This is a genomic window from Halogeometricum pallidum JCM 14848 (assembly GCF_000337095.1).
In the GTDB taxonomy this organism is placed as follows: Archaea; Halobacteriota; Halobacteria; order Halobacteriales; family Haloferacaceae; genus Halogeometricum; species Halogeometricum pallidum.
Map to the genome: position 1 here is coordinate 1 of NZ_AOIV01000003.1, position 53,156 is coordinate 53,156.

59 protein-coding genes, 1 tRNA gene and 1 pseudogene (1 of these 61 running past the window's edge) are annotated in these 53,156 nt (G+C 67.6%); 31 read left to right on the top strand and 30 right to left on the bottom strand.

From position 1 onward, the window contains the following. The 10 genes from hisD to C474_RS00580 all read left to right on the top strand — a co-directional run. Positions 1-640, top strand: a 640-nt coding sequence (gene hisD / locus C474_RS00535) for a histidinol dehydrogenase (protein WP_008382921.1), incomplete at its 5' end; no start/stop codon positions are given. A 6-nt stretch (positions 641-646) separates the two neighbouring features. Then, on the top strand, positions 647-1,429 hold the full coding sequence (locus C474_RS00540) for a methyltransferase domain-containing protein (RefSeq protein ID WP_049916617.1): 783 nt from the start codon (positions 647-649) through the stop codon (positions 1,427-1,429). A gap of 91 nt (positions 1,430-1,520) precedes the next feature. Then, positions 1,521-1,886, top strand: a complete 366-nt coding sequence (locus C474_RS00545) for a HesB/IscA family protein (protein WP_008382923.1) — start codon at positions 1,521-1,523, stop codon at positions 1,884-1,886. Positions 1,887-1,938: 52 nt separating this feature from the next. Beyond that, positions 1,939-2,190, top strand: a complete 252-nt coding sequence (locus C474_RS00550) for a DUF5816 domain-containing protein (RefSeq protein WP_008382924.1) — start codon at positions 1,939-1,941, stop codon at positions 2,188-2,190. A gap of 135 nt (positions 2,191-2,325) precedes the next feature. After that, the gene (locus C474_RS00555) at positions 2,326-2,655 is read left to right on the top strand and encodes a DUF7116 family protein (RefSeq protein ID WP_008382925.1); all 330 of its coding nucleotides are present in this window, start codon (positions 2,326-2,328) and stop codon (positions 2,653-2,655) included. 108 nt (positions 2,656-2,763) lie between these two features. Next, positions 2,764-3,465: a hypothetical protein gene (locus tag C474_RS00560; protein WP_008382926.1), complete on the top strand. Its 702-nt coding sequence runs from the start codon at positions 2,764-2,766 to the stop codon at positions 3,463-3,465. Then, a complete protein-coding gene (locus C474_RS00565) occupies positions 3,462-4,118 on the top strand; it encodes a hypothetical protein (protein WP_008382927.1) in 657 nt (218 codons plus the stop codon). Before C474_RS00560 ends, C474_RS00565 begins: the two co-directional genes overlap by 4 nt. A gap of 120 nt (positions 4,119-4,238) precedes the next feature. Beyond that, positions 4,239-4,445, top strand: a complete 207-nt coding sequence (locus tag C474_RS00570) for a dodecin (protein ID WP_008382928.1) — start codon at positions 4,239-4,241, stop codon at positions 4,443-4,445. A gap of 49 nt (positions 4,446-4,494) precedes the next feature. Next, positions 4,495-5,886, top strand: a complete 1,392-nt coding sequence (locus C474_RS00575) for a bifunctional metallophosphatase/5'-nucleotidase (protein WP_008382929.1) — start codon at positions 4,495-4,497, stop codon at positions 5,884-5,886. Between the two features lie 87 nt (positions 5,887-5,973). Continuing rightward, the gene (locus C474_RS00580) at positions 5,974-6,393 is read left to right on the top strand and encodes a universal stress protein (protein ID WP_008382930.1); all 420 of its coding nucleotides are present in this window, start codon (positions 5,974-5,976) and stop codon (positions 6,391-6,393) included. A gap of 41 nt (positions 6,394-6,434) precedes the next feature. Here the strand turns inward: C474_RS00580 and C474_RS00585 are convergent, their stop codons facing one another. After that, positions 6,435-7,418, bottom strand: a complete 984-nt coding sequence (locus C474_RS00585) for a mechanosensitive ion channel family protein (protein WP_008382932.1) — start codon at positions 7,416-7,418, stop codon at positions 6,435-6,437. 102 nt (positions 7,419-7,520) lie between these two features. Here C474_RS00585 and C474_RS00590 point away from each other — a divergent pair, with 102 nt between their 5' ends. Both C474_RS00590 and trmB read left to right on the top strand, forming a co-directional pair. Next, positions 7,521-8,261: a proteasome assembly chaperone family protein gene (locus C474_RS00590; protein WP_008382934.1), complete on the top strand. Its 741-nt coding sequence runs from the start codon at positions 7,521-7,523 to the stop codon at positions 8,259-8,261. Positions 8,262-8,611: 350 nt separating this feature from the next. Next, on the top strand, positions 8,612-9,673 hold the full coding sequence (gene trmB, locus C474_RS00595) for an HTH-type sugar sensing transcriptional regulator TrmB (RefSeq protein ID WP_008382936.1): 1,062 nt from the start codon (positions 8,612-8,614) through the stop codon (positions 9,671-9,673). 5 nt (positions 9,674-9,678) lie between these two features. Here the strand turns inward: trmB and C474_RS00600 are convergent, their stop codons facing one another. The 7 genes from C474_RS00600 to C474_RS00630 form a co-directional block, all read right to left on the bottom strand. After that, positions 9,679-10,530: a hypothetical protein gene (locus tag C474_RS00600; RefSeq protein ID WP_008382937.1), complete on the bottom strand. Its 852-nt coding sequence runs from the start codon at positions 10,528-10,530 to the stop codon at positions 9,679-9,681. Positions 10,531-10,599: 69 nt separating this feature from the next. Then, on the bottom strand, positions 10,600-11,700 hold the full coding sequence (locus C474_RS00605) for a Gfo/Idh/MocA family protein (protein WP_008382938.1): 1,101 nt from the start codon (positions 11,698-11,700) through the stop codon (positions 10,600-10,602). Positions 11,701-11,771: 71 nt separating this feature from the next. After that, entirely contained in the window at positions 11,772-11,975 is a 204-nt protein-coding gene (locus C474_RS00610; protein ID WP_008382940.1) for a hypothetical protein, read from the bottom strand. Between the two features lie 68 nt (positions 11,976-12,043). After that, positions 12,044-13,234, bottom strand: coding sequence for an ABC transporter ATP-binding protein (locus C474_RS00615; protein ID WP_008382942.1), 1,191 nt, complete (start codon positions 13,232-13,234; stop codon positions 12,044-12,046). 4 nt (positions 13,235-13,238) lie between these two features. After that, entirely contained in the window at positions 13,239-14,201 is a 963-nt protein-coding gene (locus tag C474_RS00620; RefSeq protein ID WP_008382943.1) for a carbohydrate ABC transporter permease, read from the bottom strand. 1 nt (position 14,202) lies between these two features. Further along, positions 14,203-15,153, bottom strand: a complete 951-nt coding sequence (locus tag C474_RS00625) for a carbohydrate ABC transporter permease (protein WP_008382945.1) — start codon at positions 15,151-15,153, stop codon at positions 14,203-14,205. Positions 15,154-15,277: 124 nt separating this feature from the next. Next, positions 15,278-16,819 carry a substrate-binding domain-containing protein gene (locus C474_RS00630; RefSeq protein WP_152421573.1) on the bottom strand — a complete coding sequence of 514 codons (1,542 nt, stop codon included), beginning with the start codon at positions 16,817-16,819 and terminating at the stop codon, positions 15,278-15,280. A 324-nt stretch (positions 16,820-17,143) separates the two neighbouring features. Here C474_RS00630 and priS point away from each other — a divergent pair, with 324 nt between their 5' ends. The 3 genes from priS (at position 17,144) to bcp (ending at position 19,874) form a co-directional block, all read left to right on the top strand. Next, on the top strand, positions 17,144-18,298 hold the full coding sequence (gene priS, locus C474_RS00635) for a DNA primase small subunit PriS (protein ID WP_008382950.1): 1,155 nt from the start codon (positions 17,144-17,146) through the stop codon (positions 18,296-18,298). Then, the gene (locus C474_RS00640; RefSeq protein ID WP_008382952.1) at positions 18,298-19,344 is read left to right on the top strand and encodes a DNA replication complex subunit Gins51; all 1,047 of its coding nucleotides are present in this window, start codon (positions 18,298-18,300) and stop codon (positions 19,342-19,344) included. Before priS ends, C474_RS00640 begins: the two co-directional genes overlap by 1 nt. Before the next feature lie 62 nt (positions 19,345-19,406). Beyond that, on the top strand, positions 19,407-19,874 hold the full coding sequence (bcp, locus tag C474_RS00645; protein WP_008382954.1) for a thioredoxin-dependent thiol peroxidase: 468 nt from the start codon (positions 19,407-19,409) through the stop codon (positions 19,872-19,874). A gap of 252 nt (positions 19,875-20,126) precedes the next feature. Here bcp and C474_RS00650 read toward each other — a convergent pair whose 3' ends face one another. Further along, positions 20,127-22,391: a CDC48 family AAA ATPase gene (locus C474_RS00650; protein WP_008382956.1), complete on the bottom strand. Its 2,265-nt coding sequence runs from the start codon at positions 22,389-22,391 to the stop codon at positions 20,127-20,129. Further along, a complete protein-coding gene (locus C474_RS00655; protein ID WP_008382958.1) occupies positions 22,388-22,636 on the bottom strand; it encodes an Hsp20/alpha crystallin family protein in 249 nt (82 codons plus the stop codon). Before C474_RS00655 ends, C474_RS00650 begins: the two co-directional genes overlap by 4 nt. 165 nt (positions 22,637-22,801) lie before the next feature. Here C474_RS00655 and C474_RS00660 point away from each other — a divergent pair, with 165 nt between their 5' ends. After that, positions 22,802-23,581, top strand: a complete 780-nt coding sequence (locus tag C474_RS00660) for an alpha/beta fold hydrolase (RefSeq protein WP_008382959.1) — start codon at positions 22,802-22,804, stop codon at positions 23,579-23,581. Positions 23,582-23,920: 339 nt separating this feature from the next. On the opposite strand, the gene panB is transcribed toward C474_RS00660, so the two are convergent. Further along, entirely contained in the window at positions 23,921-24,730 is an 810-nt protein-coding gene (panB, locus tag C474_RS00665; protein WP_008382961.1) for a 3-methyl-2-oxobutanoate hydroxymethyltransferase, read from the bottom strand. Positions 24,731-24,820: 90 nt separating this feature from the next. On the opposite strand from panB, the gene C474_RS21145 reads away from it, so the two are divergent. From C474_RS21145 to C474_RS00680, 4 genes are all read left to right on the top strand, one after another. After that, a complete protein-coding gene (locus C474_RS21145; protein WP_239640356.1) occupies positions 24,821-25,204 on the top strand; it encodes a hypothetical protein in 384 nt (127 codons plus the stop codon). Between the two features lie 92 nt (positions 25,205-25,296). After that, a complete protein-coding gene (locus C474_RS00670; protein WP_008382965.1) occupies positions 25,297-25,572 on the top strand; it encodes a DUF5822 domain-containing protein in 276 nt (91 codons plus the stop codon). A gap of 82 nt (positions 25,573-25,654) precedes the next feature. After that, complete coding sequence (locus C474_RS00675; protein WP_008382967.1) at positions 25,655-26,509, top strand: translation initiation factor eIF-2B; 855 nt, start codon at positions 25,655-25,657, stop codon at positions 26,507-26,509. 63 nt (positions 26,510-26,572) lie between these two features. Next, positions 26,573-26,959 (top strand): hypothetical protein, encoded by a 387-nt coding sequence (locus tag C474_RS00680; protein ID WP_008382969.1) that lies wholly within the window; start codon positions 26,573-26,575, stop codon positions 26,957-26,959. A gap of 28 nt (positions 26,960-26,987) precedes the next feature. On the opposite strand, the gene C474_RS00685 is transcribed toward C474_RS00680, so the two are convergent. Together C474_RS00685 and C474_RS00690 are read right to left on the bottom strand one after the other, a co-directional pair. Continuing rightward, complete coding sequence (locus C474_RS00685; protein ID WP_008382972.1) at positions 26,988-28,097, bottom strand: Gfo/Idh/MocA family protein; 1,110 nt, start codon at positions 28,095-28,097, stop codon at positions 26,988-26,990. A 74-nt stretch (positions 28,098-28,171) separates the two neighbouring features. Then, entirely contained in the window at positions 28,172-29,140 is a 969-nt protein-coding gene (locus tag C474_RS00690) for a sugar phosphate isomerase/epimerase family protein (protein ID WP_008382974.1), read from the bottom strand. A gap of 102 nt (positions 29,141-29,242) precedes the next feature. Between C474_RS00690 and C474_RS00695 the strand changes: the two genes are divergently transcribed. Then, positions 29,243-29,530 carry a GYD domain-containing protein gene (locus C474_RS00695; RefSeq protein WP_008382976.1) on the top strand — a complete coding sequence of 96 codons (288 nt, stop codon included), beginning with the start codon at positions 29,243-29,245 and terminating at the stop codon, positions 29,528-29,530. Between the two features lies 1 nt (position 29,531). On the opposite strand, the gene C474_RS00700 is transcribed toward C474_RS00695, so the two are convergent. Next, a complete protein-coding gene (locus tag C474_RS00700) occupies positions 29,532-30,008 on the bottom strand; it encodes a GNAT family N-acetyltransferase (RefSeq protein ID WP_008382978.1) in 477 nt (158 codons plus the stop codon). 143 nt (positions 30,009-30,151) lie between these two features. Between C474_RS00700 and C474_RS00705 the strand changes: the two genes are divergently transcribed. The 3 genes from C474_RS00705 (at position 30,152) to C474_RS00715 (ending at position 33,338) form a co-directional block, all read left to right on the top strand. Next, the gene (locus tag C474_RS00705; RefSeq protein ID WP_008382980.1) at positions 30,152-30,565 is read left to right on the top strand and encodes an archease; all 414 of its coding nucleotides are present in this window, start codon (positions 30,152-30,154) and stop codon (positions 30,563-30,565) included. A 112-nt stretch (positions 30,566-30,677) separates the two neighbouring features. Then, complete coding sequence (locus C474_RS00710) at positions 30,678-31,784, top strand: DoxX family membrane protein (protein WP_008382983.1); 1,107 nt, start codon at positions 30,678-30,680, stop codon at positions 31,782-31,784. Between the two features lie 84 nt (positions 31,785-31,868). Then, on the top strand, positions 31,869-33,338 hold the full coding sequence (locus C474_RS00715; protein WP_008382985.1) for an RtcB family protein: 1,470 nt from the start codon (positions 31,869-31,871) through the stop codon (positions 33,336-33,338). A gap of 21 nt (positions 33,339-33,359) precedes the next feature. Here C474_RS00715 and C474_RS00720 read toward each other — a convergent pair whose 3' ends face one another. From C474_RS00720 to C474_RS00735, 4 genes are all read right to left on the bottom strand, one after another. Beyond that, the gene (locus tag C474_RS00720) at positions 33,360-33,719 is read right to left on the bottom strand and encodes a hypothetical protein (protein WP_193363637.1); all 360 of its coding nucleotides are present in this window, start codon (positions 33,717-33,719) and stop codon (positions 33,360-33,362) included. A 139-nt stretch (positions 33,720-33,858) separates the two neighbouring features. Continuing rightward, positions 33,859-34,086 carry a DUF7835 family putative zinc beta-ribbon protein gene (locus C474_RS00725; protein WP_008382989.1) on the bottom strand — a complete coding sequence of 76 codons (228 nt, stop codon included), beginning with the start codon at positions 34,084-34,086 and terminating at the stop codon, positions 33,859-33,861. A gap of 154 nt (positions 34,087-34,240) precedes the next feature. After that, a complete protein-coding gene (locus C474_RS00730) occupies positions 34,241-34,633 on the bottom strand; it encodes a hypothetical protein (protein WP_049916631.1) in 393 nt (130 codons plus the stop codon). 98 nt (positions 34,634-34,731) lie between these two features. Then, entirely contained in the window at positions 34,732-35,298 is a 567-nt protein-coding gene (locus tag C474_RS00735) for an HAD family hydrolase (protein ID WP_008382993.1), read from the bottom strand. A gap of 325 nt (positions 35,299-35,623) precedes the next feature. Here C474_RS00735 and cysE point away from each other — a divergent pair. Then, positions 35,624-36,151, top strand: a pseudogene (gene cysE / locus C474_RS23465) (serine O-acetyltransferase); the annotation flags it as partial. Between the two features lie 299 nt (positions 36,152-36,450). On the opposite strand, the gene C474_RS00750 reads toward cysE, so the two are convergent. The 4 genes from C474_RS00750 to C474_RS00765 form a co-directional block, all read right to left on the bottom strand. After that, on the bottom strand, positions 36,451-37,596 hold the full coding sequence (locus C474_RS00750; RefSeq protein ID WP_008382998.1) for an acyl-CoA dehydrogenase family protein: 1,146 nt from the start codon (positions 37,594-37,596) through the stop codon (positions 36,451-36,453). A 222-nt stretch (positions 37,597-37,818) separates the two neighbouring features. Next, positions 37,819-39,021, bottom strand: coding sequence for an alanyl-tRNA editing protein (locus C474_RS00755; RefSeq protein ID WP_008383000.1), 1,203 nt, complete (start codon positions 39,019-39,021; stop codon positions 37,819-37,821). 56 nt (positions 39,022-39,077) lie between these two features. Next, positions 39,078-39,602 carry a helix-turn-helix domain-containing protein gene (locus C474_RS00760; RefSeq protein ID WP_008383001.1) on the bottom strand — a complete coding sequence of 175 codons (525 nt, stop codon included), beginning with the start codon at positions 39,600-39,602 and terminating at the stop codon, positions 39,078-39,080. A 174-nt stretch (positions 39,603-39,776) separates the two neighbouring features. Further along, positions 39,777-39,861 (bottom strand) — tRNA-Leu (locus tag C474_RS00765). A gap of 133 nt (positions 39,862-39,994) precedes the next feature. Between C474_RS00765 and C474_RS00770 the strand changes: the two genes are divergently transcribed. Further along, positions 39,995-40,555, top strand: a complete 561-nt coding sequence (locus tag C474_RS00770) for a DUF420 domain-containing protein (RefSeq protein WP_008383003.1) — start codon at positions 39,995-39,997, stop codon at positions 40,553-40,555. Between the two features lie 89 nt (positions 40,556-40,644). Here the strand turns inward: C474_RS00770 and C474_RS00775 are convergent, their stop codons facing one another. The 5 genes from C474_RS00775 to C474_RS00795 form a co-directional block, all read right to left on the bottom strand. Continuing rightward, complete coding sequence (locus C474_RS00775; RefSeq protein WP_008383004.1) at positions 40,645-41,148, bottom strand: YciE/YciF ferroxidase family protein; 504 nt, start codon at positions 41,146-41,148, stop codon at positions 40,645-40,647. A gap of 160 nt (positions 41,149-41,308) precedes the next feature. Beyond that, positions 41,309-42,865, bottom strand: coding sequence for an amidophosphoribosyltransferase (gene purF / locus C474_RS00780; RefSeq protein WP_008383005.1), 1,557 nt, complete (start codon positions 42,863-42,865; stop codon positions 41,309-41,311). 258 nt (positions 42,866-43,123) lie between these two features. Continuing rightward, positions 43,124-43,306 (bottom strand): 50S ribosomal protein L37e, encoded by a 183-nt coding sequence (locus tag C474_RS00785; RefSeq protein WP_008383007.1) that lies wholly within the window; start codon positions 43,304-43,306, stop codon positions 43,124-43,126. Continuing rightward, a complete protein-coding gene (locus C474_RS00790) occupies positions 43,303-43,536 on the bottom strand; it encodes an LSM domain-containing protein (protein WP_008383009.1) in 234 nt (77 codons plus the stop codon). The genes C474_RS00785 and C474_RS00790 overlap by 4 nt, the downstream gene beginning before the upstream one ends. A gap of 54 nt (positions 43,537-43,590) precedes the next feature. Then, on the bottom strand, positions 43,591-44,643 hold the full coding sequence (locus tag C474_RS00795) for a sensor histidine kinase (RefSeq protein ID WP_008383012.1): 1,053 nt from the start codon (positions 44,641-44,643) through the stop codon (positions 43,591-43,593). Between the two features lie 346 nt (positions 44,644-44,989). On the opposite strand from C474_RS00795, the gene C474_RS00800 reads away from it, so the two are divergent. The 4 genes from C474_RS00800 (at position 44,990) to C474_RS00815 (ending at position 50,032) form a co-directional block, all read left to right on the top strand. Continuing rightward, positions 44,990-46,342, top strand: coding sequence for a ribonuclease J (locus C474_RS00800; RefSeq protein ID WP_008383014.1), 1,353 nt, complete (start codon positions 44,990-44,992; stop codon positions 46,340-46,342). Position 46,343: 1 nt separating this feature from the next. After that, positions 46,344-47,390: a geranylfarnesyl diphosphate synthase gene (idsA3, locus tag C474_RS00805; protein ID WP_008383015.1), complete on the top strand. Its 1,047-nt coding sequence runs from the start codon at positions 46,344-46,346 to the stop codon at positions 47,388-47,390. Positions 47,391-47,644: 254 nt separating this feature from the next. Continuing rightward, positions 47,645-49,360, top strand: coding sequence for a glutamate--tRNA ligase (locus C474_RS00810; RefSeq protein WP_008383017.1), 1,716 nt, complete (start codon positions 47,645-47,647; stop codon positions 49,358-49,360). Positions 49,361-49,372: 12 nt separating this feature from the next. Next, positions 49,373-50,032 (top strand): cyclase family protein, encoded by a 660-nt coding sequence (locus C474_RS00815; RefSeq protein ID WP_008383018.1) that lies wholly within the window; start codon positions 49,373-49,375, stop codon positions 50,030-50,032. A gap of 1 nt (position 50,033) precedes the next feature. On the opposite strand, the gene C474_RS22270 is transcribed toward C474_RS00815, so the two are convergent. Both C474_RS22270 and C474_RS00820 read right to left on the bottom strand, forming a co-directional pair. After that, a complete protein-coding gene (locus C474_RS22270) occupies positions 50,034-50,195 on the bottom strand; it encodes a hypothetical protein (protein ID WP_160166814.1) in 162 nt (53 codons plus the stop codon). 51 nt (positions 50,196-50,246) lie between these two features. Continuing rightward, positions 50,247-50,726 (bottom strand): DUF456 domain-containing protein, encoded by a 480-nt coding sequence (locus tag C474_RS00820; protein ID WP_008383019.1) that lies wholly within the window; start codon positions 50,724-50,726, stop codon positions 50,247-50,249. A 100-nt stretch (positions 50,727-50,826) separates the two neighbouring features. On the opposite strand from C474_RS00820, the gene C474_RS00825 reads away from it, so the two are divergent. Next, the gene (locus C474_RS00825) at positions 50,827-51,156 is read left to right on the top strand and encodes a 4Fe-4S dicluster domain-containing protein (RefSeq protein ID WP_008383021.1); all 330 of its coding nucleotides are present in this window, start codon (positions 50,827-50,829) and stop codon (positions 51,154-51,156) included. A 31-nt stretch (positions 51,157-51,187) separates the two neighbouring features. Here C474_RS00825 and tmcA read toward each other — a convergent pair whose 3' ends face one another. Beyond that, positions 51,188-53,156, bottom strand: partial view of a tRNA(Met) cytidine acetyltransferase TmcA gene (gene tmcA, locus C474_RS00830; protein ID WP_008383023.1) — the 3' portion only. Its footprint extends 356 nt past the window's final position; only the last 1,969 of its 2,325 coding nucleotides appear in the window; its start codon lies beyond the right edge, outside the window; the stop codon is at positions 51,188-51,190.

Consider the following 53,156-nt stretch of genomic DNA (forward strand, 5'->3'; position numbering starts at 1 on the left):
GCGCGGCGACGTCGACATCGACTTCCTCGCCGGCCCCTCCGAGGTGTTGGTCCTCGCCGACGACACCTGCGACCCCGAGTACGTCGCCGCGGACCTCCTCGCGCAGGCCGAACACGACGAGAACGCCTCCGTCGTCGCCGTCACGGACGACGCCGACGTCGCCGAGGCCGTCGCGGCGGCGGTCGAACGGCGGGTCGAGGGACGGGAGCGAGCCGAGACGATCCGCGGGGCGTTCGAGAACGACGCCTCGGGCGTCCTCCTCGCGCGGTCGATGCCCGAGGCGGTGCTGTTCGCCGAGGAGTACGCCGCCGAACATCTCTCGATACAGGCCGAGGACGACGAGGCGCTCCTCGACAGGATATCCAACGCCGGGAGCGTCTTCCTCGGACCGTACACGCCCGTCGCGGCCGGCGACTACGCCTCCGGGACGAACCACGTCCTCCCCACCTCGGGCGGGGCGAAGCGCTACGGCGGCCTCTCCGTCGAGACGTTCCTCCGCTCTTCGACCGTCCAGCGACTCGACGAGGGGGCGCTGTCGGACCTCTCGTCGACCGTCGAGACGCTGGCCGACGCCGAGGGGTTGGAGGCCCACGCCGAGAGCGTCCGCGCGCGGTTCGAGGGCGGGGACGGACGCGAGTGACCTGAGATGACACCCCGCCCGCGCCCCCCGTCGTTCGCGGACGCCTGCGCCCGCGTGGTCGAGGACCCCGGCGCCGACCACTCGCTGGCGACGACGCTCGCCCCCGTCCGCGCGCGGATGGACGTCTCCGAGGCGGCGTCCGCCCGGACGGACGCCCGCCGGGAACTCCTCGCGGCGCGCCTCCCCGCGGACGTCGACCGGGTCGCCGAACTCGGGTGCGGCACGGGGACGCTGTTGGACCGCCTGCGCGAGGAGCACGACGCCGTCGGCGTCGACCCGGCCCCCGGACTCCTCGCGTTCGCCGCCGCGCGCGGTGCATCCGTCATCTGCGGCGACCCGGCGAACCCGCCCCTGCGCGCCGCGTTCGACGCCGTCTGCGCCTTCGACGCGGCCGGAACGCCCCCGTCCGCCCCGCTCTCGGCGCTCTTCGAGGGCGCGTACGCGACGCTCAGACCGGGAGGTATCCTCGTCGCGGGCGCACTCTCGGACGCGCGGGCGGTCGCGGACTCGGGCGTGGAGACGTACCGCGGCGCGCGCTACGTGCTCGAACGCGCCGTCGACGTGGCGCCCGGGGAGTCGGCGGTCCACGCGGACTACCGCGTCACCGACCGCCGAACGGGCGCGGTGGGCGTCACCTCCGAGCGGACGCCGTTCCGCGTCGTCGACGCCGCGGACGTTCGCGAAGCCCTCGACGACTCCGGGTTCGAGGACGCGAGCGTCGTCGCGGACGCCGGCGTCGAGGGCGAACTCGTAGTCACGGCGGTGCGGCCCGTCGAGACGGGCGGGTGAGCCGGCGTCGGTCCCGACGGGCTACGTCGGACCCTCGGGGAAGCCCGGGACCAGCGTCAACGTTAACAGGGTGTACCCGGTAGGTTCCCTCATGAGTACCGAGACGGTCGACGGCGGGACCGACGCGGCCGTGACGGTGACGGAATCGGCGGCCTCGGAGGCCCTCCGCCTGATGGAGTCCGAGGGGATGGATACCGACGTGTCGGGTCTTCGACTGTTCGTCCAGCAGGGCGGTTGCGCGGGCCTCTCCTACGGGATGCGCTTCGACCACGAACCCGAGGAGGACGACGCGGTCATCGAGCAGAACGGCCTGCGGGTGTTCGTCGACCCGGCGAGTCAGAACTACATCGGCGGGTCGACCCTCCAGTTCGAGGGCGGTCTGCAGGGCGCGGGTTTCCACGTCCAGAACCCGAACATCGTCAGCGAGTGCGGGTGCGGCGAATCGTTCCGGACGTAGGGACGGAGGCCGGAACGACAGGATAAACCGCCCGGAGGCCGAACGACGGCCCATGGCTGCCGAACTCGAAGGTCGAGAGACCGGGGACGGACGGACGGTGTACGTCGACCGCGGGGAGACCGAACGCGGCGCGCAGGGTCCGTTCTTCGTCGTCTTCGTCACCGAGGACCGCGAGACGCGATGGGGCTACTTCTGCGGCAACTGCGACTCGCTCGACACCGCGATGGACACGATGGGCCGCATCCAGTGCAACGTCTGCGGCAACATCCGAAAGCCCGACGAATGGGACGCCGCCCACGAGTAGCCCCACCGGTTCCGTTTTCCCCGCCCGAAACGACCCCGTAGACACGTCGCTCGACAGACATTCTCGCGTGTGACAAACTGTGCCAAACTTTATCTGGTGAGCCGTGGTATCGTTCGGTACATGCCCCCTGTCAGCATGCCTCCGTCGGAGGAAGCTCGGTCGATCTTCAGTCGACTCGGATACACCGTCTCGGGCGACGGCCCCGAGTTCGTCGCAGAGCGCAAGTGGCGGACCGTTCAGGTGACCGTACTCGACGCCGACTCGAACTTGCGGGGACGACGCGCCGTCGCGGACGGCGGCGAGACACGGGAGTATCCGCTCCGGTGCTTCGTCACCTGGAAGGAGGCCGCAGGGGACCTTCGCGGGCAGTTGACCGACGCCGACCCCGCCTACGAGTGGGCCGTCATCGGCGTCGACGGCCGGGACTCCGAGGAGTACGACGTGGTGCTCCCGGAGGCGCGCTGAGCGGCCCCGTTCCCGACCCGATTCGGAGGCCGACTCTCGAACCGGTCTCTCGAACTGACGCCGCGACTGTCGCGAACCGTTTTTGTTCCGGCCAACCTACGTATCCGTATGTCGCAGACAGACCTGCGTAGCGTCGTCGAGAGCCGACGGGTTAACACGGTCCTCTCGTGGCTTCTCGTCGGGTTCCTGCTCGTCGCCGCCGCGGGTCAGTTTGCCGACGGCGAACTCCAGTGGGCCGGGTTCACGCTCGCCGTCGCCGCCGTCGCCCTCGTCCCGGCCGCGGCGCTTCGGAACCCCACGTCGATGCTGCCGTGGGAGGTGCTGTTTCTCGCCGCCTTCCCCATCATCACTCGCGCCCTCGTCACCGGCGAGACGGTGGGCGGGATGACGTTCACCGGGCGCGTCACTACTTACCTCGCCGTCGCCGCCGTGGCGCTCATCGTCGCCGTCGAACTGGACGTGTTCACCTCGATTCAGATGAACCACTCCTTCGCCGTGGCGTTCGTCGTCGTCACGACGATGGCCGCCGCGGGCGTCTGGGCCGTCTCCCGTTGGGCCTCCGACGTGCTGGTCGGCACCGCGTTCCTCTACGACGGCCGGACCGAGGCGGTCATCGAGGAGGCGTTGATGTGGGACTTCGTCGCCGCCACCGTCGCCGGCGTCTTCGCTGGCGTCCTCTTCGAGTACTACTTCCGCCGCCTCGCCCGCCTGCACAGTCGCCTGCCCGAGGGCGACGCGGGGGCGCGGCCGACTCCCCGCGACGACGGACGCGCGGCCGAGAGCGGGGACGGGGAGGTGTCCCGGCGGTGAAAATCAGAGACGCCCTCCACATCTCGACGGAACGGCAGCGACAGGCGAGCAAAGCCATGCGAGCGCTGTTGGGTCTCATGGTCGTCTTCGGCCTCCTGACCGGGAGCGCGGGCGTCGTCGTCAACGCCCTCGTCGCCTTCGCCGTCACCTTCCTCCCGGGCGTCTTAGAGCACGACTACGACATCCCGATGGACGCCGGGTTGACCCTGTGGCTGACGCTGGCCGTCTTCCTGCACGGCCTCGGCACCGTCGCCCTCCCGTTCGTCGGCACTCCCTACTCGGACATCTGGTGGTACGACCACCTCACGCACGTCCTCTCGGCGAGCATCGTCGCCGCCGTCGGCTACGCCACGGCCCGCGCGTTCGACCTGCACAGCGAGGCGGTGTCGCTCCCCCCACGGTTCATGTTCGTGTTCATCCTCACGTTCACGCTCGCGTTCGGGGTGTTCTGGGAGGTCATCGAGTTCGTCATCTCGCTGACGGCGGCGTCGCTCGGCATCGGGAGCGTCCTCACCCAGTACGGCCTCGAAGACACGATGTTGGACCTGCTGTTCGACACCGCGGGCGCCGTCGCCGTCGCGGTGTGGGGCAGCGGGCAGTTGACCGGCGTGGTGACGGCGCTGACGGCGCGGTTCGACCGTCCGGGGGCGTGAGAATTGCAGTCGGTGCGCGCGCCCGCGACCTCACCGCCGCCAACTACATGATAATTCGGGCCCACGTCCACATACGGGCAATCGGCGGACGGTGCCTGCCCGCAACAGCGGACTAACACAATGGTATACAAGAAGATCACACTCATCGGGCACAGCGACGAGAGCTTCGACGCGGCCGTCGACAACGCCGCCGACCGCGCCGAGGCGACACTCGACAACGTCCACTGGATCGAAGTCGAGAGCATGGGCATGGAGATAGCCAGCGTCGAGGGGCGCCAGTACCAAGCGGAGGTCGAAGTGGCCTTCCAACTCGAAGGCGACGAGTAAGCGTTCCCCGACCGACGGGTTCATCTTCTCCGCGGCGTCACGACGGTGTATGCCGCGTCTCCTCCACTACTCCGACATCGAAAACGTCTACGACGACCCCGTTCGCGCGGGGCGTCTCGCGGGTCTCGTTCGCGCCCTCGACGGCGACGACGCTCTCGTCTGCGGGACGGGCGACACCACCGCGCCGGGCGTCCTCTCTCTCATCGAACGGGGCCGGCAGTCGCTGGACTTCTTCGCGGCCGTCGGGGCCGACGTCGACACCTTCGGAAATCACGACTTCGATTACGGTCCCGCGGCGACGCGCGGAATCGTCGCCGACTCGCCGCAGACGTGGGTGTCCGCCAACGTCCGCGACGAGGACGGGCGGCAGTTCCCGGGCACGGTGCCGCACGTGGTCCGCGAGGTGGACGGCACGCGCGTCGGCCTCGTCGGCGTCACGGACCCCGCGACGCCGTCGCTGAACCCGATGGCGGCCGACCTGACGTTCACCGACCCCTACGAAGCCGTAGAGACGGAGCTAGAGGCACTCCGCGCGGCGGGCGTCGACCACGTCGTCGTGCTCTCGCATCTCGGCGGCGGCGACGACGAACTCGCCCGGCGCGTCGACGTCGACGCGATTCTCGGCGGGCACGTCCACGCCGAACGACGCGAGTACGTCGACGGAACGCTGCTCCTCCGCCCCGGCGCGAACGGGCACGTCGTCTTCGAGGTGGAACTCGGCGCCGACGACGGGGCGGACTCGCGGGCGCGAGCGACGGCGACGCGCCACGAAACGGCCGACGCGCCCGTCCACGAGGCGCTGAGCGAGCGACTCCGCGGGCGCGTCGACGACGCCGGGTTGGACGAGGTGGTCGCCGTCGTCGAAGAGCCGATGGACCGCTCGGAGGAGACGGTGTTCGGCGGCGAGTGCGCCGTCGGAAACTTCGTCGCCGACGCCTATCGCTGGTCGATGGACGCCGACGTGGGCTTGCAGAACAGCGGCGGCATCCGGAACGGTCCGCCCCTCGACGGCGAGGTGACCATCGCCGATCTCGTGAGTGTCATCCCGTTCGAAGAGCGCGTCGTCCTCGCGGAACTGACCGGCGAGGAACTCCGCGCGGTCCTGCGCGAGTGCGCCGCCGCGACGGTCGACTTCGGCGAACCGGACTGGTGGCAGGGACACCTCAGCGGCGTCGAACTCGTCTGGGACGACGACCGCGAGGCGGTCGTCTCCGCGCGGGTCGGCGGCAGTCCCATCGACCCCGGAGCGACGTACTCGGTGGCGACGGCCGACTACTTGCTCCACAGCGACCACGAGTTCCCGACTATCGACGCGCGCCACCGGGCCGCCGAGGGGCGGATTCAACACGAGGTGCTCGCCGACTACGCCCGCGAGTTCGGTCTCGACGGCGGCGTCGACGGGCGAATCAGACGGGTCTCGGGGTGCGCCGCGGACGATTGAGAAGGAACCAGGGGGAGTCGCCTCCTGCGCCGGCGGACCGTGCCGAAGGGGAAACGTTCAGGCGGGCGGGTGCCGTCTCATCCGACGATGACGCGAGTGGTGGTCCCCGTCAGGTACCCGCTGACAAAGCACTCGGAAGCAACGCTCTCGGAAGCCGTCCGCATCTCCGAGGAACGCGAGGCGGAACTCACGATTCTCCACGTCGACCTCTACCAGGAGAACCGCGGGGTGACGAGAGCCGAGTTGAAACGCGCGATAGAGGAGAAGTTCGGCCGACTCGACCGGACGCGGTACGTCATCCGACGCGGCTTCCTCGTCGAGGAAACCATCCTCGAAGAGGCGGCCGCCGAAGAGGCGGACATCGTCGTCATCGGGTCGAAGCAGGCGAGTCGCTGGCGGCGGATGCTGCGGCGCTTCCTCGACGACCCCGACATCGAGACGTACCTCAGACAGAAACTCGACTGCACGGTCATCACGGTCCGTCCGAACCAGAAGAGCGAGGCCTGACCGGTCGGAGAACCGTCGTGACGGCCGAGACCGGACGGTTCTCAGTTTCGCTCGCCGTCGCGGCCGCGTCGGTCTATCCGCCCGCCGGCGTCGGACCACGACTCGTCGGGTCGCTCTCCGACCTCCGCACGGAGCGACCCGCTGGTGTCGTCGAAGACGTGGTGCGTGTGGGGGTACGCCGCCTGCACGTCGGCTTCGTCTTCGAGTAATCGGTACAGTTTCGACTGCACGCGCGAGCGGACGGTGAGGAGTTTGTACGGTTTCTTCGCCCAGTAGCGCAGGGTTACGAGGATACCGTTGTCGGCGTACTCGTCGATGTACGCCGTCGGCTTCGCGGGATAGCGAGCGCTCCCCACGCGGATGTCCGGCCCGCCTTCCACCACCATGTCGATGTCGCTCGCGGCCCGTTCGAGCAGGTTCCGCGTCTTCGAGATGTCCGACTCGTACGTCGCCAGAAACGCGAGTCGGAGGCGGACGCGTTCGTCCTCCGCCGAGTAGTTCGTCACCAGACTGTCGCGGATGGTGGCGTTGGGGATGACGAGAAACGTGTTGTCCAGCGTGAACATCTTCGTGTAGCGGATGGTTATCTCGTCGACGAACCCCTTCCGGCCGTCCTGGAGTTCGATCATGTCGCCCACCTCGTACGGCTGATCCGCGAGGATGAACAGGCCGTTGATGGCGCTCCCGACGATGGGGGCGAGGACGATACCGACCACGGCGGAGAACACCCCGACGGAGATGGCAATGTTGCCGAAGTGGAGGCCGGCGACGACGCCCGCCGCCACCAACGAGGCGAAGATGACCGTCGAGCGGATGAGTCGAAGAACGACCTGTGCGACGCTCTGACGGCGAAACCGCCGCGCGACGGTCCGTCCGAGAAAGCGGACGACGTAGCCCGAGAGCGCGTAGCCCCCCACGAGGATGAGCAACGCGGCGACGTAATTCGCGCCGGGGAAGAACAGGAAGTCGGGGAGCAGTTGTCGAACGAACTCCTCGCCCTCCGTCGGCGTCGGCGTCCCCTGCATACGCCGGACCACGACGGGGGGCGAGAAAAAGGGCCGCCACTCCGGGTCAGGTGCGGTCGACGCGGGTGAAGCGATAAGTCCCCGCCGCCCGTTCGGGTTGGCATGTTAGGCCGATTTAGACAGACGCCGGATTTCACTATCTCCTCGGACCACTCGCCGGGAGAAACGCTGCTCGCCGGATTCTCGACGTTCGGCCTCGCCGGACTCACGGCCGCGGACTTCGTCGTCGACCAACTCGAACTCGAAGAGATCGGTCACCTCTCCGTCGAGGGTCTCCCCACGGTGACTCCGTTCGAGGACGGCCGGCCGCGACACCACACCCGGTTGTTCTCGCGACCGGACCTCGACGTGACCGTCCTCGTCGGCGAACTGTTCGTACCGGCCGTCGCGGGCGGGGCGTTCGCGGACGCCGTCCTCGAGTGGACCGAGCGCAACGACGTCGACGAGATAGCCGTCCTCTCGGGCGTTCCCATCCCGCACAGCCACGCCGAACACGAGACGTACTTCGTGGCCACCGACGACTACCGGGAGCGACGGCTGACGGACGTCGAAATCCCGCCGATGGGACGCGGATTCTTCGACGGCACGAACGCCGCCCTCGTCGAACGCGGCGTCGACTCCTCGCTCGGTGTCTGCGTCTACATCACGCCCGTCCACGCGCAGGTGCCCGACGTGGACGCCGCCGTCCGCCTCGTCGAGGCCGCGGAGGCGGTGTACGGACTGGGACTCGACGCCGACCCCCTTGAGGCGTTCGCCGGCGAGGTGCGACAGCACTACGCCGAACTCGCCGAACGACTCGAAGCGCGCGAGGAGGAGATGCCCGAGGACCGGATGTACATGTAATCCCACCTTTTTCCCGACTCGGGTCGCGCTTCGCGCGACCGCTCGTCGGAAAAAGCTGGACCAAAAAGTGCCGCGACTCGCTCACTCGTTCGCTCGCCGCGATGCGACCGCTTGTAATAACCCTCTGATCTCGAACCGACGACGGAAAACTGCCCCGCTGAGCCGAACGAATCGGACTCGTGTCTAGTCGATTCTCGACGTGATAGCTCGAACTACCGGGCGTTCTCGCCGCCTCGATAACTCGACTCAGCGATTCGGAACGTTCGACTGTGAGATACCATCGACTTCCGAAGGAGCGTGCTACTCAATTAATAGTAAACATCAAGGGAGTCCGCCGAGAGGGGTGAGATATGGCAGACGAACTGCGGACGACGATGGAGAGCGTCGGGGAGCGGTTCAACCTCGGCGAGTACGAGATAGAGGCGTATCTCGCTGTCCTCGAACACGGCGAACTCACCGCCTCGGAGATAGCCGACCGGACGGACATCCCGCAACCCCGCGTGTACGACACGGTTCGGAGCCTCTCGGACCGCGGCCTCGTCGAACTCCGCGAGTCGCGCCCGATGAAGATAGTCGCCGTCGACCCCGACGACGCGTTCGCGAACGTGAAGACCTCCCTCGACGACCTCATCTCCGAACTGGAGGCGCGCTACACGGCGCCCGCCCGCGACACCGAGGCCGTCTCGCTCGTGAAATCGCGTTCGACCATCCTCCGGTACATCGAAGAGATCATCGAGAACGCCGAGTACGAACTCATCCTGTCGCTGACGCCGGACCTCCTGCGTCGCTTCCACGACGAACTCGCGTCGGCCATCGACGACGGCGTGAGCGTCGACCTCCTCATCACGCCGCTCTCTCGCGCCCCCGACCCGGCCGAGTTCGACTACCTCGAAGTCGCCACCATCGCGCGCGGCCGCCGGGGCATCACGACGCCCGTCCTCGCCGTCGCCGACGGCGAGTACTCGGTGTACGCGACGCAGGACGCCCTCCGCGACGACAAGGACCGCTACGGCGTCATCTTCAACCGCTCGGCGCTGGGCTTTCTCGTCAGCGGCTTTTTCGGCACCGTCCTCTGGACGACGGCCGAGACGCTGGCGACCGACGGCAAGCGCCGCCCGTTCCCCCGCCGCTACGCCTCCATCCGCCGCGCCGTGAAGGACGTGCGCGAACTCGGCGGCGAGTTCTACGCCTCCGTCTCCGGTCGACACGTCGAATCCGGCGACTCCATCGTCGTCGAGGGGCGCGTCCACAAGACCACCTTCGAGGAGTCCGAGGAGGTCGCCTCCTTCGAGATGGAGACCGACGACGGCATTCTCGAAATCGGCGGTCTCGTCTCCGCGCTCGAAGACGTGGAGGCCCAAGAGATAATCCTGGGCCGCGACGAGGTCCCGGACCGAAAACAGTTCGTCTGAATTCCCTATGCGGCGTCGGCGTCCGTGTCCGCATCGGCGCCCGCGCCCGCGTCGCTCTCCTCCTCCTCGAAGACGTACAGCGTCTCCCCGCAGTCCGCACAGACCAACACCTCGTCTTCGGGGTTGTCGTACACGCCCATCGTCCCGCCGCAACAGTCCAGCACCGTCGTCTCCTCCTCGGTCGGACCGCCGCAGAGCGGGCAGGATTCGAGGAACATCCGGAGCGGTGCCGTCGCCGCCGCGCGGGTCGACTCGGGCACGTCGAACGCCGCCATCGCCCGCACCGCGGCGGCGTCGGCGACGGCGTGCGCGCGGGAGAGCCAGATCGAGTTGCGCTCGCCGTCGACGGTGATGCCGTCGTACTCGACGCCGCCCTCGGCGTCGAACGGGGCGGCCTCGGCGACGGCCGCCGCCACCGTCTCGTCGTCGCGGTCGCGCAGCGACGCCATCTCCGCCTCCCACGCCGACCAGAAGTCCTCCGAGAGGTACAGCGCCCCGTCCTCGTCCTCGCGGAGGACGCCCGCCTCGAACAGCGCGAACAGCACCTGCTCGCCGTCGTCGTCGCCCAACTCGCCCGACTGGCGTACCTCCTCCTCGCCGGGGGCGTACTCGAAGAGGTGCGACAGGCCGAGTCGAGCGACGAGTCGGGGGGCGAACTCGGGCGTGCCGGGGACGACGTACCCCCGGAGGTAGACGAGCGTACCGCCGCCGACGACAGTGAGGAGGGCGACGGTCGTCGAGAGCGGCCAGAAGACGATGGCGGCGGCGAGAAGCAGCGCCGCGTTGACGACCGTGCAGGGCCAACAGCGCCGCTCGCCGGTGTAGTCGGGGCGGCGAATCGCGTCGAGAAGTGACATAGGATACCTTGGTGGCGAGGCGGACTTATGGCTTTCCCGACGGACCTCGAATCCGGGGGTCGGGACCGCTCAGTTCTCCGAGGAGTTCTCGACGGGCGAGTCGACGTCCGCCAACTGGACGGCCCGTCCCGTCTCCGAGGAACGGTAGATGGCGTCGATGACGCGTTGGACCTGCAACCCCTCGGCGACGGTGTTCAGTCCGGGGTGCTCTTCGGTGCGCACGGCCTCCAAGAACAGCTTCTGTTCGGATTTGTGGGTGTCGTTGGCCTCCGTCTCCACGTCCGTGTCGGTGAGGTGGTTGCTGCCGCCGACGCCGGACTCGTAGAACGTCAGGTCGTGGCTCGCGCGGTCGTAGCGGGCGCCCGCCTCGGTGCCGAGGATGTAGAACTCGTCGTTCGTCGGGCGGTTCGACGCCCACGCGACTTCCAGCGAGACGGTTCGGCCGTCGGCACAGCGAATGAACGCCGTCGCGGAGTCGTCGACGTCGAAGCCCTCCGGGCCGATGTCCTCGCCCCACATCTCGACGAAGGCGTAGTCGTCGCGGTTGCCGAAGTCGGCGCGGGTGACGGCCGATACCTCCTCGACCTCCGGGTAGTCGAGGAAGTACAAAGAGAGGTCGATGGCGTGGACCCCGATGTCGATGACGGATCCGCCGCCGGCGACGTCCTTCGAGGTGAACCACGACCCGCGACCGGGGATGCCGCGGCGGCGGACGTAGTTCGCCTCGATGTGCTGAATCTCGCCGAACCGACCCTCGGCTTGGTAGCTCTTCAGAATGCGGACGGGGTTACCGAAGCGGTTGTTGAAGCCGACCATGCAGACGCCCTCGGCGTTCTCGGCCGCGGCGGCGATTCGCTCGGCCGACTCCAAGGAGTGCGCCAACGGCTTCTCCAGGAGGACGTGGAGGCCCGCATCGAGGGCGGCGACGGCGTACTCCTCGTGGAAGCGGTTCGGGGTCGTGATGATGACGGCGTCGACCTCCTCGAACATCTCCTCCTTCTCGTCGTAGGTGGGGACGCCGTACTTCTCGGTGAATCGGTTTCGGGCGTCCGGTTGGATGTCGAGACCGCCGCCGAGGTTCGCACCGATTTCGAGCAGGCGGTCCGCGTGGTAGTGTCCGATGTTGCCGAGGCCGACGATGCCGACGCGCGTTTGGGTCCCGGAGGTCATATCCTTGAATTACTATCGGGGTTGTTAAGTTTCTCGTTGCGGCATCGTTCCCGGGGGCGAAACTGTCACACCTAATACAGCTGACGTTCGCGCTCCTCGCGTTCGCTCTCCTCTTCCTCCTGTTGTTTCATCCGGCGACGCCCCCGGATGTACTGTCTGGTCTTCGGGACGATGATGTTCTTCAGGTCGAGGAGGAACGAGACGATACCGTACGCCCAGAAGAAAAAGAGGAACGTCACGCCGGCGATGTAGAACCACCCGAGTTCTGTGACCATATCGACTCAACGACGTGGCGGCACTTATGTCCGGTGCTGCGATAGAAAAACCGACCGCGTGCGGTCGGTTAGTCGTCGCTCTCGGCGGCCGTGCTGCCGTCCGCGCCGGAAGGCGCTGTCGCCGTGAGTCCGTGCGAGATAGCTTTCCCCGTCTCCGTGTCGAAGAGGTGTACCTTGGTCCGGTCCAAGACCACGTTGACATCCTGCTCCTCCGAGATATCCGAGTCGGGGTCGACGCTCATCAGCAGTTGGTCGGTCATCCCTCCGCGGGACTCCTCGTCGAGGTCCACCGTCGCGTCCTCGCTGAGCAACAGATAGACGAAGATTTCGTCGCCCATCGGTTCGAGCACGTCCGTGACGGCCTCTATCTCCTTCGTCGGGTTAGCCAGCGACCCCGCGTCGTTGAGCGTGTAGACGTCCTCGGGGCGGATACCGAGCGTCACGTCGTCGCCCGCGGTGGCCCCCACGTCGGCGGGGTCGAAGTCAACTTCGACTTTCTCGTTTCTGAACCCGTTCTCCGTCAGTTCCCCGTCGACGAAGTTCATCGCCGGCGACCCGATGAAGCCCGCGACGAACAGGTTCGCCGGTTCGTTGTAACAGACCAGCGGCGGGTCTATCTGTTGGAGTTGGCCGGAGTCGATGACGGCGATTCTGTCGCTCATCGTCATCGCCTCCGCCTGGTCGTGCGTCACGTAGATGATGGTCGTGTCCAGTTCCTTGTGCAGGCGCTGGAGTTCCGTGCGCATGTGGACGCGGAGTTTCGCGTCGAGATTCGCCAGCGGTTCGTCCATCAGGAACACTTCCGGGTTCCGGACGATGGCGCGGGCGATGGCGACGCGCTGACGCTGTCCGCCGGACATCTCGTCGGGCATCCGGTCGAGCATGCCCTCCAACTGGACGATGTCGGAGGCGCGTTCGACGCGTCGGTCGATCTCCTCTTTATCGTACTTCCGGAGGCGGAGGCCGAACGAGATGTTGTCGTAGACGTCCATGTGGGGGAACAGCGCGATGTTTTGGAACACCATCGCCACGCCCCGGTCCTTCGGCGGGAGGTTCGTTACCTCGTGGCCGCCGATGTAGATGGTCCCCTCCGTGGGGATGGTCAGACCGGCGATCATCTCCATCGTCGTCGACTTCCCGCAACCGGAGGGACCGACGAGGCAGACGAACTCGCCGTCCCTGATTTCGAGGTTCATCTTGTCGACGGCCGTTACGTCTTCGTACCGTTTCGTCACGTCTTCGAGGTTTACTTCTCCCATTGAATTACTCCTTGAGTGCGCCCGCAGTCAGTCCGCTCACGATGCGTTCCTGTGCGACGATGACGAGAATCGCGACGGGGAGAACCCCGACGATGCTCGCCGCCGCCATCAGGTTGTAGGGGGTGTCGAACTGCCCCTGATACTTGAGGATGCCCGCGACGATGGGCGCCCACGAGGACGCCTCGCCGTTGTTCATCAGGAACGAGAAGAAGAACTCGTTGTAGACGCTGATGAACGTCAGGACGCCCGCCGTGGCGACGCCGGGTGCCGACAGCGGGATGATGACGCGGAACAGCGCCCCGAGTCGGGTCGTCCCTTCGACGCGCGCGGCGTCCTCCAGTCCGTCCGGAATCTGCCCGTAGAACGTCGTGAGGATGAAGATGGACAGCGGCATGAATAGCGCGCTGAACGGCAGCACCATCGGCGCCGGCGTGTTGAACAGGTCCGGCGACGAGACGGTGATGGGCCCGAGCACGAGGTTCGTCCCTCCCGTGAACAGTTGGAACAGCGGCAGGAAGAACGCCGCCGGCGGGAAGTACGAGATGGCCAGAATGGCCAACATCAGGAAGGTCCGGCCGGGGAACCGCAGACGGCCGAAGACGTAGCCCGCCAGACTCGCCAACAGGAGCACGATGACGGTCGTCGTGAGACCGAGGACGAAGCTGTTGAACATGTACAGGTGGAACGGCACCCGTTCGAACATGGTGACGAACACGCCGGGGTTGAACCCCTTCGGCAGCAGCCCCATGTTCGAGATGAGGTTGTTCGGCGTCAGCGCGAGCACTAACAGCCAGTAGAACGGGAACAGCGTGGTGACGAGGAAGAACACCGTCGCCACGTAGAACATCGATCTGTACGCGCGCTTGGGGTTCTTGATGACCTTGCCGACCCACGTCTCGAGCGGTCCCCGCTTGATCTCTGCGTCTCGGTTCGTCTCGAACGCGCCTTGTTGGTTGTCGGTCGCCATCTTAGAATCCCTCCTCCGCATCGGCGAACTTCACGAGGTACACCGAGACGACGATGCCGATGAGCGCCGCCGTCACGAACGCCACCGTCGCTGACGTGGCGTACATCGAGTTGTTGAACGTCGTCACGACCAGACACGACAGCGACGGAACGGTCGTACACCCGCCCATCGTCTCGATGATGCCGTACACGCGCATCGCGCCGATGGTGCGGAACAGCATCGCGACCAGCACCGTCGGGAGGATGAGCGGGAAGGTGATCATCTTGAACTGCTGCCAGTTGGTCGCGCCGGAGACGCGCGCCACGTCGTACAGCGACCGGTCGATACTCTGCAGGCCGGCGAGGATGAGAAGCGCCATGAACGCCGTCGTCTTCCAGACGTCGGCCACGATGATGAGGAACAGCGAGTCCGCCGTGTTACGGAGCGGCGTGAAGCTGAGCCCCAGCGTGTTCAGGAAGGTGGGATTCTGCTGCGTCCCGATGAGAAAGCCGATGTTCGGCTGGAACATCAGGTACCAGATCATCCCCTGGATGACGATGGGCACGGCCCACGGGATGATGATGGCCACGCGGACCCAGCGCCGACCGCGGAAGTCCTGGTCGAGAACGAGCGCCTGCACGAAGCCGAGAATCGTCTCGAACAGGACGCTCACGACGGTGAAGATGAGCGTCACCATCAGCGCGCTGGAGTAGATGCCCGTCACGAACGGGAACGACGAGGAGAACCCCGGCAGGAACGCCGATGGGAGCGCGAAGTCGCGTGCACCCGTGAACAACGCCACGTAGTTCTGAAGGCCCACGAACTCGCCCAACCGCGACGACCCCGTCAACTGGTCGGCGAACAGCGAGTAGCCGAACGTCTGTATGAGGGGGTACAGCGCGATGAGCAGCAGTATCAGCAGCGCTGGTGAGAGTAGGAAGTAGGCGAACTGTGTCTCCGATAACGACTCCATCCACCGGACGGCGGAGACGTACGGACCACTCCTGGAGCTATCCCGAAGCGTGTCCCCTGAGTCTTGTTCTGTTGCCATGATAAATGATAACGTTTCGCGGGTGACTTATTCTTATCCGATAGCCTTACTGGCTGTTCTCGATCTGCTGAAGCGTCGATTTCAGATCGGACATCGCCTTCTGGGGCGTCTTCTCCTGTGCGTACGCCGCGTTGACCTCGGTCGCTATCTGGCTGGACTGCTGCGGCCAGACGACCGTGACCGGCCGCGGGATGGCGTTCTCGCCGGCCACCTTCAGCTGCTGCGTGTAGCGACCGATGACGTCGACGTTGGACGCCTCCTTCGAGTCGAGCAGCGACGGACGCGGCGGAATCCAACCCTGCAGACCGAAGTTCGCGAGCGCCGCATCCGGCTGCATCAGCGCGCGGAGCACCTGAACGCCGGCCTGCTTTTTCTTCGAGGGGGCGTTCGGGTTCATCGCCATGTGCCAGCCGCCGAGGGCGGCGACGGGGCCGCCCGTCATCGGGTACTGAGCCTCGTCCGCGGAGACGCCGTACGGGATGGGCATGACGCCGAGGTCCTCGCCGAAGACGTCCTCCGCTCCGTTGATGGTGATGGAGTACGGCCAGTTGCGGTGCATGATGGCGTCGCCGCCCGTGAACGGCTTGCGCGACGGCTCTTCGGTCCACTGGAGCACCGCCTCGGGGGCGATGCCGCCGGTGATACCGTCGAGAGCCTGCTTGTCGTCTTCGCCGTTGATGAACGTGCGGACCATCTTGATGGAGTCGATGACCGGTTGCTCGTCGACGGTGATGGGACGGTCGCCGATGGGTCCGAACAGGTTCTCCTCGGGGTTGCCGAAGTACGCGCCGCCGTAGGAGGTCATGAACTCGTTGAAGTCACAGCAGGAGAGTCCCTCGTACACCGACGCCTGGAAGGTGTACCCGTACTGGGTGTCGGAGTTGGCGTTCATCGCCTCCTTCGTGACCTTGGAGAACTGCTTCCACGACATCGACTCTGTCGCCCACTTCTCGAAGTCGGAGTCGCCGTAGCCCGCGTTCCGGAGGAGGTCCTTCCGGTACTGCATCGTCGGGAAGTCCGGGAACATCGGGATGCCGTACAGGTCCCCGTTCTCGCCCTGCGCCGTGTTGACGCTGGCCTGGAAGTACTCGTTCTCGACCGTGGAGACCATGTCGTCCGGCAGCGCCTCAGAGAGGTTCTGTATCTGGTTTCGGGCGATGAACGGAATCGTCCACCCCGAGTCCATGAGCAGGAGCGTCGGCTCCTCGCGGCCCGAACCCAGCCACTGCTGGTACTGGTTCTGCCGGTTGTTCGTCACCTGCGACCCGGCGATAACCTCGACCGTGATGTTGTCAGCCAGACCGCCCTGATTGTGTAGGATCTCACGGATGCCCTGGATGTTGTCGGACATGCGCGAGTCGCCCGCAATCTGGACGGTGATGTCTTCGGTCACCTCGCCGGTGTCGATAGCAGTCTCGGTTCCGGAGTCGGTGGAACCGCCGCCGTTGCCCTCGCCGCCTCCGTTCGTGCTGCTGATACAGCCAGCCAGACCGACAGCAACACCGGAGGCACCAGCCGCCTTCACGAAGCGACGTCGCGAGACGCCGCTGAGCTTCCGCCTACCCTCGCGTAAATCAGTATCAACCATTACAGATGGTACTGTTAGAATCAGGATTATTTATAGTTTTGGTAGCAGTAACTACGGCAGTTGTAGTTATTCGGATGACACTAGAGCCGGGCGACAACACGCGGCGAAGACGGTCCGGAGCGGTCGATATCGGACTCGTCCGTCGATACAGAATAGCATAAGGAGTTCTCGGCCATAACCCTTGCTAATTATTGGTTATCTAGTTCTTCGTTCGTTCGAGGCGGCCGATTCGCTCGGGGCGTTGCCGGCATCTGACGGTGGCGGCGCCCCCGCCCGGCCGAGACACAACGGCTTTACTCCCGCCTCCGTTATCACCGCAGAGCTATGGAGGCACGAACCCGGGAGTACCTGGAGGGGCGGTTCGGCGACTACTACCGCCGCGCGGACGTCTCCCTCCCGCCCGCCGCGGAGCGGCGCGAGTGGGGGTACATCCCGTGGAGCGCCGGCGGGACGACGATGGTCCGCCACCAGTCCGTCCTCGACCTCGGGGACGTGAGCGACTTCCTCGCGCGGACGGCCCCGCGGCACGTCTACTTCTCCTCGGCGCGGTTCGACGACCCCGGCGCGGGGACGATGGAGGAGAAGGACTGGCGGTCGGCCGACCTCGTGTTCGACCTGGACGCGGACCACCTCCCCGGGGTCGACCCCGAGACGACGTCGTACGCGGACATGCTCGCCGCCTGCAAGGAGGACCTGCTGAAACTCCTCGAGTTTCTGGACGAGGACTTCGACTTCCGCGAGACGCAGGTCGTCTTCTCCGGCGGCCGCGGGTACCACGTTCACGTGCGCGACGAGTCGGTGCGCGGCCTCGACAGCGAGGCGCGCCGCGAGATAGTCGACTACGTCCGCGCCATCGACCTCGACGTGGAGGGACTGGTGGGCACGGAGTCGAACCGGGGGACGACCCGACGCGTCCTCCGCCGCCGGGGCGGGTGGGGTGCGCGGGTGCACGAGAGGCTTCTGACGCTGGCATCCGACCTCCGCGAGATGGACGAGGCGTCGGCGCTGGAGCGACTCCAGGAACTGCAGGGCATCGGCGAGGGGCGCGCGAAGACCATCCTCGGGCAGGTGCACAGTAACTTCGACGCCATCCGCGAGGGCAACGTCGAGGCCGGCGGCCCGGGGACGCGCATCCTCGTGGACGCCCTGGCGCGCGAGGCCGTCGAGGCGGAGACGGCGCCCATCGACGAACCGGTGACGACGGACACGAAGCGGCTCATCCGCCTGCCGGGGAGCCTCCACGGCGGGTCGTCGCTGCGGGTGAAGCCGCTCGACCGCGACGACATCGCGGACTTCGACCCGCTCGAAGACGCCGTCGCCGACCGGTTCCGGGGGAACGAGACCGAGATTCGCGTGACGGACCCGGGCCCGGTCGAGTTCGACGGCGATAGTTTTACACTCAGCGAAGGTGACCAATCCGTAGAAGAGTGCCTCGGGGTCTTTCTCATGGCCCGGGGTCGCGCCGAGAAGGTGAAATAATGGATTTAGACGAGTTACGGAGCGTCCGACGGACGGAGCGACAGAAGGACAGCCTCCAGCACCTCCGAGACTCGTTCTACGGGGACGTGGCCGACTACATCGCCCAGCAGAAGGCCGAACGAAAGCGCGCGGCCGACCGGGCCGACGACCCGTTCTCCGACCCCGACGTGGGCCGCCTCACGGACGAGATAGAGACCGCCGAGGACGTGGTCGAGGCCGTCTACGAACGCCGCGTCGGCAAAGTGGTCAAACTCGCCTCCTTCGCCGCGGCGGATATGAGCGCCGACACGAACGGTCTCACCGCCGAGGAACGAGACCTGTTCGAGGACCTAGTCGACCGCATCAAGGAGAACCGCGGAACCGTGCTCGACGTCCTCGCGGGCAAGCGCTCCGGGGCGGCGCAGTCCTCGGATTCCGCCCCCTCCGAACCCGTCGGACCCGCCGACGAGGGACCGAGTCCGGACGCCGGCGTGGCGGACCCGGCCGACGATTCGTCCGCGACCCGCGGGACGGACGAGGAGGCGGCCGCGGACCCGACCGGCGACGCGCCGCCGGCCCCGCCGGACCTGGATCCGGACGCGCCCGCGGGCGGGTCGGGCGACGTGCTCGCGGACGCGATGGGTGGCGGTGAGGACGGCGAGAGCGAGGCCGGGACGGGAACCGCCGCGGACGCCGCCCCGACGGCCGGGGACGCCGCGGACGAGACACCGCGTGACGCCTCGAAAGCCCGAGACGAGTCCCAATCGACGGCGGCCGACCGTCCCGCGACGGAGGCGTCGGCCGTCGTGGAGGACGGCGCGGAAACCGAACCCACGACCGAAACCGCCGGGGCAGAACCCGGGACCGGGGGCGAAGCGGGGTCGGAGACCGAAACCGACGACGCGGACGACACCGACCGCGTCACCCTCCGTATCACCCGCGACGTGGGACAGATCCTCGGCGTCGACGAACGCGAGTACGACCTCGCCACCGAGGACGTGGTCACCCTGCCGGCGACGAACGCCGGCCCCCTCGTCGAACGCGGGGCGGCCGAACGCCTCGACTGACCGACCCCGACCCGTCTCGCCGCGACCGGCGCCGTTTTGACGCTCCCGCCCGACGGAAAAATATGCTCAGCGTCGGCGACGAAGCGCCGGATTTCGAGTTGGAGAATCAGGACGGCGAGACGGTGTCGCTCTCGCGGTTCGAGGGCGAGTACGTCGTCGTCTACTTCTACCCCCGCGCGAACACGCCGGGGTGCACCACCGAGGCGTGCGAGTTCCGCGACGCCTACGACGAGTTCGAAGACCGGGGGGTGACCGTCCTCGGCGTCAGCGACGACCCCGTTTCGGACCTCAAGGAGTTCGAGGACGACCACGACCTGCCCTTCCCCCTCCTCTCCGACGAGGACGGGTCCGTCGCTTCGGCGTACGACTCCTACGGCGAGAAGAACATGTTCGGCGACACCTTCGACGGCGTGTTCCGCAACACCTACGTCGTCGCGCCGGACGGGACGATAGCGTTCGCCTACGAGGGCGTCTCCCCCGAGGGGCACGCCGAACAGATTCTCACCGACCTCGACGAGTCGGGCGCGTAGGCACGAACGCGGATTTCCGCCCGCGCGCGAATCCGACGAGTCGGTCGGTGACGCGGATCGGTTTCCCCTCTTTCTCGGCGAGCACACCTCGTTTCCGGTAAAATAAACTCTCAACTAGTGGATTTCGTCTCTTCCGAGCAGAACGTATCTCTACGTAGCGGTGGGGTGCGCTAAAAGGCCGTCGGTCGGCGGGTCGAATCGCCGCAAAAAGACGTCCCGTTCGGAGTCGAGTCGAGGCGGCGCGAGCGTCCCTTACTGGAACGTCCGGCCGACCTCGGCCTCGGGTTCGCGTTCCACGTCGCTCTTCTGGAACCGCTCTTCGATCTCCTCGTAGCGGCGGCGCGTCTCCTCGGTGACGCTCGGACCGACCTCGTCGAGGGCCGCCTCGAAGTGGTCCATCGTGACGCGGACGTTGCCGATGGAGTCTTCGACCTCCTCGCGACTCACGCTGCGGATGAACTCGCGGCTTGCGGCCATCGACGCCTCGCGGCAGACCGCTTCGATGTCGGCGCCGACGTAGCCGTCCGTCTTCCGCGCGAGTTTGTCGAGGTCCACGTCGTCCGCGAGCGGTTTGTGCTCGCTGTGCACGCCGAAGATGGCGCGGCGCGCCTCCTCGTCGGGCACCGGCACGTGGACGTGCCTGTCGAGTCGGCCGGGGCGGAGCAGGGCCGAGTCGATGAGGTCCGGGCGGTTCGTGGTCGCGACGACGACCACGTCCTCGAGCGATTCGAGGCCGTCCAGCTCGGTCAGGAGCTGCGAGACGACGCGCTCGGAGACGCCCGAGTCGCCGGAGTTACGACCGCGCTCGGTGGCGATGGAGTCGATCTCGTCGAAGAACACCACCGTCGGGGCGTTCTCGCGCGCCTTCTTGAACACCTCGCGGACGCCCTTCTCGGACTCGCCGACGTACTTGTTGAGCAGTTCCGGCCCCTTCACCGAGATGAAGTTGGACTCGGACTCGTTTGCGACGGCCTTCGCCAGCAGGGTCTTCCCCGTGCCCGGCGGGCCGTACAGCATCACGCCCTTGGCGGACTGCATGTCCATCTGCTCGAACACCTCGGGGTACTCGAGCGGCCACTGGATGGTCTCGCGGAGGCGCTCTTTGGTGGCCTCGAGGCCGCCCACGTCCTCCCAGGTCACGTCCGGGACTTCGACGAACACCTCGCGGAGCGCGGAGGGTTCGATGCCCTTCATCGCGTCCTTGAAGTCGTCGTCGCGGACCTCCAGCGATTCGAGCACCTCGGTGTCTATCTCCTCCGATTCGAGGTCCAACTGCGGGCGGATGCGCCGCACGGCGTTCATCGCGGCCTCCTTGGCGAGGCTCTCGACGTCGGCGCCGACGAAGCCGTGCGTGATGTCGGCGTACTCGTCGAGGTCGACGTCTTCGGCGGTCGGCATGCTGCGGGTGTGGACCTGCAGGATCTCCTTGCGGCCCTCGCGGTCCGGCACGCCGATTTCGATTTCGCGGTCGAACCGGCCGCCGCGGCGCAGGGCGGGGTCGATGGCGTCGACGCGGTTGGTCGCGCCGATGACGACCACCTCGCCGCGTTCGTCCAGCCCGTCCATCAGGCTGAGCAACTGCGCGACGACGCGTCGCTCCACGTCGCCGCCCGCTTCGCCGCGCTTGGGGGCGATGGAGTCTATCTCGTCGATGAAGACGATGGCCGGGGCGCTCTCTTCGGCCTCCTCGAATATCTCGCGGAGTTGCTCCTCGCTCTCGCCGTAGTACTTCGACATGATCTCCGGCCCGGAGATGGTGTGGAAGCTGGCGTCTATCTCGTTGGCGACGGCCTTGGCGATGAGCGTCTTCCCGGTGCCCGGCGGGCCGTGCAGGAGCACGCCCTTCGGCGGTTCGATGCCGAGGCGCTTGAACAGTTCCGGATGGCGCATCGGGAGTTCGATCATCTCCCGGACCTGCTCTAGCTCGCGGTCGAGACCGCCGATGTCCTCGTAGGCGACCGAGGGACCCTCGCCGGTTCCGTCCTCGCCGGAGCCGTGAATCTCCTCGGCGGGCTTCTGGCTGATCTGGACCTCCGTGGAGTCGGTGATGACGACCGTCCCCTGCGGTTGCGTGGAGGCGACCCTCACCGGGACCGACTGGTTCGAGGAGGTCATGAAGCCGAACCCGAGCGGAAGCTGGATGCTCTGGCCCTTCGTGACGGGCTGACCCGAGAGCTTATCGCGGATGTACGTCCCGACGTTCCCGCCGATACGGAGGTTCTGCGGGAGCGCGATGGAGACGGTCTTGGCGGGCTTCACGTCCGCTTGTTCGACCTGCACGCGGTCGTCGATGCCCACGTTCGCCTGCTGGCGAAGTCGGCCGTCGATGCGGATGACGCCCGTGCCGCGGTCCTCGGGGTAGCCCGGCCACACGCGCGCGATAGTGGTGCCGCCGTCGCCGTCGATACGGATGTAGTCGCCGCCCTCGAGGCCGAGTTCTTCGGCGGCCTGGCGGTCGATGGCCGCGAGTCCGCGACCGGCATCCTTCTGCTTCAGTGGTTTGACGATGAGTTTCATTTTTGAACGGTGATGGTGAGTACGCCGTTGTTCGTAGCGACCGCTACGTCCTCACCGGGGAGTTCGAATTCCGTCTCGGTAACTTTATCGCCCGATTCGGCGACGACGATGGCGGTCGTTCCGACCACGTCGACGCTGATATCGTCGCCGAACGTGCCCGTGTCGGCGGCGATGACCCACTCGTTTTCGTACTCGTAGCGGCGGAGGAATTGCTCGTCTCCACCGGTGAACTGTTGCGTACTCATGTTGGGACCTAACCATAGGTAATCCGTCCTAGAATATAAACCTTTCCCCGACTGACCAGGGGACGGGAGGCGTGTACCGGTCGAGCGGTTGTATTGCGGTTCACAGGCGTCCGGTGCCGTCGGCCCTCGTGTGGGCTTTATCAACGGCGGGCGTCAACGGTGGCTATGGACACCGTCACGCACCACGGCCGGGAGACGGCGTACCGGTTCTCCGACCGCGGCGGGGCCGGACCGACGCACCTGTTCGTCCACGGCAGCGGCGGCACGCACGCCGTCTGGAAGTCCCAGTTCCGCCTCGCCGACGAGACGCCCGTCGCCGCTCTCGACCTGAGCGGGCACGGCGAGAGCGAGGACGTGAACGCCGACCCAGGGTACGAGGCGCTCTCGGTCTACGTCGACGACGTGGCGGCCGTCGTCGAGGAGACGGGCGCGTCGGTGCTGGTCGGCAACTCGCTCGGCGGCGCCGTGGCGCTCACGGCCGCCCTCGAACGCGACGTCCCCCTCGACGGCCTCGTCCTCGCGGGCACGGGCGCGAGACTCCGAGTCCTCGACGACCTGCTGCGGTGGCTCTCCGAGGACTTCGAGCGCGCCGTGGAGTTCCTCCACCAGCCCGAACTGCTGTTCGCCGACCCGGACAGCGAGTACACGGATTTCTCCCGGGACGCGATGCGGTCGGTCGGTCGCGCCGTCACCGAACGCGACTTCCGCACCTGTCACGCGTTCGACGTGCGCGAGGACCTCGAGCGGATTTCGACGCCGGCGCTGGCGCTGGTCGGCGAACACGACCGACTCACGCCGCGGCGGTACCACGAGTATCTCGCCGAGGAGATGCCGGACTGCGAACTCGGGGTCGTCGAGGACGCCGCCCATCTGTCGATGCTGGAACGACCCGAGGCGTTCAACGTCGCCGTTCGGGACTTCGTGGAGCGACGCCTCGGCGAGTAGGGTGCGAACGTTTTCGATGATAGATGTTCTCCACTCGTATCTCTCGCGTACCGGAGATTTTCGTCCCCAGTCTGTCACTCAAATCCTCACTGCTGATTAAGTGGGTGAACGTACGATTTCATGCGCGTCCGAGATGATACTCAAACAGGAGGCGGAACCCACCCGTGCCTCGGTGGAACGTTAGTCAGACTCTCGTCTCCTACCGTTTGATAGACGACCTGACCGTCCCGTTTCTTCCGAACCTTCTCTCATGCGTACCTCCCCGAGTGAACGGTCCGTCGGGACCCCGCTCGGACCGCTGTCGCTTCCGGTGCGAGTCGCGACGCCGGCGCGAACCGGTCAGTACAACTCGTCCAGTTCGTCGGCGGTGTGGCCGTGCTCCTCGGCCGGGAACTCGCCCGACTCGACCGCCTCGCGGTACCCGGAGACGGCGTCGAGCATCTCGCCTCTGAGGTCCCCGAACTGCTTCGAGAACGGCGGCGACCGCTCGGAGAGTCCGAGCACGTCGTCGACGACGAGCACCTGCCCGTCGCAGTCGCCGCCCGCGCCGATACCGATGGTGGGAATCGAGAGCGCGTCGGTCACCTGCGCGGCCAGGTTGGCGGGGACGTGTTCGAGGACGAGGGCGAAGGCGCCGGCGTCCTCGTGTCTGCGGGCCAAATCGAGAATTTCGTGGGCGTCGTCTCGCGTCGTCCCCTGCCGGCCGTAGCCGGTCTCCTTCATCCGTTGGGGAGTCAGACCGAGGTGGGCCATCACGGGGACGCCGAGTTCCACGAGTCGCTCCGTGAGTTCGACCGTGTGGGGACCGGACTCCAACTTCACCGCGTCCGCGCCCGCCTCCTTCACCATCCGCCCGCAGTTCCGGACGCTCTCGGCGTCGTCGACGCCGAACGAGAGGAATGGCATGTCGGCGACGACGAGGGCGTCCGCCGCGCCGCGCGCGACGGCCCCCGTCCGCGACGCTATCTCGTCGACGGTGACCGGGAGCGTCGAGTCGTAGCCGAGGTCGGTGTTGCCGACGCTGTCGCCGACGAGGAGCACGTCGATACCCGCGTCGTTCGCCACTCGGGCGGTCGTCGCGTCGTAGGCGGTCAGCATCGTGATCGGCGTCGAACCCGCCATCTCGCGCACGTCGCGTACCGTCGTCATGCTCTATGGGACTCCGCTTCGCGTGTTAAGCGTCCCGCTGTCGGTTCCTTCTGCAGGACGGTTATGTATCCTTAGAGTGACAGAAACGTCATGTCCCCGCTCGCGCGGACGACGGACCGCGGCGTCTCCCCCGTCCTCGGCGGGACGCTGATGGTCGTCGTCTCCCACGAGGCGGGGAGCGTCGCCGACGGTTCCGAGGTGTTCGTCCGCGACGACGCCGGCAACGAAATCGTCTGGGAGGCAGTCCGGACGGGCGAGTCGAGTATCTCGCCCGGCGGCTATAGTAAGCGTCTGCAACTGTCTACTCAGCCGACCGCGCGCTGTCGTGCGGTCGAACGAGTGATGACGTGCAGACGCTACTGTACGTTCACGTCGACGGCGGGGGCAGCGACGCGGCCCTGCGACCAATCTGCGAGGCGGGTCAGCGCTACTTCGTCGTCGTCACGCGCGCCGACGGGTCGACGCTCCGGATGATAGAGATTCTGCGCGAACCGACCTCGAAGTCCGACGACTGCTGAGGCGCGGAAACCGGCACGCATTACTCGCTCGCCCCGCACGGATACACCGTGTCACGCGTCGAACGGACGAACCCCGAAGGAGTCGACTACGGGTGGGTGATGCAGACGACGTTCGTCGTCACTATCCTCACGGGGTCGCCCACCGTCGCCGCCCTCTCCGTCGCCTACGACCTCCCGACGTGGGCCGCGCGCGTCTCCTTCGCCGTCCGGGTCGGCGCGGTCATCTGGATTATCACCGCCGTCGCCGTCTTCCTCTACGCGAAGCGGACGGACGCCGGGGACGGCGGCACCCCACCCGAGGCGGCGGTCGATACGGACGACTGAGTCGACCCGCGCGACGCCACTAATCGCCGGCGGGCGACGACGCGCCCGGAAGGTCTTTGGTCCGACTCCGTGACCTGCGGGTATGATAGACGACACGATAGAGGAAATCAGGGAGATGCAGACGCACAGTTCCTCGGTCGTCGCCATCAAGGCCGCGCGCGCGCTGATGGACCTCCTCGACCGCGACCACGCGACGGTCGAGGAGTACGAACGCGACCTCGAACGCAACGTCGGCGCGCTAAAGCGTGCGAATCCCTCACACGCGTCGCTGTACAACGCGATGCAGGAGATACTCGACCAGGTGAAGGGGGAGGGGTCGTCGGTCGAGGAGGCGAAGACGCTGACCGAGGAGAGCATCGAACGCGTCGTCGACGACGTGGAACAGGGGAAATCGCGCGCCGCCGCCCACGCCGCCGACACGTTCGCTGACGGCGAGACGTTCCTCACGCACGACTACTCCTCGACGGTGCTTGACGCCGTCAAGGGCGCCGCGTCGGCCGGGACGCACCTCACCGCCTACGTGACGGAGGCCCGCCCGCGCTACCTCGGTCGGAAGTCGGCGCGGACGCTCGCGGACATCGACCGGGTGGAACCGCACCTGTTGGTCGACGGCGCGGCGGGCATCTTCCTCGAAGAGTGCGACCGGGTCGTCGTCGGGATGGACTGCATCGTCGGCGACACCCTGTACAACCGCGTCGGCACGTTTCCCATCGCCGCCACCGCCAACGAACTCGACGTTCCCGTCACCGTCGTCGGGTCGGGCGCGAAGGTGGTCGAGAGCGGCTTCGTCTTCGAGAACGAGATTCGCTCCCCGGCGGAGGTGTCGCTGGAACCCGTCGAGAACGTGTACGTCGAGAATCCCGCCTACGACGCCACGCCGATGACGCTCGTCGACCAGGTCATCACCGACGACGGCGTCCTTCACTTCGAGGTCTGATCGCGTTCTCGGGAGTGATAGGCGGGACCGAGGGTTATTTCTCCGGGGCGGCGTCGAGAGCGTATGTCTATCGCAGCGTTGGTCGAGCGCCTCCGAGCGGAACTCCGCGGGGACCTGCGGTGCTGCGTGGAGTACGCGGACGCGGAGGTGCACCCGCATTATCTCCGGTCGGACGTGGACCCCGCGACGGCGCGCGAGCACGCGCACCTCCTCCGGCGGTTCTACATCGGACAGGAGTCCATCCGGCGGCACGAGACGCTTCCCAGCGCACCGGGCGGGCACCGGGGGTCGGTGCACTACTTCGAGGAACTCGTCGCGTTCATGATTCCGGTGTCGGCCGGGGTCACCGTCGGCGTCTTCCTGGACGGCGACTCGACGGCGCTGCCGGAACCGCAACTCTCGCGGTGGGCGAAGGAGTGGTCCGCGGCGGCGGCCGACGAGGCCCGCTGAGCGGTCGCCGACGCTCGCTACCCCCGGTTCAGGGTTCGACCCACTGACCGCTCTCGTCGGAGCGTTCGACGGCGTTGAGGATTCGCTGGACCTCGTAGCCGTCCTCGAAGGAGGGGCGGAACTCCTCGCCGTCGCGCACGGCCGAGAGGAACTCGTAGTTCTCGTGGACGAACGTGTGCTCCCAGCCGAGGACGTGCCCCGGCGGCCACCAGTGTTCGACGTAGGGGTCCGACCCGTCCGTCACCAGAATCGTCTCGTAGCCCCGCCCGTCAGCGCGCTTGTACTCCAACTCGTTCAGCCGTTCCAAGGAGAACTTCAGGCTGCCGTCCGTGCCGTGGATCTGAATCGTGTGGTCGTTCTTGTGCCCGTCGGCGACGCGGGACGCCTCGAAGGTGCCCGTCGCGCCGTTCTCGTACTCCGCCTGCGCCGTGTAGGCGTCGTCGACGGTGACCTCCCGCGTCTCCTCTTCGCCCTCGACGGGTCGTTCGTCGACGAACGTCTTCAGGTGCCCGGAGACGCGCGCTATCTCGCCCGCGGCGTCGCCGGCGAGGAACCGCGCGAGGTCGACCGTGTGCGCGCCCAAATCGCCCAGCGCGCCGCTTCCGGCCAGTTCCTTCGAGTTGCGCCACGACCACGGCGCCTCGGGGTCGACGAGCCAATCCTGCAGGTAGCTCCCGCGAACCTGTCGAATATCGCCGAGTTCGCCGTCGTCGATGAGCCCCTTCGCGTACTGGATGGCGGGGACGAAGCGGTAGTTGAACGCGTTGCCCGCGGGAACGTCCGCGTCCGCGGCGGCGTCGCGCATCTCCTCGGCGGTGTCGAGGGTGGGCGCGAGCGGTTTCTCGCAGAAGACGGGCGTGCCGGCTTCGAGGGCGGCGATGGAGGGTTCGGCGTGGACGTGGTTGGGACCGAGGTTGTAGAAGGCGTCCACCTCGTCTATCACGTCCGCCCACTCGGTCGAGGTGTGCTCGAAGCCGAGTTCGTCGGCCGCCTCGGCGAGGGCCTCCTCGTCGCGGCCGACGAGGGTGTGCCGATTTATCTCCGGGGCGTCCGGGAAGAACATCGGCAGTCGCGCCAATGCGTTCGAGTGGGCTTTGCCCATGAAACGGTAGCCGAGGATTCCGATGTCGAGCGCCATGCCCCCGCTTCACGCGGTGGCGGCTTAGCGTTTCATATCTGTCGAGTTCCCCGGGAGCGTCTCCCGCGGGAACCTCACTCCGCCCAGTACGCCTCGCCCGGTTGCGTGTCGAACACGGCACGGTCGAGGATGTCGACGGCCTTCTCCAGTCCCTCGTTCGAGGAGGTCAGCGAGTCCTCGTGTTCGATGGACAACGCGCCCTCGTAACCGACCATGCGGAGCGTCGACACCACGTCCTTCCAGTGGCTCTCGCCGTGGCCGTAGCCGATGGAGCGGAACAGCCACGAGCGGTTCGACTCGTCGGTGTAGTCGGTGGTGTCGAGGACGCCCTTCAGCCGCGAGTTCCACGAGTACACCTTCGTGTCCTTCGCGTGGAAGTGGTGGATGGCGTCCTTCTCGCCGAGGAAGCGGATGGCGTGGCAGATATCGATATCCTGCCAGTAGAGGTGCGAGGGGTCGAAGTTCGCGCCGATGCGCTCGTTCGTCGCCTCGCGCAGTTGCATCATGCCCGACGGCTCGTAGACGAGCATGTTCGGGTGCATCTCGATGGCGACGTCGACGCCGTGGTCGTCGGCGAACTCCGCGAGGTCCGACCAGTAGTCGACGGCGACCTCCCACTGGTAGTCGCGGGCGTCGGCGTGCTCGGTCGGCCACGGCGCCGTAATCCAGTTCGGCACCTCGTCGTTCGGGCCGCCGGCGGGGAGGCCGGAGAAGCAGGTGACGGTGTTCACATCCAAGGCGTCCGCGAGTTCGATGGCCTCGCGCAGTTCCGTGTCGGCCTCGTCGGCCTCCTCCTCGTCGGGGTGCAGCGGGTTGTTGTGCGTCGCCAGCGCGCTTATCTGCATGTCGTGTTCGTCCGCGAGGTCGAGGAGTTCCTCTCGCTTCCCCTCGTCGTCGAGGGCCGCGCGCCGGTCGAGGTGGTCGTCGCCGGGGAAGCCCCCGACTCCGAGTTCGACGCCGTCGACGCCGATGTCGTCGAGGTACGAGAGCGCGTCCGGGAGCGATTCGCCGCCGAGCGGAACCGTGAGTACGCCGATGTACATACGCTGACCAACATGGGGCGTTCGATTAAAGGTTGAGGATGGGGAGAGTGAGGCGCCGGCGGCACGCACAGCCTTTTGTTCCCTGGGCCCGGAGTGGGAATTATGCCGACGTATATTGCGCACGTCGACGTCGACGGGATGGAGTACCAGAACCCGCAGGAGTTCGTGTCCATCTGGGGCTCGATCCGCGAAGACGTCCAGCAGGCCGGCGGCGAGATTCTCGACACGCACGCCGTCCTCGGCCCCTACGACTTCGACGTTCGCTTCCGCGTCGACGACGACGACGAGGCGTTCCGTGTGACGCAACTCATCGAACGCCACGGCCTCGACACCGAGACGTATCAGGCGCTGCCGGTCGACCGTCTCGGCGAAATCGTCGACGACGTGTAGACTACCGTCGGAACAGGTCGGAGAACTTCTCGCGGATGCTCGCCTTCTCGCCGAGACGGAGGTAGTAGGCGTCGCCGCCGTCCTCGTAGTAGCTCGTTATCTCCCGTTTGACCTCGAACCCGATGTTCTCGTAGAACGCCAACGCGCCCTCGTTCGTCGTCCGGGCGTGACAGGAGACCGACCGGTGGTCGTGGGCGACTTCGGCGACCAGTCGCTCGCCGTAGCCCTGCCCGCGCGCCTCGGGCGCGATGGCGAGAAAGAGGATGTAGCCGTCGCGGCGCGTCGAGGCGAAACCGATGAGCGTCTCGTCCTCGAAGTACAGATGCGTCGTCGCCCGGCGATAGGCGTCGATGAAGAAGCCGCGTCGCTGCTTCAGCACGCCCTCGGACCGCCGGATGCGCTCTTTCAGCTCCCACGCCTGTTCGGCGTGTTCCGCGGACCCCGGTTGATCCACCCGTTTCTCCACGTTGACGCTCACGCCACCCGATAGAATGGTCTCGAATATAACTCCTCCGTCGAACCAAACGCTGTCGGTGCCGTGACGCCCGACGACCCCGCGGTCCGGACGACGCCCGCCCGCCGACCGAAAGCGAGAGGGTGACGGGGACGAGGAACGGGAGCATGAGCTTCGAACTCCGCGACCACACCGCCGACGTGGCCGTCGCCGCGTCCGCACCGTCGCTGTCGGGCCTGTTCGCCGCCGTCGCCGACGGCCTCGCCGCGGCCGGATGCGAGGAGATTCCGGACGCGGGCGGGGAGCGGTTTCCCGTCGAGGTGCGCGCCGAGGGCGTCGAGGCCCTCCTGTTCGATTACCTCGACCAACTGGTCTACGAACGCGACGTGCGGGCCGTCCTCCCTGTCGACAACGAGGCCGAGGTGAGAGACGAAGGGACGGAGTGGGCGCTCTCGGGGTCCGCGCGCGGCGTCCCCCTCGGGGACGTGGACGCGCGCGAGGTGAAGGCGGTGACGTACTCGGAGATGCGCGTCGCGGAGACGGCCGACGGCTGGGAGGCGTACGTCGTCTTCGACGTGTAGTTCGCCCGTCGAACTCCGAGTCCGAACGGTATCGACCGTGACGAACCGGTCGTATTCTCCCCTTCGGGGAATCATCCGATGGGGATATACTCGTCGAGGCGAACGTTCGGACATGAATCAGGGACGGGTCGGGGCCAGAATCGGTTCGCTCGCGTCGGTCGTTCTGGTGCTTCTCGCCACCGCGGGACGAGCGAGCGCGCACGTGAAGTACGTCACGACGGAGAGCGGCGCGGGCGACGCCGTCGAGTTCCTCGTCTCGGCGCTGTCGGACCCGTTCGCGCTCGCCGTCCTCGGCGCCGGCGGCGTCGCCGTCCTCGCCGCTGTCGTCCTCTATCTGCGGGTCCGACCCGCCCGCCGCGACGTGACGGTGTTCCGGGAGACGATGGCCGGCTACGACGACCTGTTGCCGTGGCTGCTCCGCCTGAGCGTCGGCCTCCCGCTGGTCGGTGCGGGCTTCGCGGGCTACTTCTTCAGCCCCGTCGTCCACACCGCCGCGCCGACGTTCACCCGCCTGTTCGGCATCGGCGTCGGCTTCCTCCTCCTGTTCGGGTTCGGGACGCGACTCGTCGCCGCCGCCGGCCTCCTCGCCTACCTCGTCGGGTTGGCCTTCGAACCCGCGCTGTTTCTCGCCGTCGAGTACGTCCCCGGCTTCCTCGCCATCGTCCTCCTCGGCGGCGGGCGGCCGAGCGCCGACCACCTCGTCTCGCGCCTCGCCGCCGCGGACACGGCGTACTCGCGCGTCGACCCCTTCTATCGCGCCGTCGCGGTGCCGTTCGTCCGCCGCACCCGAGGGTACGGCTCGCTCGTCCCCGTCGTCCTCCGCGTCGGCCTCGGAATCTCGTTCGTCTACCTCGGCGTCGTCCAGAAGCTCCTGAACCCCGGCGAGGCGCTGGCCGTCGTCGCCAAGTACCACCTCACCGCCGTCGTCCCCGTCGCGCCCGAACTCTGGGTCGTCGGCGCTGGTCTCACGGAGGCGCTCGTCGGCCTCGCCCTCCTCGCGGGCGCGTTCACCCGCGCGGCCGCCGCCGTGTCGTTCCTCCTGTTCACGACGACGCTGTTCGGCCTGCCGGACGACCCGGTGTTGGCGCACATCTCGCTGTTCGGCCTCGTCTCGGCGCTCCTCGTCACCGGCGCCGGTCCGCTTTCGGTCGACGCGTCCCTCCGCGACGGGGAGGACGCCGAACGCGACGGCCGCGACGCCGCGGCGACGGCCGACTGACGGACGCGAACGTCGGGAGGCGGAGAGCCGACGGCGCCGCCCGCGGACGGAATCCTATTCACCCGCCCCGTCGAATCCACGGGTATGACCGACGACGACGTGAAGCAGTTCGGCGATATCCGCCTCGAACGCGTCCGCGAGCACGTCTGGGAGATGCCGCGCGAGGGGGAGATGCGGGTCCCCGCGCGCGTCCTCGCCAGCGAGCAACTGCTCGAGCAGATTCGACAGGACAAGACGCTCGAACAGCTCCGGAACGCCACGCACCTGCCGGGGATGACGAAGCACGCCATCTGCATGCCCGACGGACACCAGGGGTACGGCTTCCCCGTCGGCGGCGTCGGCGCGACGGACGCCGAGGAGGGGTGTATCTCCCCCGGAAGTGTCGGATATGATATAAATTGTGGCGTGAGAATGATGAAGACGAACCTCACGTACGAGGAGTTGGAGGGCAAAGAGGAGGAACTCGTCGACGCCCTGTTCGCCAACGTCCCCTCGGGCCTCGGCGGCGGCGGCATCGTGCAGGGCGACGTGGACGCCGTCGAAGGGGTGTTGTCCCGGGGGGTGGACTGGGCGCTGGAACACGGCCACGCCGTCGAAGCGGACTTGGCGCACTGCGAGGACGAGGGCCGCCGACCCGACGCCGACCCGGACGCCGTCTCGCAGAAGGCCAAGGACAGGGGGAAGAACCAACTCGGCAGTCTCGGGTCGGGCAACCACTTCCTCGAAGTCCAGCGCGTGACGGACGTCTACCGCGACGACGTGGCGGCCGAGTTCGGCCTCGAGGCGGACCAGATAGTCGTGCTCATCCACTGCGGGTCGCGGGGGTTGGGTCACCAGGTCTGTTCGGACTATCTCAGGCGAATCGAAAAGGAGCACGGCGACCTGCTGGATTCGCTCCCGGACAAGGAACTGGCCGCCGCGCCCGCCGGGTCGCGGTTGGCCGAGGAGTACTACGGCGCGATGTGCGCCGCCATCAACTTCGCGTGGGTGAATCGCCAACTCATCATGCACCGGACGCGCCGGGTGTTCGAGCGGGTGTTCGGCCGCGACTGGGAGGCGATGGAGATGGACCTGCTGTACGACGTGGCGCACAACATCGCCAAGAAGGAGGTCCACGACGTTGACGGCGAGGAACGGGAACTGTACGTTCACCGGAAGGGGGCGACGCGGGCGTTTCCCGCCGGGCGACCGGAACTCCCGTCGACGTACCGCGACGTGGGACAACCGGTCATCATCCCGGGCAGCATGGGCGCCGGGAGCTACGTCCTCCGCGGCGGCGAGCGTTCCTTGGACCTCACGTTCGGGTCGACGGCGCACGGTGCGGGCCGGACGATGAGTCGGACGCAGGCGAAACAGGAGTACTGGGGCGAGACGGTGCGGGACGAACTCCGCGACCAGCAGAAGATATACGTGAAGGCGCAGTCGGGCGCCACCGTCGCCGAGGAGGCGCCGGGCGTCTACAAAGACGTGGACGAGGTGGTCCGCGTCTCCGACGAACTCGGCATCGGCGACAAGGTGGCCCGGACGTTCCCGGTGTGTAACATCAAAGGCTGAGGTCGGTCGCGGGAACACGACTTACGCGCGAGTCGCGCTCTCCGGGGCGTCGACGCGGTCCTCGCGGCGCTTGTAGAAGTAGTACGCGAGGGCCGCGAGACCGACGAACGCGGCGGCGACGCCCTCCTGCGGGACGCCGCCCGCGAGGAGCGTCGTCGTCACGTCGGCGAGGCCGAGGGCGCCGACGAGGAGGCCGCCGCCGAGAATCCACGCGCGGCTATCGTTTCTGAGCTGTTGGTACTCGCCCGCTTCGATGAGCGCCATCTCCTTTTCGTGTTCGAGGCGGGAGAGGTAGAAGACGAGTCCGAGGGCGCCGAGGGCGAACACGGCGAACGGGAGGAAGAACGCCGCGTCACCGAGCAGGAATTGGATGGGTGTAATCGTCATCGCCGCTCTCAGACGCGCGCCGAGAAAATATACTCCCCGTGAGCGGTGTTCGCTCCTCGCGCCCGCGAGACCGGTCTAAAATCGGAGCGGACGCGAGGAACCGAGACGCCGTCGCTCCGCAGTCCGGACTCGGTCAGGCGTCCGATTCTTTGACCGACTGACCGCAGGAGAGGCACTTGAGAACCTTGTAGGAACCGCGGTCGAACGCGTCGTTTCCGTCCCAACCTCGAACGTCCCCTCGACTCTCCGTTCTCCGTATCGACACCGTCACCTTGTGTTCGCGCTCTCCGCCGCAGCGAGAACACGCCCTCACCACCGTCTCCGCGACTTCGGGGACCCCCCGGTCCTGTTGTCCTATCATGGGTTACTCAGATTTTTTGCTTTCGACTACATATCACTTCCCGAGGATTCGGGCGAATGTAATTTATCCAAGAAAACTCACTCGTGAGGAGGTCGGTCACTCCGATTCGGGCCCGCGACCGTTCGGTCCGTCGAAACGAGGCGCGGCGGCGGCGTTACGGGCCGATGTCGACGTACTCGGACTCGGGAACTGGCTCGACCTCCCGGCCGTCCTCGAAGCGGACGAACGAGAGGTAGAACTCGCGGCCGCAGGGCGACGACAGCGCCGGTTCGTCGACGTCGTTCGCCTCGCTCACCTCTCCCGTCCAGCGCAGGCCGTCGGGCCCGCTCTCGCCGCAGACGAAGTGGACGCCGTCCGCGTCGTCGGACAGCGTCCGACTGCCCGCCGAGGCTTCCTCGACGGTGTTCTCGAACGCCTCCGCCGGGTCGACGTACTCCCACCCGACGAGCGGATACGGCGTGACCGACTTATCGGCGAGGTAGCCGTCGCGTTCGAGTTCGACGACGGCGCCGCAGTGCGGGCAGTAGTAGCTGACCGGATAGCTCATCGTCGGGAGTTGGTGCGTGACCGACTTAACGCCCGCGTCGGCGGCGGTCGGCGGTCGTCCGTCTCCCGGCACCGTCCTCATCGGGCGGCGTTCGGCGGTCAGACGTCCGACGGTCCGCCGTCGGCGTAGCGGAACGCGACGTTCGCCCGCTCGGCGGTCACCTCGTCGCGCCGCGAGTCGCCGACGAACACGGCGTCCGCGGGGTCCACCTCCATCCGGCGGAGCGTCTCCAGGAGGGGTTCGGGGTCGGGTTTCCGCGTCGCCACGGTGTCGCGGCCGACGACGGCGTCGACGCCCGCCGTGAGGTCGTGGGTGTCGAGGGCGAGACGACAGGCGTCCTCGCAGTTGAGCGAACAGACGCCCTCCGACGCGAACGAGCCCACCTCGTCGGCGGACGCGAGTCGTGTCGAACGCCGCGCCCCCTCGCGTTCGTGACTGGCGACGACAGCCTCCACGTCGTCCCGCATCCCGTGTTCGTCCGCCAGGTCGAGCATCGCCCACAGGTCCATCCCGCCGGCGTCGATGCCCGCCGCGCGGAACGTCTCATCGGCCTCCGCGGCGACGGCGTTCCAGTCCACGTCGAGGTGGACGAGCGTTCCGTCGAGGTCCCACACGACCGCGTCGTACTCCGTCGAGAGCCCGCGCGGTCCGTCTTCGTTCGGCACGCCCGGAGTGTCGGCCCCCGCGCGAAAGACCGCTTCGGTCGGACTTTTCAGTGTGGGACCCCGATATGGGGTATGACCGAACTCGCCGGTCACCACGAACGGACCGCGTCCGACCGTCTCGACGCTCAGCGGCCGCGTTGTTGCCGAGGCGGACGCCGCCCGGCGAGTTCGACTTCCCGGACCCGACCGACGAACTGGGCGGCGCCGACCGACGCGGGACGCCGTCCCGCGGCCGACCGACGAGCGGGGAACCATGTCTCGGCGTAGCGAACGCGGGAGCGAGCGACCGCGCGGACGCGAAGATGAACGCGGACGTGGGCGTCGACTGCTCGGCCGCCTCCGCGACGCCGTCGGCCGCGTCCGGGAGGACGTGGCGGCGATTCAGGAACGCGACCCCGCCGCGGGCGGGACGCTCGACGTGCTCCTCTTTTACCCCGGCATGACGGCGGTGTGGACCCACCGGGTCGCACACGCCCTCTGGCGGCGGGACCGTCGCTTCGCCGCCCGCCTCCTGTCGCACTCGGCCCGCCTGCTCACGGCCGTCGAGATACACCCCGGCGCGGAACTCGGTCGCCGCGTCACCATCGACCACGGCGCGGGCGTCGTCGTCGGCGAGACGGCTGACGTCGGCGACGACGTGCACTTCTACCACGGCGTGACGCTCGGCGCGAACCAACCGCACGCGGGGAAGCGACATCCGACCGTCGAGTCGGACGTCGTCCTCGGCGCGGGCGCGACGCTCGTCGGCGCCATCACCGTCGGCGCGGGGGCGTCCATCGGCGCCAGCGCAGTCGTCAGCAAGGACGTGCCGCCGGGGGCGACGATGGTCGGCAACCCCGCGCGGCGCGTCGACGAGGCGGACGAACCCAACGAGGCGGACGGAGCGAGCTCGGACGCCGCGGACGAGCGAGGCTCATCGACCGACGGACCGCTGGAGAACGGCGAATGCGCCGACGAGGCGGTGAGCGAGGGACACGCGGACGGTGGCACGGAACCGAATCCGGACGACGACGCGGCTCGCGAGGCCGACTGCGGCGAGGGGGAGGGGTCCGGCGCGGACGCCACCCACTCCCGACGTCCCTGCTGAGTGGCTGAGCGGCGTCGTCCACGACGCGCCCCGCGACGACCGGCCGCGGTCGGAAAGCGAGGCCTTCAGTCGAGGACGCCGCGCGCGATGATGTTCTTCTGTATCTCGCTGGTGCCCTCGTAGATGGTCGTTATCTTCGAGTCGCGGTACATCCGCTCGACGTCGAAATCCGTCGTGTAGCCGTAGCCGCCGTGAATCTGGACCGCCTCGTTCGTCACGTCGACGGCCGCCTCGCTGGCGAAGTACTTCGCCATCGCGGCCGCGGTGCGCGGGTCCTCGCCCGCGTCGTCCTGTCTGGCCGCCTCGCGGACCATCAGGCGCGCGGCGTGCACCTGCGTCGCCATCTCGGAGAACTTGTGGCGGACGGTCTGGATGTCCGAGATGGGGCCACCGAACTGCTCGCGGTCGCCCGCGTACTCCTTCGCCTCGTCGAACGCCGACTGCGCGAGGCCGACGGCCTGCGCGGCGATGCCGACGCGCCCGCCGGTGAGGATGTGGAACGCCGCCGAGAGCCCCTGTCCCTCCTCGGTAAGTCGGTTCTCCGCGGGGATTCGCACGTCGTCGAACAGCAGCGCCGTCGTGTCCGACGCGCGGAGGCCGAGTTTGTGCTCTTTTTTGCCCACCTCGATACCCGCGTCTTTGGGCACGAGAAACTGCGTGACGGACCCGGAGTCGTCGCGGTCGGTCTTGGCGAAGAGGACGCACACCTCCCCCCGTTCGCCGTTCGTTATCCACTGCTTCTTCCCGTTTATCACGTACTCGTCGCCCTCTCGTCGCGCGACGGTGGACATCTCCGCGGGGTTCGACCCGGCGTCGGGTTCCGACAGCGCGAACATCCCGACGGGACGGCCGTCGACCATCTCCGGCAGCCACGTCTCTCGCTGTTCCTCGCTCCCGAACTCGGCGATGCAGGAGGTTGCGAGACAGTGGACCGACAGCGCCGTCGCCACCGCGAGTTGACCGTAGGCCACCTCCTCGTTGACGAGGGCGTACGTCGCCCGGTCGGCGTCGAACCCGCCGTACTCCTCGGGGACGGTCAGTCCGGTCAGATCGAGGTCCGCGAGGCCGTCCCACACTTCCTCGGGGAACTCCTCCGTCTCGTCGGCCTCCCGCGCCGTCGGCCGAATCTCCTCGACCGCGAATTCCCGAACCACGTCTCGAATCGCTCGCTGCTCGTCGGTGAGCGCCGAGTCGACGTCTGCGATAGTCATATCTCCCGCTTCGGTCTATGATGGAAAAAGGTGAGCGAATCGCTGCGGCGGGACGGAGGTGCCCACCGTAAGCGCCGAAACAAATTAGACGTCTGACATCAAATCCCGGACCGTGCTCGCAACCGTCCTCCTCCGGACCGCCGCTTACGCCTCCGAACTCTGGTGTCTCCTCTGTCCGCTCTGGACGTGACCGCCCGCTGAGTCGTCTGTCCGCGGCGTCGGTCAGACCTCTCTCAGGAACGTCGTCACGTCCACCGGGTCGGCGTCGAGGCCGCCGCCCTGCGCGAACGGCGGGCCACCGCCCCCGCCGCCGCCGAACTCGTCGGTCACCTCGTCGACCACGTCGCCGGCGTGGACGCCGCTCTCATCGCCGGCGGCGACGACGACGTACGGACTCTCGCCGGCGCCGACGACGGCGACCACGTCCGCGCCGTCGCCCTCGCCCGCGGCCGACTTCGCCGCCTCGCCCGCGCGGTTGGCGTCGAAGCCGTCGAGGACCCCGACGCGCCACGTCGCCTCCTCCTTCGTGACCGTCTCGAACCCCGCGATTCGGCCCCCGAGCAGTTCCGATTCGAGGTCGCGGACCTTCCCCTCCAACTCGTCTCTGTCCGCGCGGAGCGACTTCGCCGCCTCGCCGACGTCCTCGACGCCGGTTTCGAGTTCGCGGGCGGCGTCGAGGGCCGCGCGGTGGATCGCCGCGCGCCGGTCGATGCCCGCCGCGCCGACGGCGAACTCCACTCGGGTGAGTCCCTCCCCGGGATTCGAGCGTCCGAGGACGGTGACCTGCCCTATATCGGCGGTGTTCGCGACGTGCGTGCCGCCGCAGGCGGCCACGTCCCAGCCGTCGACGGTGACGATGCGAATCGTGTCGGCGTCGTCCATCACGCCCTCTTCGGTCTTCGTGTTGAACGCCACGTCCTCCCTGTCGAGGGCCTCCTCGGTCGGCACCTCCTCCCACGAGACGCCGCGGGAGTCCCACACCGCGCGGTTGACGAGGCGTTCGAGTTCGACTAACGTCTCGTCGTCGATGTCGGTGGCGGTGGCGAAGTCGACGCGCACCTTCTCGGGGGAGATGTCGAACCCGCCGTAGCCGAGGTCCGAGAGCACCTGCCGGCCGGCGCCGTAGAGGACGTGACTCGCGGTGTGGGCGCGCATGCAGTACGTCCGGAAGTCGTCGTCGACGACGCCGGTCACCCGGTCGCCCTCGGTGAACTCGGGGGTCGATTCGAGCGTGTGGACCACGGCGTCAGCGCCCGTCTGCACGTCGTCGACGGTGACCCCGCCGAGCGTCCCTCTGTCGGCCGGTTGGCCGCCGCTCTCGGCGTAGAAGTACGTCCGATCGAGCGTCACCTCGCGGCCGTCGACGCCCGTCACCTCGGCTTCGAACTCGCGAATCGTCGGCTCTGCGGGAGCACGCGTCAGCATTGGTTACGGATGCGCCGCCGGCCGACAAAAGTGGTGTCGTCGCGTCAATCGAGGGACTACTCGTCGACGAGCGTCACGCCCAGTCGCTCTTCGAGGGCGCGGATCAGCGACCCGCCGACGTCCGCGCGGGTGGCCCGCCCCTGTTCGACGGCGTCGATGTCGGACTCCTCGGCGTCGAGTTCCGCCGCGAGTTCCTCGACGCTCAGGCCGGCCTCCTGCCGGGCGTCCGCCACCACGTCGCCGTAGTCCGAGACGAGGTAGGGGAGTCGGTCTTTCTCGTAGTTCGTCCCCTTCTCCCAGTGCTTCGAGTCGCCCTGCGCCTGGTCGTACATCTTCGCCTGTCGCTGGGCGGCGCGTTTCTTCCGGTTCGGCTTCCCGTCCGAGGACGAAGAGGAGGAGGACCCGCCGGACGACCCGCCGCCCCGGTGCTGAGAGTCGTCGTGCGGCGCGCAGTCCGAACAGACCAGCAGGTCGGCACCGGCGACGTTGGCGCGGCGGAGTTTCGACGTCGAACGACCGCAGAGTTCGCAGCTATCGCCGTCGTTCCCGCCTCCCCCGCCTCCGGTGGAGTACTTCGGCATACACCCACGTACCCGCTCTACCCTTTTAAAATGGCGGACGGCTGGGTCGGATGCTATCGCGGCGGACCGAGAGACGTTTCTGGAGAGTTAGCGTCGGAAGGATTGTGCGTGGGTGATGTCCCGGAAGGGAATCACCTGCATCGTTGTGGAGGCTCGTTAGAACCTCCCGTGCGATGCGTGGGACCGGATTTGAACCGGCGGACTCCTACGAGACAGCGCCCTCAACGCTGCGCCGTTGGCCTGGCTTGGCTACCCACGCTCGCTGTGTCGTGTTGCACTCCTTCGTTGTTCGGGGTAATTTAAATGAGTTTCCTTTCGGCGTCCACGTGTCGGGCGTTCGCAGTCGTCACGCGGTCGGTACGGTTTTGCCCGCCGAGGCTCCCCGTTCGGGTATGGAACTCCGCGCTCGAAATCACGTCCCCGCGGCGACGGCGGCGTTGAGCGCCGTCTCGTTAGCGCTCGTATTCGGGACCGTGCTCGGCTACGTCCCCGAGTCGTCGCTCCCCCCGGCCTCCGAACGCACGCTGGCCGCCATCCCCCACCTGAACGCGGTGCTCAGCACGACGGCCATCGGGACCATCCTCCTCGGCGTGCGAGCCATCCGCCGCGGCGACGTGAGCCGGCACCGGACGCTGATGCTCACGACGCTGGCGCTGTTCGCCGCCTTCCTCGTCTGCTATCTCTACCGCATCGCCCTCGCGGGGACCGCCGAGTTCCCCGGTCCGGCCGCGGTGTACCGGTTCGTCTACCTCCCGACGCTGGCCGTCCACATCCTCCTGGCCATCGTCTGCATCCCCTTGGTCAACTACGCCGTCCTCCTCGCCGTCACGCGGCCCGTCAGCGAGATATACCAGACGCGCCACCGGACGGTGGGCCGAATCGCGGCGTCGCTGTGGCTCGTCTCGTTCGCCCTCGGAGACGTGGTGTACGCGATGCTGTACGTGGTTTACTGATCGACGAACCGACACGACCGGCGACTGGCGGGGCGGCGCGTCGGGTCGGAAGAATGGACTGCAGACGGAAGCGACCGGAGGTCGGACGCCTACAGCAGGTTCTGGATGACGTTCTTGATGCTCGAACCCTTCTGTATCTTCTCGAGCGACCGCAGCGTGTCCTTCTCCTCGTCGAGGTTCGCTTCGAGCGGGTCCTTCACGTCACCCTCGAAGTCTATCTCGTTGGCGAGCGTGATGAGCGATTGGTATGCCGTTATCTCCACACGCTCGGTCTTGATGCCCGCCGTGAGGTTGAACGGCGTCTTGAGGTCGTCCGAGCCGACCTCCCGCTTGAACTCCTCGTGGTCGCGAAGCAGGCCGTCGAGGGCGCCGCTCTCGGCCTCCTCCGGCGTCTCGCCGATCTCCCGGAACACTCGTTCGAGGCGTTCCACCTGCTGTCGCGTCTCGTCGCGGTGGGACGAGAAGCCCTTCGCGAGTTTCTCGTCCGGCGTCTCGGCAGCGAGTTCCTCCAGCACGTCGACGAGTCGGTTCTCCACGTAGTACATCTGCTTCAGTTCGTGCACGAACAGGTCGCGGGGCGTCTTGAGGACCATTGCAGTACGAGCGTGTCGCGCGACGTGGATAAACGGCACCGGCCGCGAAGGTGACTGTCGGTCCCAGTCTAGTATAGAGACGAAACCGTCGCCGCACCACGACCTCTCCTCGAGCGGAGACGAAGGCGGGTTCGAGCGGGCGAGAACCGGCTCTATCGAGTCAGTCGTCCGCGGGCGTGGGTTCGCCCTCGGAGATGGCGGGCCGGGAGACGTCGCGGTCCGTCGCCTCGCTGTCGACGTCGTAGGGGTACTCGCCGGTGACGCAGCCGAGACAGAGGTCCATCCGCGATTCGCCGAGCACCTCGCTGATGGCGTCGATGGAGAGATACGAGAGGCTGTCCGCGCCGATATCGGCGCGTATTTCCTCCGTCGTCTTCTCGGAGGCGATGAGTTCCTCGCGCGTCGCCATGTCGATGCCCATGTAGCAGGGGGCGACGATGGGCGGCGCGCCGATGCGGACGTGCACCTCCTCGGCGCCGGCGTCGCGGACGAGTTGGACGAGTTGTCGGGAGGTGGTGCCGCGGACGATGCTGTCGTCGATGACGGTCACGGATTTCCCCTCGATGGTGCTCTTTATCGGGTTGAGCTTCAGGCGGACGGCGCGTTCGCGTTCGTCCTGCGTCGGCATGATGAACGTCCGTCCGACGTAGCGGTTCTTCATCAGGCCCTCGGCGAACTCGACGCTGTCTTCCCCTTCGCGCGGGTCGCCCTCGGGCGTCGTCTCGTTGGCCGCCTCGGCGTACCCCGAGGCGAACGCGCGGCCGGAGTCGGGCACGGGCATCACCACGTCGGACTCGACGCCGGACTCCTCCCAGAGCTTCCGGCCCAGCCCCCGGCGGGCCTCGTAGACGAGGGTGTCGTCGATGACGGAGTCGGGACGGGCGAAGTAGACGTGCTCGAAGAAGCAGTGGGCGGTGTTCTCCCGCTCGACGAGTTGGTAGGTGTCGTAGCCGGAGCCGTCGGCTTCGAGGACGACGAGTTCGCCCGGTCGCACGTCGCGGACGAGTTCCCCGTCGAGGGTGTCGATGGCCGCGGACTCGCTGGCGAGGACGTAGCCGTCCTCGAGTTCGCCGATGCAGAGCGGGCGGTTGCCCTCCGGGTCCCGGACGCCCAACACCGTCTCGTCGTGCATGATGGTGAGCGAGTAGGACCCGTGGATACGCGTCATCGTGTGCTTGACGGCGCGGACGAGGTCCTCCTCCAGAAGATTCCGGGCGAGTTCGTGAGCGATGACCTCCGTGTCGCCCGTCGAGGTGAACGCGTGGCCGAGGTCCTCCAGTTCCTCGCGTATCTCCCCGGCGTTCACGAGGTTGCCGTTGTGCGCGAGGCCGAGCGACCCCGACTTGAACGACACCGAGAACGGCTGGGCGCAACAGGAGTTGACGCCGCCCGAGGTGGGGTAGCGGACGTGCCCGATGCCCGCGTTCCCCGCCAGCGAGTCGAGGTCACCCTCGCCGAACGCGTCCCCGACCAGGCCCATCTCGACGTGGCTGTGCTGTTGGAACCCGTCGTGGGTGACGATGCCCGCGGACTCCTGGCCGCGGTGCTGGAGCGCGTACAGGGAGTAGTACAGGGGCCGCGCCGCCGCGCGGTCCGAGAGTGCGACGCCGACGACGCCGCATTTCTCGGTGGGGCCCGAGTAGTCGGCGGCGGTCGGTTGCTGTCGGTCCGCGTCGCGTCCGGGTGTGGGGATCTGAGCGTCCCGCCCGTCTGACATACACGAGAGTCCGGAGCCGAAGCGTAAAAAACCCGTCCTTGTGCCCTCTTTCCCGTTTCTAAGTCCGGATATATCCACAATCGTGCATTATCCGGCGCGGGCGGGCGAATCGAGGGGTCGCTCTACGGGTCGGGGGAGAGCGCGAACGCGGGAGACGGACGCGCCGCTTGGTGACCGGTTCGACGAGTCGGGATAGTGCGGTCGCTCGGAAGAAGAAAGCGCGAAGAGACGAGAGAAGAGGTCCGAGAGGAGAGCGCCTCAGTTTCCGTTGTCGCCCGACTTCGACTGCCAGTCGTAGCCGCGGCGTTTGGCGGACTTACCGAACCCGCACGAGGAGCACTGCTTTTTCTTCACGTGGTAGGACTTCTCTCCGCAGCGACGGCACTTCACGTGCGTCGTCTTGTTCTTCTTTCCTTGGCTCGGGGTTCCTGCTCCCGTCATGCTTTGATCGTGACGACGTTATCGCCGCGTATAATGGTTGTGTCTTCCACCGGCGTCACCTCTATCTCGCCGAGGATGGCCTCCTCCTCGTCGGCCGGCGCCTCGAGGACAACGTTCATGTGCTGGTCGTAGCCCGCCAGAGTTCCGTGGTAAGAGCTACCATCTTTCAGGTTGACGGTTACGGTCTCTTCCAGCGAAGCCTCGAGTACGTCGAGGGGTCGTCCGCTCATGGCAACAACGCATCGGGTTTCGGTATTAAAGGTGCCGAACGCACGTTCGGTTTCTCATTCCTCGCTGACAGCTCCGCCCGAGGCGATGGGTACCGTCGCGGTCACGACGCTTCCCGACCCGTCCGCGGTGTCGCCGACGTCGAGGTCACCTCCAAGACGCCGGATGACCGTGCGGACCAGCCAGAACCCCAGCCCGCTCCCGTGAACGAGCGACGTCTCCTCGCCGTCCCGCAGGACCGCGCGCTCGTGGTCGGGGATGCCGGGGCCGCGGTCGTTCACGGTCAACTCGACCCACTCGCCTCGGCGCGTCGCGGTGACGGTGACCGTCGGACGCTCCCGTTCGGCGTGTTTGACGCCGTTCTCGCACAGTTCTTCGAGAGCGACGCCGAGGCGCGCCGAGACGGGGACGTCGCCGTCGGGCGGACGTTCCACCTGCACCGTCGCGGACGGCCACGCCAGTTCGACCGCCGTCTGCGTCTCCCGGAGCAGCGCCGACAGCGGCGTCGACCGGTCCGGGAACTCCTCGAAGACGCGTTCTATCTCCGCGGCTTTCTCCGCCAGCGACAACCAGTGTTCGACGGTGCGTCCGATCACCTGCGCCGCCGCCGCCACCGTTTCGTCCTCGTGTCGGGCGAGGGTCCTCGCGTGCCCGTGCAGGAGGTTCAGGTCGTTGCGGATGTTGTGGCGCAGCACGCGGTTGAGAACCTTCACCTGCTGTTCGCGCCACTTTCGTCTCGTCACGTCGACGTACACCGCGGCCACGCCGACCACCTCGCCGTCGACGCGGCGCGGCGTCGCGCGAACGACGGTTGAGACGACGTTGCCGTCAGCGGTGAGGAAGTCGCGCTCCTCGCGGCCGTACGTTCCCTCCCGGGCGCGTTCGTACCCGCCGCTTCGGTGTCGCTCCGCGGAGTCGGCAGTATAGAACTCCGCGACGCGGCGACCGACCACCTCCTCGCGGACGTAGCCGAGTCGGTCGAGAAATCGCTCGTTGCAGTCCTCCACGACGGGGTGGTCCGCCTCGTCGGGACGCGTCGCGAGCAGCATCACCGGCAGGTGTTCGAAAGGGTCGGACTCCACCTCCTCCGTGAGCCTGCTCGGATCCATCACTTGTCCGGAACAAGACACCTTCGGTATTCAGTCTTTCCTATCGTCTGACGTTAGCGCCGAGCAGTGGGGCGAAACCCGCCGAACGCGGCGAACGGACCGACGGAAGAAACAACCCACGTAGTTTTTAATACCCCAGTGTGTAGCCCCACTCACTGCTACACCCGCGGGTAAGTGTGACGGCGCCGGGCCGTCGCACGCGGGGCCGACGACCGACGTGCTGTAAGATGCCGGGGCCGTTCAGTCCCGTGACGCGGACGCGCCGATTCGCGGCGCGCCCGGGAACCGGCGGGGCGTTTGAGTGAGCACTCTCGCCACAGTTGTGGCTTTCAATGCTCGGAAAACCATGGAAATCGAAATTGCAACCATAGGCGGATACGAAGAAGTCGGTCGCCAGATGACGGCGGTACGCGCGGGCGACGACGTCGTCATCTTCGACATGGGCCTGAACCTGAGTCAGGTCCTCATCCACGACAACGTGGAGACCGAAAAGATGCACAGCCTCGACCTGATAGACATGGGCGCCATCCCGGACGACCGGGTCATGTCCGACCTCGAAGGGGACGTGAAGGCCATCGTGCCGACGCACGGCCACCTCGACCACATCGGCGCCATCTCGAAACTCGCCCACCGCTACGACGCGCCCGTCGTGGCGTCCCCGTTCACCATCGAACTGGTGAAACAGCAGGTCGAAGGCGAGAACAAGTTCAACGTCGACAACGACCTGGTGAAGATGAGCGCCGGGGAGACGATGTCCATCGGGGACTCGGGCAACGTCGAGATGGAGTTCGTCCACGTCACACACTCCATCATCGACGCCATCAACCCCGTCATCCACACGCCGGAGGGCGCCATCGTCTACGGCCTCGACAAACGCATGGACCACTCGCCGGTCCTCGAAGACCCCATCGACATGGAGCGCTTCCGAGAGATCGGTCGTGAGGGCAACGGCGTCCTCTGTTACATCGAGGACTGCACGAACGCCGGCCGGAAGGGACGCACCCCCTCCGAGTCCGTCGCGCGCCGCCACCTGAAAGACGTGATGACGTCCGTCGAAGACTACGACGGCGGCATCGTGGCGACGACGTTCTCCTCGCACATCTCCCGTGTCTCCTCGCTCGTCGAGTTCGCCAAGGACATCGGCCGACAACCCGTCCTCCTCGGGCGGTCGATGGAGAAGTACTCCGGTACCGCAGAGCGACTCGGCTTCGTCGACATCCCCGACGACGTGGGGATGTACGGCCACCGCAAGTCCGTCGACCGGACGTTCAAGCGCATCATGAAGGAGGGCAAGGAGAACTACCTCCCCATCGTCACCGGCCACCAGGGCGAACCGCGCGCGATGCTTACCCGGATGGGCCGCGGCGAGACGCCGTACGAACTCGACAACGGTGACAAGGTCATCTTCTCGGCACGGGTCATCCCGGAGCCGACGAACGAGGGCCAGCGCTACCAGTCCGAACGCCTCCTGAAGATGCAGGGCGCGCGCATCTACGACGACATTCACGTGTCGGGCCACCTCCGCGAGGAGGGCCACTACCAGATGCTCGACGCCCTCCAACCGCAGCACGTCATCCCGGCCCACCAGGACCTCAAAGGCTTCGCGCCGTACGTGGACCTCTGTGAGTCTCAGGGGTACGCGCTGGGGCGCGACCTCCACGTGACGCGGAACGGCAACATGATCCAACTGGTGGAGTGAGATGAACTCGGAAGCGACGGAGGAGCGGGTGCTCGACGCCGTCCAGCAGCGTCGGCAGCTCGTCAACGACGCGCTCGACGAGGACGTGCCGATGGCGGAGCCCGAACGGCTGTACGAGGCCACGCGGTACCTCCTGCAGGCGGGCGGCAAGCGGCTCCGCCCGACGGTGACGCTTCTCACCGCCGAGGCGCTCGCGGACGTCGAACCGCTCTCGGAGGAGTACCGGTCGTTCCCGGGCGTCGACGGTACGACGGTCGACGTGATGGCCGCCGCCGTGAGCATCGAGGTCATCCAGTCGTTCACGCTCATCCACGACGACATCATGGACGACGACGACCTCCGTCGCGGCGTCCCCGCGGTGCACAAAGAGTACGACACCGAGACGGCCATCCTCGCCGGCGACACGCTGTACGCGAAGGCGTTCGAGCTGATGACCGACACCGGCGCGGACCCCGCCAACGGCCTCGAAGCCGTCCGACTGCTCGCCACCACCTGCACCAAAATCTGCGAGGGGCAGGCGCTGGACGTGGAGTTCGAGCGCCGGACGGAGGTCGTCCCCGAGGAGTACCTCGACATGGTCGAACTGAAGACCGCGGTGCTGTACGGCGCCGCGACGGCGACGGCCGCGGTGCTGATGGGCGCCGACGACGAGACGGTCGATGCGCTCTACCGCTACGGCATCGACTCGGGCTGCGCCTTCCAGATTCAGGACGACGTGCTCGATTTGACCGTTCCCTCCGAAAAGCTCGGCAAACAGCGCGGGTCGGACCTCATCGAGGACAAGGAGACGCTCATCACCCTCCACGCGCGCCAGCAGGGCGTCGACGTGGACGGACTCGTCGGAGCCGACACCGTCGACGGCGTCACCGAAGCGGAGATAGACGCCGCCGTCGCGGAACTGGACGAGGTCGGTTCCATCGACTACGCCCGCGAGACCGCACAGGAACTCACCGACCGGGCGAAGCGCCACCTCGAAGTCCTCCCGGACAACGAGGCGCACTCGCTTCTCGAAGACATCGCCGACTACCTCATCACCCGCGGCTACTGACGCCCGGACGTGGCGCGGACGCCGCGCCGACTTCTTCGAGGCGTTTTTAGAGTCGCTCTCGGGACGCGCAGTCTCGAAAGCGATATATGCTCCCCGTGCCAACAGTTAACGTACCCCTACCCGTGTGCCCGCGGGGCGGGTGCGGGTCGCGTCGTCACCGGTCGAACGAGGCCGTCCGACCGGAGCGAATGCGGGCGGCGCGCGCGTACCCTAATCCGGGCTTGTTTTTAGGCGGCGGGCGGAAGCGAACGGTAATGGACGACGAGTTACGAGAGCGCGTGGAGCGAGCGGCCGAGAAGCACGCCCTCCTCAACGCGGTCAAGTACGACAGCGACGCCGACGTGGGGGCGGTCATGGGGCCGCTGATGGGCGAGAATCCCGAGTTTCGACCCCACGGCGACGAGATTCCGGGCGTCGTCGGCGGCGTCGTCGGCCGCGTGAACGACCTCCCGCCCGAGGAGAAGCGCGCCCGATTGGAGGAGTTGGCCCCCGAGGAACTCGCGGCGATAGAGGCCGAGGACGAAGGGGACGACCGGACGCTCCCGGACCTGCCGAACGCCGACGACTACGAGGAGGTGCGGATGCGCGCCGCGCCGAACCCGAACGGCCCGTGGCACATCGGCCACGCGCGAATGCCCGCCGTCATCGGCACCTACAAGGAGATATACGACGGGTCGTTCGTCGTCCGCTTCGACGACACCGACCCCGAGACGAAGCGGCCCGATTTGGACGCCTACGACGCCATCTTGGAGGACATCGACTACCTCGGCTTCGAACCGGACGAGGTCATCCGCGCCTCCGACCGCGTGGAGACGTACTACGACCACGCCCGGGAGGTCATCGAGATGGGCGGGGCGTACACCTGCTCCTGTTCGGGCGAGGCGTTCTCCGAGTTGAAGAACGACGGCGAACCCTGCCCGCACCGCGACAAGGACGCCGAGACGACCCGCGAGGAGTTCGAGGCGATGGTCGACGGCGAGTACGCCTCCGGCGAGATGGTCCTGCGGGTGAAGACGGACATCGAACACAAGAACCCCGCCCTGCGCGACTGGGTGGCGTTCCGCATGATAGACACGCCGCACCCGCGCGAGGAGGCGTCCGATTACCGGTGCTGGCCGATGCTGGATTTCCAGTCCGGCGTCGACGACCACCTCACGGGCGTCACGCACATCATCCGCGGCATCGACCTGCAGGATTCGGCCAAACGGCAGCGGTTCCTCTACGACTACTTCGGCTGGGAGTACCCCGAAGTCGTCCACTGGGGGCACGTGCAGGTGGACGCCTACGACGTGAAGATGTCCACCTCTACCATCAAGGCGAAAATCGACGCGGGCGAACTCGACGGCTGGGACGACCCGCGCGCACCGACCATCAAGAGCCTCCGACGCCGGGGAATTCGGGGGTCGGCCATCGTGGACGCGATGCTCGAACTCGGCACCTCCACCTCCGACGTGGACCTGTCGATGACGGCCATCTACTCGAACAACCGCGACATCGTCGACGACGAGGCGGCCCGCTACTTCCTCGTCCGCGAGGGAGAGCGATTCGCCGTCGAGGGCGGCCCCGAGGCGGGCCACCCGGCGATTCACCCCGACCACGAGGACCGGGGAGACCGGACCGTCCCGGCAGCAGACGGCGTCGTCGTCGAACCCGACGACGTCCCCGCAGAGGGCGAACGCGTCTGGCTGAAGGGGTTCGGTTGCGTCCGCCGCGAGGGCGACTCCCTCGTCCACACCGACGACTCCATCGAAGCGGTCCGCTCGGGCGACGTGGACGTGATCCACTGGGCGCCCGCCGAGGACAACGTTTCGGTCAGAATGCGGACGATGGAGGGCGACGTGACGGGCGTCGCCGAACCCGACTTCGCCGACGCCGACGCCGACGAGGTGGTGCAGTTCGAGCGACTGGGGTTCGTCCGAGTTGACGGTCAGAACGGGGACGAGTCGGTCGTCTACTGGGCGCACAAGTAGCGAGGCGAACCGATGGGAACCCGCCTCGTCGACCTCACGCGGCGCGTCGAGTCGGGGATGCCGACGTACCCCGGCGACCCGGACGTCGAGATAGCGCCGCACGCGACGCACGACGCGGACGGCTACCGCGTCTCCCGACTCGAACTCGGTACCCACGCGGGAACGCACGTCGACGCCCCGGCGCACACCGAACCAGACGGGGAGACGCTCGGGTCGTTCGACGTCGACCGGTTCCGCTTCGACGCGCGCCTCGTCGACTGTCGCGGCGTCGGCGCGAACGGAGCCGTCGGCCCCGACGCGGTGCCCGAAACGGACGCCGACGCGGGGCGCGAGATGCTCGTCTTTCGCACCGGGTGGGCCGACGAGTGGGGCACCGACCGGATGACCGACCACCCGTATCTCGCCCCCGAGACGGCCGCGCGGTGCGCCGAACGGGGTTACCACGTCGGTACCGACGCGCTGAGCCCCGACCCGACGGGCGGCGGTGGCGGCGAGGGCGAGAGCGGAGACGACGGCGGCGTGCCGGCCCACCGCGCGCTCCTCGGGTCGGGACTGCTGATCGTCGAGAACCTTCGGAACCTCGGGTCGGTCCCCGAGCGCTTCGAGTTGCTGGCGCTTCCCCTGAACGTCGACGCCGACGGCGCGCCGGTCCGGGCCGTAGCCCGAGCATGATCTATCCGAGGTCCGAGACGACGGCGGCCGAGACGAACACGGGGAGCATCGCGACGACGCCGAACGCCGTCGAGACGCCCGCGAACCGGTAGGCCGTCGTCACCCACTCCGCGAGGAGGAACAGCAGTATGGCTGATAGGATCGAGTCGGTTCGATGCGACACGGAGGTGCGTATCTGATCTGTCCCGTAAGCTCTGTCGGACTCGTCCCGAGTTCAGAACAGCACCGCGAGGACGAGGACGACGAGCATGGCGCCCGTGAGGAGCACCTGCATCACCGTCGAGGCGAGGACGGCGGCGGTGGCGTAGAGGGCCGCGCGGGCGCTCTGTTCGGGGTCGTGGTTGCGGACGAACTCCACGATGAACACCGTCGCCGCGATGCCGAGGAGGAAGCCCACCGGCCCCGTGACGAGGAGGAGGACGAGGCCGACGACGACGGCGGCGGTGGTGGTGACCGACGACGCGCCGCCGGCGCGCGCGCCGATTGCGCCGCCGAAGTAGTCGATTATCACCGTGAAGAGACCGATGACGGTGAGCGTCACCAACACCGGGAGCGACGGGTCGGCGTACCCCGTCGACCACCAGTAGAGGTAGACGCCGGCCAGCGAGAGCAACGCGCCCGGAACGAGGGGGAGGACGACGCCGGCGACGCCGACGGCGGCGAGTGCGATGGCGAGGAGCGCGATAACGTCCATACCGGGCGTTCGACCGGCGGTCGGAAATAGGCGCTGGCGCCGCCCGTTCGACGGCGGTCGGTCGACGTAGGTTTATGCGCGCCGCCCCTCTTGACCAACCATGCCGATCGATTCGAACTTCGAGAAGAGTCGCGAGGCGGTAGACGAGGAGGACGGCGTGACCGTCTGGGGTCCGGTGGACCCGCCGGAGAAACTCGGTATCCACGGCACCCACGTCGCCGTGGACTTCGACATCTGCATCGCCGACGGCGCCTGCCTCGAAGACTGCCCGGTCGACGTGTTCTCGTGGGTCGACACGCCCGACCACCCCGAGTCGGAGAAGAAGGTCCAACCCGCCCGCGAGGATCAGTGCATCGACTGCATGCTCTGCGTCGACGTCTGCCCCGTCGACGCCATCGACGTCGACCCCGGCCGCGCGGGCCGGGTCTGAGTTCTCCGCTTCGCTCGCCTCTCCGCTCCGCTCACTTCTCCTCGAACCGCAGCCGCTCCGACGCCGCCGCGTCGACGTCCGCGCCGTACCGTTCGACGACCGAGCCGTAGGCGTCGCCGAGCGCCTTCATCGCGTTCCGCGGCGAGTGGTAGCCGAGTTCGTCGGCCACGTCGGGCCACGGACGACCCTGCAACACCTTCCGCACGAGCAGTCGCTCTTCACCGGGGGTACACGGCGGGTCGTCGTCGTTCAGGGCGCGGAGCGCCAGTCTCCGGAAGGCGTCGGGCGCGGTGACGTACATCCCCGGACCGAACGACGCGCCGACGACGATGCGCCACTCGCGGTCCGAGAGGTCGACGGGCGGGACGGCGCCGCAGGCGCGCACCGCCGCCCGCACCACGTCCGGGTCGGCGTCTCGCAGGGGGTCCGCGAGGACGCCCGAGAGGCGGCCGAGGAACCACTCGGCGTGCCTGTCGCGGAGTTCGCGACCCGCGTCGGTCAGCGGGTCGAGCATCAGCGCGGAGTACTCCCCGCTGGTGTCGTTGCGGGTCGTCGAGAGGTGGACCGTTCCGTACCCATTGTCGGCCCAGAAGTCGAGCAGTTCGGGCGTCGCGCCGTAGCCGACGCCGAGGTAGTCCACGCCCTCCGCGGCCGCCGCCTTCTCCGCGCGAATCGCGGCGAGCAGTTTCGAGCCGAGACCCGACGACCGGGCGGCGTGGTGCGTGGCGATGCGGACGACGCGGTAGCCGACGGGGACGGCGGCATCCTCGTCCCGGAGTTGGCTCGTGAACACGTCCGGCAGCATGTTGCCCCGCACCCGCGCGCCCTCGTACATCGACCGGCGCGTCTCGGCGTCGAGGCCGCCCTCGCGCGCGAGGAGGGCGACGCTGACGACGTGGCCCTCGTGCGTCAACGCCCGCACGGAGAGGTTCGGCGCGTCCAGGAGGCGGGCCAAATCGTCGGGTTCCGTCCGGTAGTGTGCGAGCACGAGGAGGCCGAACGCCTCGTGCAGGAGGTGGTCGTCGCCCGCGAGTTCGTCCTTCGAGAGCGCGCGGTACTCCGTCGAGGCGGGCGTCGCGTCGGCGACGAGGGGGTCGACGGCGGGCCGGGCGTCCAACAGGAGCGCCCGAAACGACCACGACTCTACCGGGTCGCCGCGGGCGTAGCGGATGGGGTCGTCCATCCGGACGTCCGTCGCCGAGAGGTCGCTTTCGGCCAGTCGGTCGCGGAACCGCACGGAGAAGCCCCGGCCGGCGCCCTCGTAGCCGTGAACGGTCGTGAAGAATCCGACCGACGGCGCGTCGAGAAAGGACGAAAGGAGGCGGACCGGGAGCGCCGCCGCCTCGTCGACGAGGACGACGTCCGGGTCCTCGGGGAGCGTCGCCGCCGTCGGCGCGCCCGCGAAGCGCACCCGGCCGCTGTCGACGGCGCGGACGACGTGCGCCTCCTCGTCGTGCGACTCGAGCGACCCCGTCTCGGCCAGGAGCGCGGAAGACCGGACGAACGCCTCGCGCGCGTTGCCGTAGCCGGGGGCGGTCACCAGCACGTCCTTCCCCGCGGCGGCGAGGCTTCCGGCGGCGAGGCCGGCGGCGCTGGATTTCCCCCGCCCCCTGTCCGCCTCGACGACCACCGCTTCGCCGTCGCCGCGGAGGCGTTCGAGCGTCGAGAGCGCGCGCGACTGGTCGGCCGTGAGACAGGCCTCGTAGGCGGCACGAGGGAACGAGTGCGTCCGCGGCGGCGTCGGAGGGCGGCGGCCGTGCCCGCGACCATCGGCGTCAGCGGTGTCGTCAGCGTCGTCGGTGTCGCCGATGGCGACGTCCTCGTCGCCGGCCGCCGCCCCGCCGTCTGCCCCGTCGCGTTCGACCGTTCCGGATTCGAGGTCCGCGACGGCGACGCCGGGGTGGGTCCGGAGCGTCTCGGCGAGTCGCGCGCGGAAGCGCCCGCCCACGTCGGCCCGGGAGAACGGCGGGACGGCCAGCGACTCCTCGAAGGAGCCGTCG

What these genes read in the sequence shown, in the direction of transcription:
- C474_RS00540 (WP_049916617.1), top strand. Translation starts at nt 647, where the DNA reads ATGACACCCCGCCCGCGCCCCCCGTCGTTCGCGGACGCCTGCGCCCGC.
- C474_RS00545 (WP_008382923.1), top strand. Translation starts at nt 1,521, where the DNA reads ATGAGTACCGAGACGGTCGACGGCGGGACCGACGCGGCCGTGACGGTG.
- C474_RS00550 (WP_008382924.1), top strand. Translation starts at nt 1,939, where the DNA reads ATGGCTGCCGAACTCGAAGGTCGAGAGACCGGGGACGGACGGACGGTG.
- C474_RS00555 (WP_008382925.1), top strand. Translation starts at nt 2,326, where the DNA reads ATGCCTCCGTCGGAGGAAGCTCGGTCGATCTTCAGTCGACTCGGATAC.
- C474_RS00560 (WP_008382926.1), top strand. Translation starts at nt 2,764, where the DNA reads ATGTCGCAGACAGACCTGCGTAGCGTCGTCGAGAGCCGACGGGTTAAC.
- C474_RS00570 (WP_008382928.1), top strand. Translation starts at nt 4,239, where the DNA reads ATGGTATACAAGAAGATCACACTCATCGGGCACAGCGACGAGAGCTTC.
- C474_RS00575 (WP_008382929.1), top strand. Translation starts at nt 4,495, where the DNA reads ATGCCGCGTCTCCTCCACTACTCCGACATCGAAAACGTCTACGACGAC.
- C474_RS00580 (WP_008382930.1), top strand. Translation starts at nt 5,974, where the DNA reads ATGACGCGAGTGGTGGTCCCCGTCAGGTACCCGCTGACAAAGCACTCG.
- C474_RS00585 (WP_008382932.1), bottom strand. Translation starts at nt 7,418, where the DNA reads ATGCAGGGGACGCCGACGCCGACGGAGGGCGAGGAGTTCGTTCGACAA.
- C474_RS00590 (WP_008382934.1), top strand. Translation starts at nt 7,521, where the DNA reads ATGTTAGGCCGATTTAGACAGACGCCGGATTTCACTATCTCCTCGGAC.
- trmB (WP_008382936.1), top strand. Translation starts at nt 8,612, where the DNA reads ATGGCAGACGAACTGCGGACGACGATGGAGAGCGTCGGGGAGCGGTTC.
- C474_RS00600 (WP_008382937.1), bottom strand. Translation starts at nt 10,530, where the DNA reads ATGTCACTTCTCGACGCGATTCGCCGCCCCGACTACACCGGCGAGCGG.
- C474_RS00605 (WP_008382938.1), bottom strand. Translation starts at nt 11,700, where the DNA reads ATGACCTCCGGGACCCAAACGCGCGTCGGCATCGTCGGCCTCGGCAAC.
- C474_RS00610 (WP_008382940.1), bottom strand. Translation starts at nt 11,975, where the DNA reads ATGGTCACAGAACTCGGGTGGTTCTACATCGCCGGCGTGACGTTCCTC.
- C474_RS00615 (WP_008382942.1), bottom strand. Translation starts at nt 13,234, where the DNA reads ATGGGAGAAGTAAACCTCGAAGACGTGACGAAACGGTACGAAGACGTA.
- C474_RS00620 (WP_008382943.1), bottom strand. Translation starts at nt 14,201, where the DNA reads ATGGCGACCGACAACCAACAAGGCGCGTTCGAGACGAACCGAGACGCA.
- C474_RS00625 (WP_008382945.1), bottom strand. Translation starts at nt 15,153, where the DNA reads ATGGAGTCGTTATCGGAGACACAGTTCGCCTACTTCCTACTCTCACCA.
- C474_RS00630 (WP_152421573.1), bottom strand. Translation starts at nt 16,819, where the DNA reads ATGGTTGATACTGATTTACGCGAGGGTAGGCGGAAGCTCAGCGGCGTC.
- priS (WP_008382950.1), top strand. Translation starts at nt 17,144, where the DNA reads ATGGAGGCACGAACCCGGGAGTACCTGGAGGGGCGGTTCGGCGACTAC.
- C474_RS00640 (WP_008382952.1), top strand. Translation starts at nt 18,298, where the DNA reads ATGGATTTAGACGAGTTACGGAGCGTCCGACGGACGGAGCGACAGAAG.
- bcp (WP_008382954.1), top strand. Translation starts at nt 19,407, where the DNA reads ATGCTCAGCGTCGGCGACGAAGCGCCGGATTTCGAGTTGGAGAATCAG.
- C474_RS00650 (WP_008382956.1), bottom strand. Translation starts at nt 22,391, where the DNA reads ATGAAACTCATCGTCAAACCACTGAAGCAGAAGGATGCCGGTCGCGGA.
- C474_RS00655 (WP_008382958.1), bottom strand. Translation starts at nt 22,636, where the DNA reads ATGAGTACGCAACAGTTCACCGGTGGAGACGAGCAATTCCTCCGCCGC.
- C474_RS00660 (WP_008382959.1), top strand. Translation starts at nt 22,802, where the DNA reads ATGGACACCGTCACGCACCACGGCCGGGAGACGGCGTACCGGTTCTCC.
- panB (WP_008382961.1), bottom strand. Translation starts at nt 24,730, where the DNA reads ATGACGACGGTACGCGACGTGCGCGAGATGGCGGGTTCGACGCCGATC.
- C474_RS21145 (WP_239640356.1), top strand. Translation starts at nt 24,821, where the DNA reads ATGTCCCCGCTCGCGCGGACGACGGACCGCGGCGTCTCCCCCGTCCTC.
- C474_RS00675 (WP_008382967.1), top strand. Translation starts at nt 25,655, where the DNA reads ATGATAGACGACACGATAGAGGAAATCAGGGAGATGCAGACGCACAGT.
- C474_RS00680 (WP_008382969.1), top strand. Translation starts at nt 26,573, where the DNA reads ATGTCTATCGCAGCGTTGGTCGAGCGCCTCCGAGCGGAACTCCGCGGG.
- C474_RS00685 (WP_008382972.1), bottom strand. Translation starts at nt 28,097, where the DNA reads ATGGCGCTCGACATCGGAATCCTCGGCTACCGTTTCATGGGCAAAGCC.
- C474_RS00690 (WP_008382974.1), bottom strand. Translation starts at nt 29,140, where the DNA reads ATGTACATCGGCGTACTCACGGTTCCGCTCGGCGGCGAATCGCTCCCG.
- C474_RS00695 (WP_008382976.1), top strand. Translation starts at nt 29,243, where the DNA reads ATGCCGACGTATATTGCGCACGTCGACGTCGACGGGATGGAGTACCAG.
- C474_RS00705 (WP_008382980.1), top strand. Translation starts at nt 30,152, where the DNA reads ATGAGCTTCGAACTCCGCGACCACACCGCCGACGTGGCCGTCGCCGCG.
- C474_RS00710 (WP_008382983.1), top strand. Translation starts at nt 30,678, where the DNA reads ATGAATCAGGGACGGGTCGGGGCCAGAATCGGTTCGCTCGCGTCGGTC.
- C474_RS00715 (WP_008382985.1), top strand. Translation starts at nt 31,869, where the DNA reads ATGACCGACGACGACGTGAAGCAGTTCGGCGATATCCGCCTCGAACGC.
- C474_RS00725 (WP_008382989.1), bottom strand. Translation starts at nt 34,086, where the DNA reads ATGATAGGACAACAGGACCGGGGGGTCCCCGAAGTCGCGGAGACGGTG.
- C474_RS00730 (WP_049916631.1), bottom strand. Translation starts at nt 34,633, where the DNA reads ATGAGCTATCCGGTCAGCTACTACTGCCCGCACTGCGGCGCCGTCGTC.
- C474_RS00750 (WP_008382998.1), bottom strand. Translation starts at nt 37,596, where the DNA reads ATGACTATCGCAGACGTCGACTCGGCGCTCACCGACGAGCAGCGAGCG.
- C474_RS00755 (WP_008383000.1), bottom strand. Translation starts at nt 39,021, where the DNA reads ATGCTGACGCGTGCTCCCGCAGAGCCGACGATTCGCGAGTTCGAAGCC.
- C474_RS00760 (WP_008383001.1), bottom strand. Translation starts at nt 39,602, where the DNA reads ATGCCGAAGTACTCCACCGGAGGCGGGGGAGGCGGGAACGACGGCGAT.
- C474_RS00770 (WP_008383003.1), top strand. Translation starts at nt 39,995, where the DNA reads ATGGAACTCCGCGCTCGAAATCACGTCCCCGCGGCGACGGCGGCGTTG.
- C474_RS00775 (WP_008383004.1), bottom strand. Translation starts at nt 41,148, where the DNA reads ATGGTCCTCAAGACGCCCCGCGACCTGTTCGTGCACGAACTGAAGCAG.
- purF (WP_008383005.1), bottom strand. Translation starts at nt 42,865, where the DNA reads ATGTCAGACGGGCGGGACGCTCAGATCCCCACACCCGGACGCGACGCG.
- C474_RS00785 (WP_008383007.1), bottom strand. Translation starts at nt 43,306, where the DNA reads ATGACGGGAGCAGGAACCCCGAGCCAAGGAAAGAAGAACAAGACGACG.
- C474_RS00790 (WP_008383009.1), bottom strand. Translation starts at nt 43,536, where the DNA reads ATGAGCGGACGACCCCTCGACGTACTCGAGGCTTCGCTGGAAGAGACC.
- C474_RS00795 (WP_008383012.1), bottom strand. Translation starts at nt 44,643, where the DNA reads ATGGATCCGAGCAGGCTCACGGAGGAGGTGGAGTCCGACCCTTTCGAA.
- C474_RS00800 (WP_008383014.1), top strand. Translation starts at nt 44,990, where the DNA reads ATGGAAATCGAAATTGCAACCATAGGCGGATACGAAGAAGTCGGTCGC.
- idsA3 (WP_008383015.1), top strand. Translation starts at nt 46,344, where the DNA reads ATGAACTCGGAAGCGACGGAGGAGCGGGTGCTCGACGCCGTCCAGCAG.
- C474_RS00810 (WP_008383017.1), top strand. Translation starts at nt 47,645, where the DNA reads ATGGACGACGAGTTACGAGAGCGCGTGGAGCGAGCGGCCGAGAAGCAC.
- C474_RS00815 (WP_008383018.1), top strand. Translation starts at nt 49,373, where the DNA reads ATGGGAACCCGCCTCGTCGACCTCACGCGGCGCGTCGAGTCGGGGATG.
- C474_RS00820 (WP_008383019.1), bottom strand. Translation starts at nt 50,726, where the DNA reads ATGGACGTTATCGCGCTCCTCGCCATCGCACTCGCCGCCGTCGGCGTC.
- C474_RS00825 (WP_008383021.1), top strand. Translation starts at nt 50,827, where the DNA reads ATGCCGATCGATTCGAACTTCGAGAAGAGTCGCGAGGCGGTAGACGAG.